Raw genomic sequence first — 46,941 nt, 5'->3', positions numbered from 1 at the left:
TCTCGTCCTCCCTAAACAATCCGGACTTTATACGCAGTGAGAAAAACATTTGTTCCCGAATTCCATCGACCCGTTGAATCGTGTTCAACCTTCCCATCCGTCCACCCCCGCGGGAACGGCACTACGCCCAACAGCCACCCCAAGCCGCGCGTAATAAAACCTCCGCTCCCTCCGTTCCTCCTGTAAGCCAGCCCTACCACCCGCGGGAATGGCACTACGCCCAACAGCCACCCCGATGCCGCGCGATAAAAAAACACTCCGTTCCCTCCGTTCCTCCTGTAAGCCAACCCCTCCACCCGCGTGAACGGCACTACGCCCAACAACCACCCCGAGGCCGCGCGATAAAAAAACCTCCGTTCCTCCTGTAAACCAACCCCTCCACCCGCGTGAACGGCACTACGCCCAACAGCCACCCCGAGGCCGCGCGTAAAAAAAACCTCCGTTCCCTCCGTTCCTCCTGTAAACCAGCCCCTCCACCCGCGGGAACGGCACTACGCCCAACAGCCACTCCTAGTCGCGCGTTAAAAAAAACCTCCGTTCCCTCCGTTCCTCCTGTAAACCACCCCCCCTACACCCTCTCTGGCATTTTGCCGAGGAGACTCCAGATCCAGCCGTGGAAGCGGTGTATGGCGCCGGTGTCGGGTAACAGCATAAATGGGCAGTGGCCCGCGATGAAGTCGAGTCCGTGTTCGGCGGCGGCCGCGTGCGCGTCGGCGGGGATCTCCTTTTCGCCGGTCACACCGTAGGCCCACACGAGCCGTACACCCGCTGCGCCGCAGGCGCGCACCGCGTCCGCGAGCTTCGGTTTCGGCAGCAACAACATGGCCGCCTCGGGCGGCGGAGTCACGGCGTCAATGCTCGGGTAACAGACGAGGTCCTCGATCTCGCGTGCGTCGGGATGGACGGGAACAACGTCGTATCCCCGTGTGCGGAACTCGCGGAACAGCATGCGGCTGAACTCTTTCGGATTGCGTGATACGCCGATGAAGGCGATGCGTTTGGCTGCAAGGAAATTGTCGATGGCGGGCATGTGCGTGATGGTAATGAGTGATGGGGAACGGTGAACGGGGAAAGGGAACCGCGGAACGGCAACCTCGTGTCTCACTGAGTCCGCCGCTGGCGGAAAGTGCGACGAAACAGTGAACGGGAAAATTGTCACCAGACGAGGATATTCCGTGCTATGTGTACAGGGCCGCTGCGCAGCACGCAGATGTAGGCGCCAGCGCTGGCCGCGGACGCGTCCCACCGCGCGGTGTGTGTGCCCGCGGGGTAACTCGCATCCGCGAGCAGGGCCACCTCGCGCCCAAGCGCGTCGCTGATGCTGAGGCGCGCATGTGCGGGACGTTCGAGCCGGAAGGGGATGGTTGTTGCTCCTGTCGCGGGCTGCGGATACGCCGGTGGCAGCAGCAGTCCTCCCTGCTCCGGCAGCGCTGGATCGGATGTGACCATCTCGCCGAAAAAGAAAAGCAGCGTCTCGGAAAAACGCGCGCGCCAGTTGCACCAACTGTGACCCTCCGGCACTTCCTTGTACACGTGCTCATAACCCTTGTCCCACAACACCGGCGCAAATCCGCGCGCAAGTGTCAGCAGTATGGGGATGTCGTACGTGCCCACACTCATGTACACACGCAGCGGCAGCGCGGGACCGTGACGGAAGGTCGAATCGATGACGGGCACGATGTTGCTGGACTGTGGCGCGACACAGCCGAACACGTCGGGATACGACATGGCCGTGTACAGGGCGATGTTGCCTCCGTCGGACGCACCCGCGACCGCGCGTGCGGGCAGGTCGCGCCTCGTGCGGAAGCGCGCATCCACCGCGCCCAGCACCTCGCGGCTGATGAAGCGCGCGTAGGCGTCCATCCGCGCGCCGGCGTATTCCGACTTGCGCAGTACGGGAGGCACAAACACCGCGATCGTGGGCGGTATGCGACGCGCGGCGATGAGATTGTCGAGCACCGTGCAGGCCGCGCCGAGTGATATGTACTCGAGTCCGTCGTGCAGGAGTATGACGGGACACGCGCCGCGCGCTGTATCGTATGCCGCGGGTGTGTATACGCGCACGGTGCGGGCCCTGCCGTCGAACGACATGGTTGTGTCCCACAGCGCGCCGCGTGGCACGGCGGGATCCGTGTGCAGCTCGGGACGGTCCACGTACCGCGGCATACGCAGTTCGGAGTTGGGACCGAAGCCGCCGCTGCAGGTTGCGGAGTTGCGCGGATCGGTGATCCACGCGCCGTCGACGGTGAACTTGTAGTCGATGCGCGCATCGGCCGCGTACGCGCGGATGCAGTACCAGAGATCCGTCGACGCGAGCTGCTGCATCACGTCGGTGTCGGGATTCCAGCCGTTTGCATCACTTGGCACGGTGACACGTGTCGCGCGGCCGCGGTGGAGAAAGACGGCCACGGTGTCGCTCTCGATCAGCGGCACCCGCTGCTGAGCCGCCAGAAAACTGTCGACCATCGCGGGACGCTGCGGCGCGGGACTCGCGTGCACACGCGCCACAAAGGCGGAGAAGGATTGTGCGGCGGCGGGTACGGATGCGGCCGACGTGAGGCAGAGTATGGCGGCGAGCAGGCCGCGCCTACCTCTCATGGCAGCACCAGGACGGGCAGTGTGCGTATTTCGGATGCACCTGTCCGATTATCTGTCACCGTGAGCCGCAGGGCCGCCAGGCCCGCGGCGGGGAAGGCGCCCGCGGGAATGGTTGCCGCATGTGTGCCCGCGCCGGCTTCGCCCTCGGCGAGACGCGCGAGCACACGCCCCAGCGCGTCGTGTACGGTGAGTGTCACGCGGTGGCCCGCGTACGCCGCGGGGACGGTGTACGTGAGCGACGCGCCGTCACCGGCGAGACGCAGCGGATGGGGATACACGCCGCCCAGCTCGAGCGTGCCGGGCAGCGCGGGCACGGATCCGGTCGATGTGGTGAAGGGGAAGAGCGCCGTGTCGGAAAGCAGCAGCACACGCGACTGCCACGGCGACAGACCGAATTCGATGGCGCCGAGTGTCGCCTTCGTGACAACAAAGGTCGTGTCGTTCAACATGTCGTTCAGGTAATACCGCGCGGCGGCGTCGAGCGGTCGCGACAGCGCCAGCGCGCTTTCGGCCACGTTCAGCCGTACGGTGTTCGCCGACGACGAGAAGCTCGCCGCCACGATCACGTTTTCGTTGATGCACGGCCGCACATAGGCCATCGTGGCCGAGGCCGCCGTCACGAGCGCGGTGATGTCGGGATCGCGCAGCGCGGGCAGCGTCGCCCGCAGGCCGATCAGCTTCTTGTAATACGCGCGCAGGGCGGAAGCGCCGGGAGCGGGGAAGGTGATCTTGTCGCGCCGTCCGCGCCAGCCGATCTCCTGGCCCGCGTAGATCATCGGCATGCCCGGCGCCGTCAGCGACACGACCACGCCCGGTTTTGTGCGCTCGGTGTTCGAGGCGAAGATCTGCGCGATGCGGTCCTCGTCGTGATTCTCGAGGAAACGCAGATACGAGGAATGTTCACCCGTGTAATGATTGTAGCGCGTGGTGGGCGAGAAATTGCGCGTGCGGTTCATGAGGTTGTTCACGTCGCCGCTCGAGAGTGTCGCCTTTATCTGGCCGTACCAGTTCCAGTCGTAGCCCGCGTCCATCGCGCCGCCGCCGTCGGCGTAATTCTTTTCCGAGCCCGGACCCGTGCCGTCCGTTTCGCCGAGAATCAGAATATCGGGTTTGATTCTCTTGATCTCCTCGCGGAAGGGACGCCACCACACGGCCTCGCCGTAGCGGTTCTGCGGGCCCCAGTACACGTCCATGCGGAAACCGTCGGCGCGCATCTCGCGCGTCCAGAAGCGGTACACGTCGAGCATGGCCTCGCGTGTCGCGCGGTTCGAGAGATTCAGGTTCGGGAGCGCCCAGTTGCTGTAACGCGCGTACAGCGGATAGCCCGCGTCGCTTACGACCGACTGGCCCAGATCGCGCGCGTTTCCAAGCACGCGGTTCTCCACGTATTCGCGGTAGATGCTGTGATCCTTCCAGGCGCGGATGTCCTGCACCCAGGGATGTTCCGACGACACGTGGTTGGGCGTGATGTCGAGTATCACACGCATCCCGCGCGCGTGGCAGGCATCGACGAGCGCACGGAAATCGGCCAGCGTGCCGAGTGATTCGTCCACGTTTTTCAGGTCGACGATGTCGTAGCCGCCGTTGAATTCGTTCACGGTGCCGCGGTTGTCCATGATGGGCATCAGCCACAGCATGTTCACACCAAGATCAGCCATGTCGGGGAGGCGGTCGAGCACACCGCGCAGCGTGCCAGCGGGCGACAAGGCCGGCACGAATATCTCGTACACCACGGCGTCGCGCACCCAGCGCGGATTGTCGTTTGTTCCGCTGAGACCCTCGCCGTTGTACATGGTGTAGTAGTGCCGCACGATGCCGAGATTGCCCGCCGGATCACGCGCCTCGAGCCGGATGTAGTATTCGCCATCGGTGCGAGGATATAACACACCGACCATCGCGCCCTCGCGGTCGAGGCCGAGCGGTTCGGGATTGAGCGAGTCCTCCGACACCCAGCGGAAGGTGAGCGGATCGCCGTCGGGATCGGTGCTCTGCACCGCGCTCAGGAAAAAGCTTGCGCCGCCGGGCGAGGCCGTCATCACGGGACGTGGTGTGTGATCGATGATCCGTGTCAGGATGATGGACTCGGTCTGGATGGGAAGCCCGTCGCGCAGTCCCACGGCACGCAGCACGTTGTCGCCTTCCACAAGATCGATGGTGGCGCGGAATGTGTCGCCCTGAACCGTGGCGGTTGCGGTGTCGGATCCGTTTTTCACGACGGAGACGGCCGTGATGCGCGCATCGGTCACACGTCCCTCCACGATACGGCTGCTGTCGTACACACGCGGATTGCTGCGTGTGAGCCACTGCAGCGGCGCGGCTTTCACCGTGAATCGTGTCGAGTCGCTGGTGAAGCGTCCGCGTGAATCCGCCGCGCGCAGCAGCACTGTATGTTCGCCGTCGTTTTGCTGCGGGAGGAGCACTGTGAAGCGTCCGCTCGCCGCGTCGTACACACCACCATGTGCGACGATCACACCGTCGACCGTCAGTGTGGTGGCCGCGGTGTCGATGCTGCTGCCGATGGCGGGAAAGATGCCCGCGGTGATGCGCGGCGTGTCGACGGACACGATGCCGCCCGGTTTCGGGAGCAGGGGAAAGATGGTCGGTGCGCCGATGGCGATGATGCTGTTGCCGTAGGATCCGAAGGTGCGCGGATTCAACGGATCCGCCAGCCAGCCGTCGGACGTGCCGTTCTCGTTGAATTTGTACTGGTACGATCCGCCCGGACCCGTGCCGCCGCCCGTTTTCAGCCGCACGGTTTTTTCCCACACCCCGGCGGCGTTCTTCACCATGGTCCAACGCGCGTTTGGTGTGATGCTGCCGCCGGAATTGTTCGCCCAATTGTTGAACTCGCCCGGCAGATGCACCAGCGATGGATTACCTGCGGATGTGTAGCGGAAGGTCACATCCACGCTGTCGTTCTGCGCGGTGGCAACCGCCGCCGCTGCAAACAACAGAATTATCACTCCGATATGTCGTATCACGAGGTATCTCCTTTCAGATTGGAAAAGTACGCAGTGCCGGTGTCTCTTGCACATCCCACGCGAGAACTGTCTGCCGGAACAAGTAGATGAGTAGTTGGTAGATGGGTAGAGAGTAGATCGATCTACTCGTCCGTGTGAGGAGACAGGATACAGGAGGCAGGAGCGAATCGTGTCAGGCTGTGCCTCCTGTCTCCTTCCTCCTGTCTCCTCACACAAATCTGCGGATGACGGAGCAAGGAGCCGAAGTACACGCGTAGAAGCGACATAAAAACCGGCCTTAGGAAAATTATGAGACAAAATCCGCGGGAGGCGAGCACAAGCGGATGCCTGTTCGAGACCCGCGTCCGTCAGGACGCGGGGCGAGTTTGCATCCGCGCGAGCCGACGCGAGATTTTGGCCGGAATTTTCCGACAGCCTTGACTTTTTCTTTGCTTCTTTCTTTTGTGTCAAGACAAAAGAAAGAAGAAGTCTCACAATAGACCCGGCAGGTTTTGTCACAAGATGGGGTTGGCAAAGGTAGTTGGTAGTTGGTAGATGGGTAGATAGTAGATCGATCTACTCGTCCGTGTGAGGAGTCAGGATGCAGGAGGCAGGAGCGAATCGGTTCAATGCGCGTCTCCTGTCTCCTTCCTCTGTCTCCTCACACACATGTGAGGATAAAGGAGCAAGGAGCCGAATTACACGCATTGAAGCGAAACAAAAAACGGCCTTAGGAAAATTACGAGACAAAATCCGCGTGAGGCGAGCACAAGCGGATGCCTGTTCGAGACCCGCGTCCGTCAGGACGCGGGGCGAGTTTGCATCCGCGCGAGCCGATGCGAGATTTTGGCCGGAATTTTCCGACAGCCTTGACTTTTTCTTTGCTTCTTTCTTTTGTGTCAAGACAAAAGAAAGAAGAAGTCTCACAATAGACCCGGCAGGTTTTGTCACAAGATGGGGTCGGCAACGGTAGTTGGTAGTTGGTAGTTGGTAGATGGGTAGATAGTAGATCGATCTACTCCGTCCGTGTGAGGAAACAGGATACAGGAGGCAGGAGCGAATCGGTTCAATGCGTGTCTCCTGTCTCCTTCCTCCTGTCTCCTCACACACATGTGAGGAGGAATAATAACGGAGCCAAAAACCACGTATAGAATCGACGCAGGATTTTCGATATTTTCATCACATGAAAAAATCCCGGATACTCTGTTTCGGCGAAATCATGCTGCGCCTCTCGCCGGCGGGACACGAACGGCTTGTGCAGGCGAAGGCATTGGAATTGCGCTTCGGGGGCGCCGAGGCCAACGTGGCCGTGGCGCTCGCGGGCCTGGACCATCACGCCGTGTTTGTATCCTCGCTCCCGCACAATCCCCTCGGTGATGCGGCGCTGCAGACGTTGCGCGGCTGCGGCGTCGACACGTCCGCCGTTATGCGCGGCGGTTCGCGCATCGGTGTGTACTATCTGGAGCACGGCGCGTCGATGCGGCCGTCACGCGTGGTGTACGACCGCGCGGGATCCTCCTTCGCCACCTCCGACGCGGCCGCCTACGACTGGCCCGCGTTGCTCGACGGCGCAGCGCACTTGCATGTGACAGGCATCACGCCCGCGCTTTCATCCGCGTGTACCGAAGCCACGCGTGCGGCAATGACCGAGGCGCGGAGCAGGGGAGTGCGCGTGAGTTTCGATCTGAACTACAGAAAAAATCTCTGGACACGCGAGGAGGCCGGCGCCCTCCTGACGGACCTTGTCCGTTCCACCGATCTGCTCATCGCAAATGAAACAGATCCCGCCGATGTGCTCGGCATGCCGCCCGCGCGCGGGGATGCGGAATCGGGCGTCATCGACGCACAGGCCTACGCGGATCTCGCGCAGGGCATCGCCGAACGCTTCGGCATTCCCTCCGTTGCGATCACGCTGCGGCAGAGCCGCTCCGCGGGCAGCAACGGATGGTCGGCTCTGCTCTACACCGACGGCCGTCTGTTCACCACACGCACCTACGACATCGAGGTTGTGGATCGTGTGGGCGCGGGCGACGCCTTCGCAGCCGGACTCATACACGGAAGCGTCAGCGCGTGGGATCCGCAACACACGCTCGACTTTGCCGTGGCCGCGTCCGCACTCAAACACAGCATACCCGGAGATTTCCTCGTCGCCTCCGCCGCCGAAATCGATGCCGTCGCCTCCGGCGATCTCTCCGGCCGTGTCCGCCGCTGACGAACGGGGAACGGTTAACGGTTAACGGTCAACGGGTAACGGGTAACGGGGGAAGAGGGAAGAGGGAAGGAGAAAAATACGTATGACCGATTACGCATTGTTCCTCTTTTCTGCGTATCGTTCCCTGTTGAGTACTCAGCGTTCCCCGTGTACCGTTTACCTCTTCCCTCTTCTCTCTTCTCTCTTCTCTCTTCTCTCTTCCCTCTTCCCTCTTCCCTCTTCTCTCTTCCCCCATCTCCTATACCACAATGCCACATACCGCCGCAATACACCGCATCGAAACATCCCGCCTCATTGCAGTCGTCCGGCTGGATGATGCTGGACCGATACCGCGTGTGGTAGAGGCCTTGCTGGGCGGAGGGATATCGATCGTCGAGATTACCTTGACCACGCCGGGTGCGATGGACATGATCGCGGTGCTCCGGGCCGAGTATGGAAACGAAATACTTCTCGGCGCGGGTTCCATCCTCAACGCCGCACAGGCCGCGCAGGCCGCCGACGCGGGAGCGGAGTTCCTCGTCAGTCCCGTCTTCTCCTCCGGCATGATGGATGTCGCCGCGAAGACGGGACTCGTGGCGATACCGGGCGCGTACACGCCGACCGAGATCCTTCGGGCGACAGAGGCGGGAGCGGACTTTGTGAAGGTCTTCCCCTCGGATGGACTCGGACCCGCCTTCATCAAGGCCGTCCTGGCTCCGATGCCCGCACTGAAACTTATACCGACCGGGGGGGTGACCCTCGACAATGCACGGTCATGGATCGAGGCCGGTTCAACAGCATTGGGACTCGGATCAGCTCTCGTTTCGCCACAAGCGGTCAGGCGCGGTGAATATGGGGAATTGCGCTTGCGTGCCTCCAGACTGTGCGACTCTATCGCGTGAAATATTAACAATCTAAATCGAGTATTATCTGCCGAACCCGTTTGTTTTTCTCGGGGCCGGGGTCTACTTTTACGTGTGTCACTCTTTGAGAGACACCTCTATAATACATTCCGCTTCCACCAGTTGGTGGCCCACTCACCAACACACGGACTGTTCTACCGCCTGCCTCCGGTCGTCCGCCCGACGTTGAACATCTTTCTCCGCCTTATTTTGTGACACAATCTTACACTATCAGTGGAGTTCTCCATGGCACATGGTACAGGGAACCCGGTTCAGAGGAGTCTTGCTCTTCTTGGAACCGCCGTCGTCTTCGTCCTGCTCAGCGCAACCGCATCCGCGCAGTTGTCAGGCACCTACACCATTCCATCCGGCCTTTACCCGACGATCCAATCGGCTATCGCTGCAATTAACAGCAGCGGCGTCGGCTTTGGTGGCGTGACCTTCGACGTCACGGCGGGGCATACGGAAACATTGGCAAATCCCCGAGCAGGGTATCTCCGGGACTCCACGGCATCGAGTACCAATCCGATCATATTCCAGAAATCCGGATCGGGTGCAAATCCGAAGATCACCGCGGCCCGCGGATATAAAACCACGGGTGACGCAATCATCGCGCTTATCGGCACCGACTATGTGACCTTCGACGGCATCGATCTGAGTGATGCGGCAACAAACACCGACAACGCGGCACGCGCCGAATATGGATACGCGTTCGGACGCAACAGCAATGTCAACGCCTGTATCGGGATCACGATCAAAAATTGTGTCATCACCTTGAACAAGGCGAACACCGCGAGCTACGGCATCGTCGGACTGAATTCCGACACGACGCTGGCAACCGCCACTACCAAATGGGCGATACCCGGTATCGATGGGCGCCATGCGGATCATCAGATTTACAGCAATACCATACAGAACGTGTACAATGGCATCTACTACTACGGTCACGCCGGCACGTCAACACATTACGATCAGTACGACTACAATCTCCGTATCGGTACTCTGGGAGGAAACACGATACAGAATTTTGGAGGTCAGGCGACAACAGGCTACGGAATCTACCTGATTTACCAGGACTCCGCGCGAATTGAAAACAATACCGTCAATTCGATGTTCGCATCGAACACGACGTTTTACGGCATCTTCACATCGACCGGTGTCAATTCGTTTCTCGACATCACCGGGAATACAGTCACGGTGAAGGATTCAAGCACAACCACGTCTACCTTGTATGACATCAGCACGGCCATGGGGGGCAGTGGCACATCCAATACAGTAAACATCACCGACAATGTCATTACAAACTGTGCCTATCCCGGGACGAGCGGCATCTTCTACGCCCTTTCCAGCACGGGCGCTGCCTTCACGCTGAACGTCACGGGCAACAATGTCGTCAACAACACCGTTGGCTCTGCGTCGACGACGGGAACCGGCTCGTTTTATGGTCTCTATTCCTCCGCATCCAATTCAACCGCGGGCAGCATCCACACCATTGCGGGAAATACGATACGCGGGAATCAGAGAATCCAGTCCGCGCTCGGAACGGGCACCCATTATGTATTCTATGTCGCGGGCGCGGGTGAGACGGCCGAGATCTTCGACAACGTGATCGGAGCGAACACCTTCTCCTCCACCAGCACCTCGTACGTCTATTACCTCACCGCCAGTTCCGTCAACAAGAACTTCTACCGCAACTCGGTGGATTCACTCACCATGTCGGGTGGAACCATCTACACGCTCTACAACAGTAACGGCACGAATGTGAAGCTGTACGGCAACTCTCTCGCCGGGATTTCGGCCGGCGGTTCGTCCGCGACCGTGTATGGTGTGTATGCAACCAGCGGTACGACAGTGAACATTTTCAACAACTTCATTTCCAATCTGCAGACGCCCGCCTCCAGCTCGAATCCCGCGATCTACGGCATTTGGACCGGCAGCACGCCCACGACCGTACGCCTTCTCCATAACACCGTTTTCCTGAATGCATCCAGCAGCAGCGGCTCCTTCGGCGCGGCGGGTTTGTACATCAGCACAACGCCATCGACACAGGTGCGCAACAACATCGTGGTGAACAAGTCCACGCCGGGTGCGACGGGTCGCGTCGTGGCCTTCCAACGTAGCAGCGCCTCGACAGCGCAGCCCTCCGATTCATCCGACGGTAACTTGTATTACGCCGGCACTCCGGGCACGACACGCCTCATTCACTACGATGCGACCAACTCGGATCAGACGATACAGGCCTACAAGGCGCGTATGGCGGCGCTGACACCGCCGCGTGAAGACAGTACCGTCACCGAGGATGTGCCGTTTGTGAATGTCGGAGCGCCACCGTACGATCTGCACATCGATCCGGTCGTCGCAACACGCGTCGAAAGCGGCGGCGTAAATTCGACGACTTTCGAACACGTCGATTACGACGGCAACGACCGCTTCGGTAATCCCGTGTACGCGGGCCTCGGTACGGCACCGGATATCGGCGCCGACGAGGGCGACTTCACACAGTACATCTGCAGCGGAGCGCCGTATGCGGGATCGGCGGTTGTCATTCCAATACTTGCCTGCGGCAGCGACACAACCGGCATCTATGCAGACGGTGTCGCGATGGATCCAGGCATTTCGTATCAGTGGCAGGAATCGGACGACAATGGTGTAACCGATCCATGGGCGAACGCGGTCGGCGGCGCAAATGCAACGACCACGTGGTACACGACTCCCGCCTATACAGCAGCCCGCTGGTACCGCCTCAAGGTGACCTGCGGACCGAGCGCCACCGACTCGTACACAAACGCAGTGCTGATCCGTGCCGGGTTGAACGGACACGCGTACACAATCAACCAGTCGGCCGCGGCGACGGATTTGAACCACACCAGCTTCGCGGAATTGAACGAACGTCTGCGTCTTTTCGGCATGTGCGGTCCCTCGACCGTCACACTGGCCACGGGCAGCGGTCCCTACAACGAGCAGGTGAGGGTTGATTCGATCTGGAAATCGAATCCGTACGATCTCCTCGTGATCAACGGCAACGGCGAATCGGTGACGACGACACCTTCGGCATCGAATTTCGTGATCTTCGACATCAACAGGATCGATTATTTCAAGGTCAAGAAACTCACCGTGCAGGGCTTGAGCAACACCTACGGCATCGGTTTTGCGATCAGGAACCGCGCGAACAAGATCACCATCGACAGTTGTACGGTGAACCTCTCCGCCGTCACCAGCACCACGTCGTCGAACTCCTCGGGCATCGCCTTCACCTCGTCACTCACGGCAGCCGCGAGCGGCGCCGACAACGGCGACTCCTGCACCATCAGCAACAACAGCATTACCGGCGGAACGGCGGGCGGACCGTACTGGGGCATCAGCATGTACGGCGCCTTGAATGCAACCCTCGACTACAACGACGTCTCGAATAACACGGTCAACGACTTCTACACAAACGGCATCTACGGCACGTACACCAACGGCACGAATATTTCGGGCAACATCGTGCAGCGCACATCGCGCAGCACGGTCAGCACGTTCTACGGTGTGTACCTTTCGACAGGCGCCAAGGCCGACGTAATCCAGAAGAACCGCGTGCGCAGGCCCTTCGACGGGAATCCGTCAAGCACGTCCGCGGCCTACGGCATCGGCATCGCTTCCGTCTCCGCCGGACTCGGCACGGAGATCACCGTGAAGAACAACCTTGTGTACGACTTCTACGGCAGCGGCACACAGTACGGTTTGTACGCGTCGGCCGCGCCTGCGACACGATTTTATCACAACACGGTCTCCCTCGAGGATCTCGGCGCCGTGACAACAAACACCACGTACGGGTACTATCAGAGCAGCACGAGCACGCCCGCGGTGGAGTTTTTGAACAATAACGTGACGGTGCGGCGCGCGGGTACGGGTACCAAGTACGGTATCTACCTCGCCGGGGCCGACACGCTGATCAGCAACTACAACAACCTGTTTGTGAATGCGGCGAGTGGTACCAACACGGTGGGCGCACGGAATGCGGTTTCGTACAACACGCTTGTGCTCTGGCAGGGTTTGATCAACGGCTACGACATCAACAGCGTGAGTGTGGATCCCTCCTACGAAAATGCGGCGAACGGCAATTTCAAACCACAGACGGCAGCTCTCGACAACGCGGGAACAAATCTCTCCAGCGCGGGTTGCAGTTGTGTGACCGACGACATCCTTGGAACCTCGCGAAGCAGCACGCCCGATCTCGGCGCGTACGAGTTCACCGCGAGCAGCATGACAGTATCCTCGGTGGCTGCGACGCAGTCGCTGATCTCGTCGGTGCCGGCCGGCGCCCGCAACGCGCGCATTCTCGGCATCGAGATTACGGCGGTTGGCGCGGTGTCACCGATATCGCTGACCGATCTGCGTCTGACCACGACGGGAACAACCAGCGCGTCCGACATCGACAGCGCGCAGGTGTTCTACACCGGCACCAGTTCGGTGTTTGACTCCACGAATCAGTTCGGCGCCGGCATCGCGAATCCCAGCGGTGCTTTCACCCTGAGTGGTTCCCAGGCGCTGGTTCCGGGCACAAACTACTTCTGGCTTGTGTACGACGTGAACAGCGGTGCAAGTGCCTGCAACGTGCTCGACGCGACACTCGACAGCGCGATAGCGGGCGGCACGGGGTATGCGTCGTCACCCTCGTCGCCGAGCGGCGCGCGCTACATCAAGTCGGCGCTGAGCGGCACGTATACGGTGAGCAATGTCGGCACTCCGTCCTGCACCACCTACCTGTCGATTGCCGACGCCTTCGCCGATCTGACAACGCTCGGAGTTGCGGGTCCGGTCACCTTCAACGTCGCGGCGGGTCATACGGAGACGGGCATCAACATGCTGCTCTCCACCACCACGTCCAACGCCACCAACACAATCACCTTCCAGAAATCCGGTTCCGGCGCGAATCCGCTTATCACGGCGGGTACAGGCGTCGGCGGAGAGGACGGCGTGATCGAGATCGAAGGAACCGACTATGTGACCTTCGACGGCATCGACGTGCAGGAAAGCTCGTCGAATCTGAATGCGACCACGCAGGCCGAGTACGCGTATTCGACGTTGAAGCGTTCCACCACCGACGGTGCGCGGTATGTCACCGTCCGGAACGCGACTCTGACATTGAACAAGGCAAACAGCGGCACAGCGGCTGTCTATCAGAATAATCACACCGCGGCCGATCCGACCCTGCTGACCATCACCGACACGGCGGGTTCGTCTTCGTACAACCGGTTCTATAATCTGACCATCAGCAACACAAACATGGGCTTCTACGTGTACGGCGCGTCGGATTCCGTGTACTACGATCACGGCACCGAGATCGGCGTCGCCGGCGGCAACACCGTGTCGAATTTCGGTGGTGGGACGAACACGGGGTACGGCATGTACATCGCGTATCAGGATAATCTGAAAGTCGCGAACAACACCGTCAACGGCCTGTTCGGACATCTTGGCTCGGCGTACGGTCTCTACCTCACGACCGCGCTGAACGCCAATTTCGACGTATACAACAATTACGTCTCGATCAACGACAGTGCCGCCTCGAGCACCCTGTACGGTATCGGCATCACAATGGGCAGTTCGGGAACCTCGAACACCGCGAACGTGTACAACAACCGTGTCGAGAACTGTTCCTACCCGACATCGACCTCCGGGGTGTTCTACGGCATGTATAATTCGAGCAGCCAATACCGCCTGAACATGTACGGCAACACAGTTGCCAACAACACGCTCGGCAGCGGCGCGGTGACGTCGACCGGCGCGATGTACGGCATTTATTCCTCGGCATCAAACACCGCGGTCGGTTCGCAGCACGATATCTATAACAACACGGTGCGTGGGAACAGCCGTGTACAGTCCACGGCGGGCTCGGGGACGAATTACTTCTTCTACATCCCGGGTGCGGGTGAAACTCTGAACCTCTACAACAATGTCGTGGGCAACAACAACGGTTTCGGTACGGGATCCACGTACGGCATGTACGTTTCGGCGTCGAGTCTCACGAAGAACATCTACGGAAATACCATCGATACGCTTTCCGCCGCGGGCGGCAGCGTGTACGGCATGTACCTCACGAGCGGCACGACGGTGAATCTCAGCCGCAACACCATCGGCGGTGTGTCGGCGACAGCGTCCGCGGGTCTGGCGTACGGTGTATACGTATCGTCCGGCACCACGGTGAATTTGGTCAACAACCTCGTGTCGAACATCACCGCGCCAACCGGCAGTGGCAACCCGTCCATCTACGGCGTGTACATCAGCGGACCGACCACGCAGCGGATGTACCACAATTCGATTTACCTCGACGGTTCGAGCACGTCGCCTTCATTTGGCGCAACGGGCCTGTATGCCAGCACCACGCCGACGGTCGATCTGCGCGGCAACATCATCGTGAACAATTCCACGCCCGGCACCACCGGCCGCGTGGTTGCGTATCAGCGTTCGTCGACGACGATCTCATCGATGCTCGACTCCTCGAACACAAACTGCCTGTATGCGGGCACGCCTTCGACGCAGCGTCTGCTGTTCTATGATGGCACAAATACGGATCAGACGCTCACGCAGTACAAGGCCCGCGTCACACCGCGCGATGCGGCGGCGGTGACGGAACTTCCGCCGTTTATCAATACGACAACCGCTCCATACAACCTGCACCTCTCCACATCGACGGCGACACAGTGTGAAGGTTCGGGCGCGCGTATCACCACGGTCGCTCTCGACAACGATTACGACGGCAACACGCGGTACGGCGCCACCGGCTACGCGGGTGCCAGTGTGACGGGCACCGACATCGGAGCGGATGAGGGCGACTTCACGATGCTCGATATTGTTGCTCCCAGCATTGCCTATTCAGCACTGCCCACGGGCATCGTCGCTGCGACACGCGCTTTCCAGAACGTTACAATCACCGATATCAGCGGTGTGAATGGTACAAGCGGCACACGTCCGCGTGTCTATTACAAGAAGGGCCGTCTCTACAACGAGTGGAACGACAACACCAGCGCCACCGAGGGCTGGAAATGGGTCGAAGCCAACGGCGGCACATCGCCGTTCGATTTCACCATCGACTACGCGAAACTCCCCGGCGGCAGCATCGCCAACGGCGATACCGTCTGGTACTTCGTCACCGCACAGGATATTGCCACCACGCCGAATGTCGGCATCTTCCGCGGAACGTTTGCGGCTGCTCCGAGCAGTGTGGCGCTTACAAACACGGCATTCCCGATCGGTGATACGGCGAACGTGTACAAGTACACCATCGCGGGAACGCTCAGCGGTACCGTGACCGTCCCTGGAACCTATCCGTCCCTGACGGGCGCGGGCGGTCTGTTTGAGGCCGTCAACGGCAGCGTGTTGAGCGGTGACCTTTTTGTCTCGATAACCGACAGCACATATGAGGACGGCACCTACGGATTAAACGCTGTTGCCACCAATCCTCCTAACTCTCCATTCACCATCCGTATCGAACCGAGCGGCGCCTCGCTGCGCACGATTCGCGGTATCACCACGAGCGGCATGATCCGGTTCAACGGCGCCGACCGTGTCACCTTCGACGGCCGCTACAACGGCAGTGGACGCTACCTGCGCCTGCTCAACATCGGTACCACGGCGCCGACGGTGCAGTTCGACAATGATGCCTCGAATGATACTCTCCGCTATATGATCGTGGAGGGCAATTACACCACGTCGACAGGTGGCATCATCCGCTTCAATGCGGGCACCACCACAGGCCACGACGACAACGTGATCACCCAGAGCTGGCTGCGCGCACGATCCGATTCGGCCAGTCTGCCCGGCTCGTGCATCTACGGCACAGGCGCGGCGAATATCACACACGACAATCTGAAGATCACCGACAACGAGTTCTCGAATTTCTACAACTACGGTATCTACGCGTCGACCAACGGACTCGGCAACAACCTCTCGATAAGCGGCAACAGCTTCTTCAACGATGGAAGTGTTGTGATCGCCTCCACACATTATCTGATCTATCTCTCCGTCGGAACACCGGTCGGCTACACCATCACCAACAATTTCTTTGGCGGATCGGCGCCGAATTGTGGAGGGGCCGCATATGTCGTCGGCGGCACGGGCACGTTCTACGGCACATATCTGAACACCGGCAGCACACTTACCAACGTGTTTTCGGGTAACACCTACCAGAACTTCTCGTTCACCGGTGCATCCGGCTCCTCGTATTGGATCTATATTGCCAGCGGAAAGGCGCAAGTCGGTGTGAGCAGTGGAAATCTCATCGGTGATGGAACGGTCGCAAGCAGCATTATGTCGACACGCGCCGGTACCACGTACCTCATGTATCTCACCTCGAGTGATTCACTGTGGGTGTACAATAACACTGTGGCGAACCTGACGTACACCGGCACGGCCTCGGCGGCGATGGCGGGAATGTATCGCACCGCCGGCGTGTCCGACATACGCGGGAATATGATTCATGACATCTCGAATGACTTTGCCAGCACAACCACAACCACAACATCTGCCCTGATCGGTCTCTCTCACACATCGACCGGTACGGGCCATGTGATTCGCGACAACCAGATCTACAATCTTTCGAACACAGGGGGCGGTGGCTCCGGAGTCACAGCGACCGCGGTTCAGGGTATTGTGATCGGTGGCAGCGGATCGACAGGAACCCTGAGCAACAACAAGGTGTACGGCCTCGTCAACAGCTCCGGAGCAACAAGCGGCGCGCTGTTGAACGGCATCCGGTCGTACTTCGGCAATTGGACCTTCGCGAACAACTACGTGTCGATCACAAACGCCGCGTCGAGCACTGATCCCACCATCGTCGGCATCTACGACGACAACGGAGCCGGTCCGGTGAAATACCTCCACAACAGCGTGTACATCGGTGGTTCAAGTGCGGGCAGTGTCGGAGCGTCCTCCGCTTTTGCACGGACTGCAGCGACGCCGGTCACGATCGTGAACAACCTGCTCTACAACGGGCGCAGTGGCGGATCCGGCAATATCGCGATCTCGACGGGTACTGGCGCCGCGACCTGGGTGTCGGATTACAACCTCTATGTTGTTCCCGACACAAGCAAGGTCGGCATCGTCGGGGCCACGCCCTACGGCTTCCATCTGTTCAAGTTGAACAATGGCAGCGATCTTTCGAGTTACGCGACCTCCACGTCCGCCGTCGCGGCGACGAGTCTGTTTGTGTCGCCGTCTACCGGCAATCTCAAGGTCGATTCGACAAACGCTGTCTGCTGGGCGGTGAATGGCAAGGGTGTTGCGGGTTCGCTCGCATCGTCCATCGCCGACGACTTCACTGCCATGGGTGTCCGTTCGACCACCGCGGGCACGGCCACCGACATCGGCGCCGACGAATTCACGACCAGTACCACGCCTCCCAGCGCGGTGCAGGTCGGTGGCATCGTGGCGGATGACTCGACGCTGTTCTACGACTATGGACGTCTGGTCGGAAAGATCTATTGGTACCCGGGTTACACGGGTCTTCCGTCCTCGCTGGACTTCAAGTTCTACACGGGTGTTGCGCCGTCGGGCGTGACGCAGGGCAATTACGGATCCGCGTATTGGAGCATCACGGAGACGGGCGGCAGCGGATACATGTACGATCTGACATTGTACTATGCTCCGAACATGCTTGGATCGGTGCCCTACGAATCGAACATCACGATGGGCAAACGCGACGGTACAAATCCCTGGGCCTCCTACCCGACATCGATCGTCGACACCGCCAACAACACCGTGAAACACGGCGGCTTCATCACGTTCTCTGAATTCACCATCGCCGATGTCGCGTCGCCGTTGCCTGTCGAACTTGCCGCCTTCACGGCACGTCTGCTCGGCAACACGGTGCGGCTCGATTGGAGTACGACGAGCGAACTCAACGCTTTCCGCTACGCAGTCGAGCGGCGTACGAACGCCGGCTGGGAGGAAATCGGATCGGTGAACGCACGCGGTTCGGTGGACACGCCGACCTCGTACAGCTTCATCGACGACCGCCTGCCGAAATCGGGCGACATCGTGTACCGTCTCCGTATGATCGATCGTGACGGCACGGTCGAGTATTCGAACGAGGTGCGTGTGGCACTGGGCACACCCGACGGCTTCCGTCTCTTTGCGAATTATCCGAATCCGTTTAATCCCGGCACCACGATCAGCTTCGCTCTTCCGACGGAAGAACACGTGACCGTTCGCGTCCACGACGCGTCGGGCCGTCTGGTTGAAACACTGCAGAACGGCGTGTTGCCCTCGGGCACACATTCGGTCACCTTCTTCGCGCGCGAACTGCCCAGTGGTGTGTATATCTACACTGTGACGGCAGGTGCGAGCACGAAGTCGGGCACGATGATTCTCGCGCGGTAGACGTGAGACGGTAGACGTAAAGACGTAAAGAGGTAAAGACGTAAAGACGTAAAGAGGTAAAGAGGTAAAGAGGTAAAGACGCCGTGTCAGTCTGGACCCGCGAGCGGGGAAGGGCGGCACGGCGTCTTCATTTTTCGTATTTCGAAAACGCCCTCCCTCCATCCCTCCCTCCACGGACGGCCGTCCCGGGCGTCCGTGCGCTGTGGCGGCGTTTGCACATCCACGGACGGCCGTCCCGGCCGTCCGCGCGCTATGGCGGCGTTTGCACATCCATGGACGGCCGTCCCGGCCGTCCGCGCGTTGCTCGCGCATTCGCACATCCCTCCACGGACGGCAGTCCCGGCCGTCCGCGCGCTTATCGCGTTCTGCAAGTATGGTTGTGCACCGCGGTGCGATATTCCCGGTCCATGGTCAGATAATTCCGCGTGATGGTCACATCATTCCGCGTGATGGTCACATCATTCCGCGTGATGGTCACATCGCTCCGCGTGATGGTCACATCGCTCCGCGTGATGGTCACATCGCTCCGCGTGATGGTCACATCATTCCGCGTGATGGTCACATCATTCCGCGTGATGGTCACATCATTCCGCGTGATGGTCACATCATTCCGCGTGATGGTCACATCGCTCCGCGTGATGGTCACATCATTCCGCGTGATGGTCACATCGCTCCGTGCGGCGGTCACATCATTCCGCGTGATGGTCACATCATTCCGCGTGATGGTCACATCGCTCCGCGCGGCTTTCAAACTCCACGGACGGCCGTCCCGGCCGTCCGCGCATTGCTCGCGCATTCGCACATCCACGGACGGCCGTCCCGGCCGTCCGCGCGCTGCACACGCCGCGTCCCCTCCCTCCACGGACGGCCGTCCCGGCCGTCCGCGCGCTATGGCGGCGTTTGCACATCCATGGACGGCCGTCCCGGCCGTCCGCGCGCTCTCCGCCCACCGCGCTCGATTCTCTCCAATCTGGAATTCTCCGAGGAAATCGTTGCTGCGGGCGACGTCCGGTCAGGGGGACGTCCGGCCCGAGGGGTATCCGGCCCGGGGGGTATCCGACCCGGGGGTCATGGTGGCAGGGGAGTCACTTGACCTTGAAACCGATCTTCCGTACTATAAGACATTCAATTCCTCGCTCGATTCGAGCGTCCCCCTAATATTCTGTCGAGATTCCTGCCCCTTCTGGAATGATTCCTCGTTTGCAGGTCGCGTCTGCATACTCCCGACCGGTGGTCCGACACATACCGGCGGGCCCTCTTGTGCCTACTCTCTTATCCTTCATTCATAGGTGATCCCATGACTCTGCGCTATGGATTCCAGCGTGCGGCGCTCCGGCCGGCGTTCGTATTGATCCTCGCTCTGTTCTGCCTCGCACCGGATTCGTTCGCGCAGCTCAGCGGAACGAAGACCATCGATCCGGGAGGCAGCGGCGTTAATAACTACACGACGTTCAGCGCCGCGATCAACGACCTGAACACCAACGGCGTCGGAGCGGGAGGTGTCACCTTCAACGTCGCGCCGGGTATCACCTTCACGGAAACCCTTCCCGCACTCACCGCAACGGGCACGAGCGCAAATCCCATCGTGTTCCAGAAGGGCGCGTCGGGCAGCAATCCTATCATTGTTCCCGCAACGGGCGGTTCGAAAATCCCCGGGCCTTTCGGCAATATGCAGGACGCCATCTTCCGAATTGTCGGAACGGATTACCTCACCATCGACGGTATCGATCTGGCCGATGATACGGTGTCCTTTACCACCTTCGCCACGCGATACGAATTCGGATATCTGCTGCTGAAGGCCAGCGTCACAAACGCCTGCCAGTATGTGACAATTCGGAATTGTAATGTCCGCCTCTCGCGCACGAGTGACCGCTCCATCGGCATCTATGTATCAAACATGCTTCCGGCGTGGTCGTCCTTAACGAGCGACACGGCAGTGGGCGGAATCACGGTCACCGCGGTGACGGGTCGCAGCGAGGCGATCAAGATCTACAACAACACGATCTCACATTGCCAGGTGCCGATTTACGTGCGAGGGTATGCACACGGCACCACACCGTACCATCTCTTTGACCACTTTATTGAGATCGGAAAGGACGGTGGGAACACCCTGAGCAATTACGGATTCGCGTCCTTCAATGCCTGTTACGGCATCTATACGATTTATCAGGACTCCATGCACGTTGCGAACAACAGTATTACCAATGGTGCGGGTTCAACCACCACAACCACCGGTATACTGACCAGCACCGCCGCAAGCGCAAGTGTCGACATCTACAACAACACCATCACGCTTACCGGCAGCGCTACAACGTCGCAACTCACCGGTATTTCGAACGGTGCGGGCAGCACGGCCGCATTGAACCTTGTCCGTATCTACGGGAATACGGTGACGGGATGTACATATCCGACCGCAACCAGTGGTGCCTTTAAAGGTATCGAGCAGACCGCCACGGCGAAAAAGGTGTTCATCTACCAGAACAACATCTACAGCAACACGCTGCCGGGTACCGGCGTCATGCATGGCATACACAACAGCGCCGCTATGGCCAACACCGACACCCTCAGGATCTACTCGAACAACGTGTACTCGCAGAGCAAGACCGGGGCCTCGGGTACCGGCGCGATGTACGGCATCCAGGCGTCAACCGCGCTCGTCGAGTTTTATGATAACTCCATTCATGACCTCACCTGTGCATCGGGACAGACGGGCACCATGTATGGCTACTACAACGGTGGTGCTCCCCTGACGGAAACGTACACCAATAACACCGTGTACAACCTGACACACAATGGTTCGGGCACGTTGTACGGAATGAGCATCACAACGTCCACTGGCACGAAGAACACATCCGTGAATCAGATTTACGGGCTTACGTCCGGCGGCACAGTGTATGGTTACGCCAGCGGCTATGGCACTGTGCACAACGTCTTTCGAAATAGGATCCATGATCTGACGACAACAGGGTCGAGCGCGACGGTCAACGGCATCTATCTCAGCACCAGCGCCTCCAATGTGAGCAACAACTTCATCTCCGATCTGCAGGCCACAACATCGACAAGCGCGACAGCCGTCAGTGGCATCTGGATCTACGGAGGAACCGCCGCGAATCTGTACTACAACACGGTGTATCTCGACGCGGTCAGTTCGTCCGCAACAACATTCGGCAGCAGTGCGGTGTACATCAACACCACACCGACGGTGGAGATGCGCAACAACATTTTTGCCAACAACTCCACAGCGGGCCCGACAGGTGGATTCACCGTGGCGTATCGCCGGACCAGCACGACGCTTACCTCGTACGCGTCCGGTTCGAACAACAACTGTTTCTACGGAGGTGCAACACCCGCCGCGAATTATCTGATCTTCTACGACGGAACCAATTCCGATCAGACCATGGCGGCATACAAGACACGCGTGAGCACGCGTGATGCCTCGTCGTTCCGAGAACTGCCGCCTTTCCTGAACACAGGCGCAACTCCGTATGATCTGCATCTCGACACCAGCACACCGACGCAGTGTGAAAGCGGCGGCACGTCGGTGACCGGGTACCTTGTGGATTACGACAATGACGCGCGTTTTGGATCCGGTTCCTACACCGGTCTCGGCTCCGCTCCGGATGTTGGTGCGGATGAAGGGGACTTCACCGTTCTAGATCTTATTGGTCCGAGCATTTCGTACACGACGCTTGGCAACGGTCCGCTTGCCGGAACACGCAGTTTCCAGAATGTGACAATCTCCGATGCCAGCGGTGTCAACACGACCAGTGGAACGAATCCACGCGTGTATTACAAGAAGGGTTCGCTGTACAACGAATGGAACGATAACACCAGTGCCACGAATGGATGGAAGTGGGTTGAAACAGCGTCGACATCGAATCCCTACTCGTTTACTATCGACTATTCGAAACTGCCGACGGCGCTTGCTCTCGGTGATACGGTGTATTACTTCGTGGTAGCACAGGATAATGCCGGTACACCCAACGTCGGCATCAACAGCGGGAGCTTTGCGTCCACCCCGTCCAGTGTCGCGCTTACCGCTCCGGCCTTCCCGATCGGCGGTACGCTGAACAAATACTTCATCGCCGGATCCGTGCAGGATACGATTTCTGTCGGTGTTGGCGGTCGCCTCGCGAAACTGAAGACGGCGTTCGATTTTATCAATTCCTCGGTGATTACCGGTGATGTTATTGTGCGTGTGGTGGGCAACACGGTGGAAGATACCATGGCCACACTCAACGCGCTGGCGGTCGATCCCTCCACGGCGCAGTACGGCGTGCGTGTGGTGCCCGTGGGCAATGTTACCGTCGCGAGCAACAACACCACTCCGGCCGTGTTCAACGGCGCGGCGCTGATCCGGCTCTTTGATGCGGACCGTATCTGTATCGACGGTATCAACAGCGGCGGCAACAGTCTGACGCTGCAGGTGAACGACACAACAAAGACCACCGCGGTCGTGTGGTTCTCGAGCAACGGCAACTCTCTCGGCGCGTCAAGCGACACGGTGAAGAACTGTTCGATCATCGGCGCGCTGCGGCAGAACGTAGGCAGCACCAATACCTTCGGCGTGCTTCTCGCCGGCACCTCCGTGACAACGGGCAGCACGGGCGCCGACAACGACAACAACGTGATCAGCGGCAACACCTTCAAACGCCTGCGCTACGGTGTGTACACCTACGGCGCCGCGGCCCCGAACGTGAACAACAATACCACGATCACCGGCAATATCATCGGTCCGGCGGCCTGGGGCGAGGACCAGATCGGCAAGGGCGGCATCGTGATTGCAAATGATTCGGCGGCAACCATAACGGACAATGAGATCCGTTATGTCGGCGGCCTGATCGGCGATGTTCCGTCCGGTACGGATCGTGCCGGTATCTCACTCGCAACCGACGCGGCCTGGACACCCACAACGGTGTACGTGCGCGACGCAAAGGTTCTGCGCAACAATATCCACGACATCATCGATCAGAAAAATTCCCTCTCGGCCGTGGGCATCGTTGTCGCCGGTGTGGATGGGACGAATCTGACAAGCAACATCATCGCGAACAACATGATCTCGAACGTGTTCGCGAACGGCACATCGCCTGACCGCGCGCTCGGCATCGGCATCGGGTCCGGCAACGGCGATTATATCGTGTACAACAGCATCTCGATGGTCGGTGATCTCGATCCGACCGGCACGGGTACGACCACGATGAGCGCACACGGCATCTTCGTGAACACCACATCGGCCACGAACCTGACGATCAAGAACAACAACGTGGCCGTGGATCTGACCTGCAACACAACGACGATCTACCACTCGCCCATCTATATTCCGTCCGCGCATCCCTGGGGCACGGGCGGACTCGATTACAACAACTGGTACTACCCGCTGACAAACACGCAGGGCCGCACGGGTTCCATCGCCGGCACGTATTACACCACCATGGCAACATGGCGCACGGCGGCGACACGCGACTCGAATTCCGTCGAGGTCAATCCGATGTTTACATCGGCCACTGATCTTCACGTGTCCAGCGGCACGTCGCGCACATCGCTCGAGTCCGGAGGGACGGCCATCGCTGCAGTGACAACCGACTACGACGGCCAGACGCGTCCGGGCGGCGGCGGCACCTCCAACGGCGGCGGCACCGCGCCCGACATCGGCGCCGACGAATTCGACGGCGTGCCCGAAGTGAACATGTACTACATCTCGAGCACCACGACGCAGCTTTCCACGCTGCCCGTGTTCCCGAACACGACGCCGAATCAGATCATCGGCGTGCAGGTGGTGACCGCGGGAAACAAGATCCCGATGAAGGCGAAACGATTCTACTTCACCAACACCAGCACATCGGCGGCGGATGTCTCGAACGCCAAGCTGTATTACACGGGCACGTCGCCGGTGTTTGCAACCACCACGCAGTTCGGCAGCACTGTCGCGGTTCCGGGCTCCGCTTTCTCGATGACAGACACTACGAAGAATCTCGCTGTGGGGACGAACTATTTCTGGCTCACCTACGACATCGTGAACGGCGCCACCATCGGCAACCAGGTGGACGCGCGGTGTGATTCGTTGAACGTGGCCGACACCCTTCGTATTCCGTCGGTGACCGATCCCGCCGGAACACGCACCATCACGGGTCCGATCGCGGGTACGTACACCGTCGGTACCGGCGGCACCTATCCCAAGTTGTCGGACGCCTTCGCGGCGGCGAACCTCGCCGGACTCGCGGGCGACGTGCGTTTTGAAATCATCAGCGACATCAGCGAGACTGTCTCGGCCTCACTGAACCAGTGGAACGAATTCCCGCCGGCATCGAATTTCTCGATCACGGTGGTGCCTTCGGGCGGCAGTTGGACCGTCAGCGGCCCGATAGCAGGTGGCGCGCTGGTGAAACTCAACGGCGCCGACCGTGTGCGCATCGACGGACTCAACAGCGGCGGCAACGCACTCACGCTGCGCAACACCGATTCCTCGGGCACCGACGCCGTTGTATGGCTTTCGTCCGTGGGCGCGGGGCAGGGCGCGACACGCGACACCCTGATGAACCTCACCATCATCGGCGGCGGATCACCAGTCACCAACAGCAGCGTCACCTTCGGCATCTATAACGGCGGCAGTTCCATCAGTGCCACCACCGTGGGCAACGACAACGATTACAACGTGATCACGAACAACACCATCACGCGCGTCCGCTACGGTATCGCAACCGTCGGCGGCAGCGCGGCGAATCCCAACTTCGGGACCAAGATCACCAACAACATCGTGGGTCCCGCCTCGTACGGTGTCGACATGATCGGCAAGTGCGGCATCCTGGCCTCGAACGAGGAAGATCTTGTTGTAACGGGCAACGAGGTGCGTTTCATCGGCAACCGCATCGGCGACACACCCTCCGGCACCGATCTCGTGGGCATCAGTCTTTCGAGTGACGCCGCGTGGACCGCAACAAGCACGTATCTGAAAAACGCCACCGTGTCGCGGAACATGGTTCACGACATCGCCGAAGAGAAGACCTTCTCCGGTGTCGGCATCCTGCTTGCAGGCGTGAACGGCAGCATCGCAAGCTCGAACACCGTTGCGAACAACATGATCTACAACGTGCTGGCAAACGGCACGGGCTCGGATCAAGCACTGGGTATCGGCATTGCGGCCGGCTTCGGCGATCGTATCGTGTACAACAGCATACGCCTCAGTGGTGATGCCGATCCGACCGGCGCCTCGGCAAACAGTGTCAGCAGCTACGGAATTTCGGTGTACAGCACCGCGATACTGAATCCCACCATCCGCAACAACGTGGTGTACACCGACGTGACGTCGAACACCGGCACGTTGTACCACGGAGCCATCTACCTTCCCGCCTCGTATTCCTTCGGCAGCGGCGTGATGGACAACAACGACTGGTACTACGTGGCATCGAACACGCAGGCGCGCCTCGGGGCGGTGAGCACCACGTATTACACGGCCATGAGCGCCTGGCGCGGTGCGACACTGCAGGACGCCGCGTCCCTCAATGTTGATCCGAGCTTCACATCGGCGACCGACCTTCACATCGGCAGCGGTGCAACACCGAATGCTCTCGAGTCCTCGGCGGTTGCGATCGCGGGTCTGACAACGGACTACGACGGCCAGACGCGTCCGGGCGGCGGCGGCACGAGCAACGGCGGCGGCACGGCTCCCGACATGGGCGCTGATGAATTCGACGGCGCGCCGGCCGATCTCGTCGCTCCGGCGATCACGTACACTCCGCTGACCAACTCCGCGTCGACCACATCACGCACGGTGAGCAGCTTCGCCACCATCACCGACGCAAGCGGTGTCAACACCACGAGCGGCACACGTCCGCGCCTGTATTACAAGAAGGGCGGCACGACGAACTGGAACTCGTACACCGACAACACCAGCGCCAGCGCGGGTTGGAAGTATGTCGAGGCCAGCAACACCACGTCACCCTTCAGCTTCACGATTGACTATTCGCTGCTGCCGCTCGGCGTTGTGTCGGGCGACACGATTCAGTATTTCGTTGTTGCGCAGGACAATGCCGCGACACCGAACGTGGGCATGCTCTCGGGCGTGTTCGCCGCGGCTCCTTCAAGCGTCGATGTCGGCAGCGCCGGCTTCCCGCTCAGCGGCACGATCAATTCCTACAAGATCGTGACGGCGACCATCAGCGGTAACGTGACGGTGGGCCCCCTGGGCACGTACACATCCCTGACCAAGACCGGCGGACTCTTCGCCGACATCAACAGCAAGGTTGTGACGGGCGACATCACCGTGACCATCATCGACAGTCTGAACGAGGACGGCACCTTCGCCCTGAATCAGTGGGCCGAGGATCCGCCCAACAGCAACTTCACCATCACGATCGTTCCCGACGGCACTGTGGAGCGGACGATATATGGCGCGGCTGCCATCTCCCTCATCCGTCTCGACGGTGCGGATCGTGTGACCATAGACGGACGTTACTCGGGCAGCGGACGGTATCTCCGCATTGTCAACAATGTCACGGGTAATCCGTCTTTCGCGTTCGTCAACGACGCATCGAACAACGTCGTCCGGAACTGCATCTTCGAAGGTGCGAACACCATCGCCGCGAGCGGTGTGATGATCGTGACCGTGTCGACCGTGAACGGCAACGATAACAACGTGATCACGGATAATCTCTTTTCCGGGATGCGGTACACCTCCGGACGGCCTGCCACGATGTTGTACTCGGGCAATTCGACCGCGGGCGCGCCTTCGAACAGCGACTGCCGTGTGACGAAGAACGAATTCCGCAACTTCACCAACTACGGCGTGTATCTGACCACCTCCCGCACCGGTTCGAACTGGGTGGTGGACAGCAACATGTTCTATCAGACCGAAACACGCTCAACGCAGCTCAACGCGATTTACTGCGACCAGGGCGACGGACACAGTTTCCGCTACAACAGCATCGGCGGCAGCGACGCGGTGCGCGGCGGCGCGGCGATGACCACCACCTACGCCACCACGCCGGCCTTCCAGGGCATCTACTTCGCCGGACCCCTCGGAGCGACAAACACCATCTCCAACAACATCATCGGCAACGTGACAACAAGCGCCGCTGGTCAGTACAACATCTATGCGACCTCGGGCAACCTGAACATCACCGACAACCGCATCGGTTCGAACACCGCCGGATCCGACACGTTGTTTGCCTCCACAAGCACAACGTACGGCGTGTACTACTCCGGCAACGGCACGGTGACTGTTGACAACGACACGGTGGGATACATCCAGAGCAACAACGTCGTGTACCCGATCTACATACCGGGCGGCACGGCGACGATCACGGATAACATCGTGAACCACGTCGCCGCGGGAAGCACGTTATACGGCCTCTACTACGCCGGCAATAACAGTGCGACAATCAGCGGAAACACCCTGAGCGGTCTGACCGGCGCCGCCACCACGCTTGCGGGTATTTATTTTTCGAGCAGCGGCGGCAACAACACACTCTCGAACAACTCGGTGTCGGGCCTCTACAACACGTCCACACAGTACGGCATGTATCACAGCGGCACGCTGGCGAACGCGACCATCTCGAACAACACGGTGAGCGGCAATACCGGCGCCTCGTCCATGTATGGAATACTCGTCGGTGTCACCGGGACGGTGTCGGTCACGAACAACACCGTGACCGGTTTCACAAACAACGGCGTCTCGTCGGGCATCTACGGCCTCTACGTCCAGAGCACGCTGCAGCCCGCAACGGTCAGCAACAACACCGTGTCGCAACTCACGAACAATTCGTTCCAGGGTTCGATACAAGGCATGACGATATCGTCCGCCGGTACAAACACCGTGACTTCGAACACCGTCGGCAATCTGACCAGCACACGCAAGGGCAACGTGTACATGTTGTACCTCGCGGGCGGCATCAACTCGGCCTCGAACAATATCGTGCATACCGGATCGACCGCCGCCGATTCCGTGCTGAACACCTTCTCGCTGCTCGGCTTCCTCGTCACCTCGTCGGCGGCGGGTCAGAATGTGTATCAGAACACCGTCTTTAATCTGACGAACACGTCCGCCAACGACAGCGCCACCGTCGTGGGCGGCATCTACGTCTCGACCACGCCCGGTGCGCAGATTCGTCGCAACAAGGTGTGGGACATCAGCAGCACCGGCGCGGGTCTGCAGTATCGCACGGCACGCCTCTACGGCATCTACGCGCAGTCGTCGGGCGCAGTTGTGTACAGCAACAACATGGTGGCGGTGGGCGATTCGATCGGCGCGCGTGTGAACTTCTCGGCCGCCGAGGATGTTGATTCGGTCACCACGAGCGAGTGGTACTACAACTCGTTCTACGTGACGGGCAACAATCCCGGAACCGACACCACCAACACCTACGCATTTAATCGTCGCGCACAGAGCACGATCACGTTCCGCAACAACCTCTGTTACAACGGTCGCACGGGAGGCACGGGCAAACACTACGCGATCGGCAACACACGCGCGACCTATCTGACGAACTGGAATCCGACCAATGTGGATTACAACCTGCTGGTCACAACCGATTCCGGTACTGTGGGTGATTGGGGTCCGTGGGGCTATCCGTACTCCGGCAAGGCGCTTTCAGCCTGGAAAGACAGTGCCGGCGGCGCATTCACGTACTACGCCACCACAAGCCAGCTTCCCTCGTCGATCTTCACGGATCCGAACAATGCGAATCTGAGCGTGGACGGCACCAACGCCGCCTCGTGGTACATGAACGGTAACGGCATCGCCGGATCCGCATCCAACAACATCGCGGACGATTACGCCGCCACGAGTGTGCGTTCGACGACGCTTGGTGTCGGGACCGACATCGGCGCCGACGAATTCACGGCTTCGGCCGCGCCGCCGTCGCTGATCGAAACCGGCAGTCTCGCTGCGGGTCAGATGTCGTATTACTGGTTCGGCGGACGCAAGGTCGCCGAAATCCTGTGGGGCACCGGCGGCACGCTGCCGAGCGCAGTCACAGGCCAGTATTATCCGGGCGTCAATCCTCCGAGTCCGCTGCAGGGACAGTATGCCAACGCGTACTGGAACTTCACTGCCACGGGTGGTTCGGGCTTCACGTACGACATGACGCTGTTCTACACACCGGCAATCTGGGGCACGTTGGGCACGGAAGCCAACGCGCGTCTTGCCAAGCGCGACGGCGGCGTGTGGACGCATTATCCGACATCGACCGTAAACACGACGGTAAAGTCCGTGACCGAAGCGGGTCTTGCCTCGTTCTCCGATTTCACGATAAGCGACAACACCAATCCGCTTCCTGTCGAACTCGTCTCGTTCCGCGCGCGACTGCTCGCGAACGCGGTGCGCCTCGACTGGAGGACGGCGAGCGAACTCAACTCGTACCGTTACTACATCGAGCGCCGCGGCATTGCGGGCTGGGATGAGATCGGCTTCGTGGACGCCCGCGGTTCTGTCGACACGCCGAGCGATTACACATTCACCGACGACCGCCTCCCGGCCGCGAAGGAATACGTGTACCGCCTGCGCATGACCGATCGCGACGGCAGTTTCTCGTACTCCAACGAAGTGCGTGTCTCGACCTCCATCGCGGGATTCGAACTGTTCGGCAACTATCCGAATCCGTTTAATCCGCAGACGGCGATCACCTTCGCGCTGCCTACCGACGAACACGTTGTCATCTCGGTGTTCGACGCGAACGGCAGGGAAGTGGCGATGGTGCACTCGGGCGCACTGCCCGCGGGCACACACTCCTTCACGTTTACCGCGCGCAATCTCCCGAGTGGTGTGTACCGATACACCGTGACGGCGGGTGCGCAGATGCGTGTGGGCTCCATGGTGCTCGCGCGGTAACCGTTTCATCGTACTGACACGGCAAGGGCGGTCGCACGACCGCCCTTGTTCGTTTCTCATCGCACATCTGTCCGTAGAGGGAGATGGGCTGCGCGCGATTACCCGTTCGAAGCCAGCAGCGCCGCCGCGCGTGTGATGAACTCCGGCAATGCGGCCCTGACAGCGGGCGACAGGCCCTCGTGAATGGAATACGGATCCTCGACCTCCATCGCGAGGATACGTATCGTGCGCGGGAAGGACAGTTCGAGCACATCCGCCATGGCAAGCACCTCGGGGAGCCCGGCATAATGCGGCGATGGAGCCGTGACGGTGCGGAACGATTCCGGGCCGAACTCCACAATGCTGCCGGGTGTATGGACGCCCGTGCACATCGCGTCGAGAATCAGCGCCGTGTCGTAGCCCTCGAGAATCTCAAGCAGCGCGAGGCCCGCCTCGGCCGATTCGATAACCTCGATGTCCGTGCCGCCAAGCGCGCGCAATCCGCGGGCCGCCTCGATGCCCACGCCGTCGTCGCCGAGTATGTCGTTGCCGAGACCGAGAACGAGTGTTGTCATGTCACCGGCGCAGTTCTCGATGCAGCGATCCGTCGCGTTTCAGAATTCGCGCGATCAACGGCATCTGTCCCGGCAGACTGTGTGTGGCGCAGGCGTGGCATGGATCATAGGCGCGAAATGCCATCTCGATTTTGTTCAACAGACCGTCCGACACTTCGCCGTTGTGAATGAGTCCGCGGGCCGCCTTCTCCACACTCATGGCCATGCGTGCCGCGTTGTTCTGCGTCGCGACGATGAGGTTGGCGCGAGTGATGACGCCCCGTTCATCGCTTTCGTAGTGATGTATCAGCGTGCCGCGCGGCGCCTCCACGACGCCGATGCCCACCGAGGGCTGCCGCGTCAATGCGGCGCGGATGTCGGTGCCGGTGATGTCGGGATCGTCGAGAAGCTCGTTGATACGCTCCGCGGCATACACCATTTCAACCACGCGCGCCCAGTGATTGGCGAGTGTGTGATGCACGGGATGGCTCAGTGTCGCGAAGTATTCGTCGAAGGCCTTCTGCGCCTCCGGCGTGGCCATGCCCTCGGCCGCGTTGAGCCGCGCCAGCGGCGCCACCGAGTAGATGCCGCTGTCGACACCTTCGCGGAATCCGTTCCATCCCACGGGTTTGAGGTAGCAGAACTTCACGTAACTCCACGGCTCCACGTGTTCGGCGATGTAATCGGCGTACAGCGCGCCGGGAAATCGCGCGTATACTTCACCGTTGGGATCCACAACCCTGATACTTCCGTCGTAGAAATTGACCCGGTTCTCGGAATCGACGAGCCCCATGTAGTAGGTCTTGTGTGTGTATGGATACGAGGTGATCAATTTCAGGTAGTCGTCGTTCTTCAGCACCACGTCTTTGAACACCTTCAGCGTGAAACGCGCGAAGTCGAGTCCGTCGCGCGCCACCTCGCGGAAACGCGGCAGCTCGGAGGGATCCAGGCGTTTCGCGACACCTCCCGGCAGTCCGAACACGGGATGTATCGCCTTGCCGCCGAGATGTTGTAACAGGCCGCGCAGCCGTTTCCGCATGTCGATGACACGCGTGCCCACTTCGAGTCCCACCGCGCCGATCACGCCGAGTATGTTGCGCTGCGCCGCGGGCGCGTCGGGCCCCACGATGAAGTCGGGCCCGCCGAGGACGAACACATGCAGCGCGTGATCCTCGAGCATAAATATGTTGTAGAGCAGCTCGCGCAGCTTCTTCGCCGTTGTGGTGGGTGTGACGTCGTAGAGGGCGTCGAGCGCCTTTGTACCGGCCATGTGATGCGCTGTGGGGCAGACGCCGCATATGCGGCTCGTGATCTGCGGCATATCCTCCGCCGGCCGACCCACGCTGAACACCTCGAAGCCCCGCAATTCCGGAACCTGAAAGTAGGCGCGTTCCACATCCCCGTTGTCATCGAGGAAAATGTCGATCTTGCCATGCCCTTCGAGCCGTGTGATCGGATCGATGGTGATACGCCGACCGCCCTCCTCGCGTGGTGTGATCTGCACGTCCTGTGTCTGAACTGTGCCGCGCGTCTCGTCGTTCATGGCGTCCTCAAGATTGTGGGGAGTCTGTCTGGGAATTGTGAACGCGCCGCAGCAGCGACGTCGCCAGTCCGTACCGGTAGAAGGTGCCGAGTGGATCCGGAATGGTGTCGAGCACGGAGCGAATCGCCTCCGGCTCCTCCGCGCCGATGTTCGAGGCGAGCGACGACATCATCTTCGCGCCCTGATCCAGCACCCGGGACGTGGGGCCGAAACACCCCGTGCAGGGCATGTTGCCGGAGGGACACAGCGCCTCGCAGCCGCCGCGTGTTGCAGGACCCATGCAGGGTACCGCCGCCGCGAGGAAACACGTGTCGTCGCGGACGAGTGTCGTGTGTGGTCGTCCGAACGCGTCGAAGTGCAGATCCACCGGCTTGCTGTCGCGCCGGGGGCACTCGTCGCAGAGCGCGGTGTCGGGCGCGAGCACCGTACCCTTGGGCGGTCGCGCTCCGCCGAGCAACGCGAACAGCGCCTCCTTGAGGAGACGTGGTGTCGGCGGACAGCCGGGGATCGTGTAATCGACATCCACGACCTGACCCAGACTCCGCACCGTGGCGCGGAAGCGGGGCAGGGTGACGGCAAATCCGTTTTCGCTGTGTTTCGCTTGAGGGCGCACACCCTCCGTATTGTCGACGGTGCTTGCGTCGTGGTAGACGTACTGCAGGATCCGTTCCTTCTCGTACAGATTCGCGAGCGCAGGAATGCCACCGCTGTGCGCGCACGATCCGTAGGCGATCAGAACCTGGCTCTTGCGGCGCAGCAGCCGCGCCATCTCTTCCTGTTCGGATGTGCGCACGGCGCCGTTGACCAGCGTCGCAAAGATGCTCGCGTCGGGCATCGCCTCGATGTCGCTTTTTTTGAAGTCCATTGCGACGGGCCAGAATACGATGTCCACCGCATCCACCACGGCCAGAATGTCCTCGGCGAGATCCACCACCGATTCCTCACAACCGCCGCAGGATGCGCACCAGTACAACCCCACCTTCGGTTTGTCAGACATGGCTTGGTTCCTCCTCCAACTGCAGTGCACGCGCCTCGTTTCCTTCCTCCAACTCGTTGTCCCACGACTGAAAGGTTCCGGGCAGGTTCAGCGGTCCGAGCACCGTGAGTGTGTCCACCATGCCGTTGATGACACTCTTCACCTTGTCGCCTTCCGAGGCGGAGATCCACTCGAGCCGGAAACGCTCACGGGCAATACCCATGCCGTCGAGAACGCGATGTACAAGTTCGGCGCGTCGCAGCATCTTCGTGTTGCCTTCGGCGTAGTGGCAATCGCCGGGATGACAGCCGCCGACCAGCACGCCGTCGGCGCCGCGCGCGAACGCCGCCAGGATAAATTGCGGATCGATGCGTCCGGAACACATGACGCGTATCACGCGTGTGTTCGGTGCGTATTTCATGCGCGCCACACCGGCAAGATCCGCCGCCGTGTATGTGCACCACGTGCAGAAAAAGGCCACGATGCACGGCCGCCACGCGGGAGCCGTGTCCGTTTGTTCGACAGTGTCGTTCATGTTGTCCTCGCTGTGCGCACGGTGTCAGTGGTAGGAGAGCAGGCCGTCGATCTCGCTGAGAATCTCGGCGTCTTCGAACAGGTGTTGACGAATGGATGCGGACGGACAGGACGCGACACATGTGCCACAACCCTTGCAGAGCGCCTCGTTGATACGCGCCTTCTTCGTCTCGTCGTCGCGTGTGATCGCGGTGTACGGGCACAGCGGCAGGCAGCTCAGGCAGCCCGAACAGGCATCATCGTCGATATATGCCGTGTTGGGTTCAAGCTCGAACGAACCCGCGTCGAGTAGCGCAAGCGCCTCCGCGGCGGCTCCTCCGGCCTGCGCGACGGTGTCGGGAATGTCCTTCGGTCCCTGGCAGGCGCCGGCGAGGTAGATGCCGTCGGTGAAGGTGCTGACGGGCGCGAGCTTCGGGTGGCGCTCGAGGAAGAAGCCGCCGGTGGAACAGGAGATGGTGAACATGCGCCGCACATCTTCCGCATCCTCCCGGGGTTCGAGGCCGGTGGAGAGTATCACCATGTCCACCGGTATCTTTCGTATCCGCCCGATCAGTGTGTCCTCGGCCTGCACTATCACGCGACCGCTGCCGTCCTCAGGCGGGGGCAGCGTTTCTGGTGTGATGTCGGCGACACGTCCGCGCACGAGATGTACACCCTCCGACGACACACGGTTGTAGAATTCCTCCATGCCCTTGCCCGCCGCGCGCATGTCGATGTAGAAACTGTACACCTCCGCGCCGGTCTTCTCCTTCACCAGATGCGCGAGTTTCAGCGAGTACATGCAGCAGACGCGCGAACACCAGCGGTTGTAATCCTCGTCGCGCGAACCGACGCAGTGCACGATCGCGACACGCTCGGGCGCGCGGCCGTTGCGCATCACCACCTCGCCGCCCGTCGGGCCCGACGAGTTTACGATGCGTTCGAACTCGAGTGCCGTGTACACGTTCGGCAGGACGCCGTACCCGTAGTACGGGATACGCTTCGGATCGAAGGCGCGGAAGCCCGTCGCCAGGATCACGGCCCCCACGTCAATGTCGATGTGTTCGGCCTGCTGCGAAAAATCGATCGCTTCGCGGTCCGCGCAAATCTGTACACACAGATCCTTGCATGTGCCCGTCTTGATGTGTACACAGTGCTCCGGGTCGATGACGGGCACGGGCGGCACCGCCTGCGGAAAGGGGATGTACACGGGCTTGCGTTTGCTGAGTCCCATGTTGAACTCGTCAGGCCAGCGACCGTTCTTGTAGATACAGGCCTCGATGCACTCGAGGCAGCCGACACAGAGGTCCTCGATCACATAGCGCGGCTTCCGCTTTACGGTCACGCGGTAATTGCCCACGTAGCCCTCGACGCGCTCCACCTCGGAGTATGTCCAGAGCGTGATGTTCGGGTGCGACTTCACCGCGGTCATCTTCGGGGTCAGAATACACGCCGCGCAGTCGAGCGTCGGAAACGTCTTGTCGAATTGCGCCATGTGTCCGCCGATGCTGGGATCGCGCTCAACGAGGTACACCTTCCTGCCTGCGTGCGCGATGGTGAGCGCCGCGTGTATGCCCGCGATGCCGCCGCCGACTACAAGCACGGCGGGTGTCACGTTGACGGAACGCCGTTCGAGCGGCTCGTGGAAGGCGACGCGCCGCACGGCCGCGCGCACCATGTCCATCGCCTTTCCCGTTGCAAGTTCGCCGTCGTTGTGCACCCACGACCCGTGTTCGCGGATGTTCACCATGTGCATATAAAATGGATTCAACCCGCCGCGCTCGGTGGCGTTGCGGAATGTCTGTTCATGCAGCAGCGGGGAACACGAGGCGACAACAATGCGGTTCAGCGCGTGCTCGCGGATGTCCTGCTCGAGCAGCGCCTGTCCCGGATCCGAACACATGTACTTGTAGTCGCGCGCAAGTACGACGCCGGGCAGCCGCGCGGCGTACGCGGCAACCCGCTCCACGTCGATGAGTCCGGCGATGTTGCTGCCGCAGTGACAGATGTAGAAGCCGACGCGGATCTCTCCGTTGCCGTCCATGTTATTGTCCTCCGAGCGATTCGACGAGCAATTCCATTATGTCGCGTACCTCCATGCGCTGGTCCATGCCGGCCACCTTTACGGCGTCCTCGAACCGCGACACCTCGTATGGACACGCGATGGCAAGCACGTCGGCGCCTGTTGCGATGGCCTCGCGAATGCGCCGGTCCGACAGGCGTTCCATGTTGCGCGCCTTGTAGTAGGTGTCAAGCCACATGCCGCCGCCCCCGCCGCCGCAGCACACCGCGTTCTCGCGGTTGTGCGCCATCTCCACGAGCGAGAGTCCCGGTATGGCCTTCAGCAGTGCGCGCGGTTCGTCGAACAGGGCGTTGTGGCGGCCGAGGCAGCACGAGTCGTGATACGTCGCCGTCTTGTGTATGGGCGAGGTAAGCTGCGGCGCGAGCACGTCGAGCCGCGCGGCGACGAAGCCGAGGACCGATTCCACCGGGTAATCAAAACCGAACATCGGGTAGCGGTACTTGAACGCGTCCAGCGCATGGGGATCGGATACGATGATCCGGTTGAATCGGTATTTCTGAAGGATGGACATGGTGTAGTCGATGAGCGCCTCCGACAGGCCCGGCTCCCAGGAGAGACGTCCGCAGTCGCCCGCCGCGCGTTCCTCGTTTCCGAGTATGGCCACGTCGGCGCCGATGGCGTGAAAGACGCGGGCCGTCGCGCGCGCGATATCCTGGCCGCGGGGATGGAATGACAGATCGGATTCGACGAACCAGAGCGCATCGGCCGGTCGCGGATCTTCGGAGAATATCCGTACGGGCACGGGACTCGTGCGCGTCCACTGCGCGCGCTTTCTTCCCGATTCGCCCATCGGATTGCCATAGCGGTACGTGTTTTCAACCGCCTTCTGTAATTCGGCGGGCATCTGCGCGAGCCGCAATATGCTCTGCTCCTTGACCAGCGGCAGAAGGATCTCCGTGAGACGGATGTTGCGCGGACACTTCGTCTGGCACGCGTAACAGTTGACGCACTTGACGAGACTGTCGGAATTGAAGACGTCTTCGATCAACCCCGCTTTCAGCATCGTGATGATGCGGCGCGCCGGATACTCCATGTACTCACCATGCGGGCACGTGCCCGCGCAGGTGCCGCATTGGATGCAGGAAAGAATTCTGCGTCCCTCCTCGGAATCGTACAAACGATCCAGCGTCACTCCCCAGATCTGTTCGACGGCATGTTCGGTGGCAAGCATGGGTCAGGTTCCCTCGGCTTCGTGAATGGATGTGGAAACGGACTGCCAGACGAGTTCGGCGAGTTCACGGATCGTGAGACGGCCCTCGATATTTGCGGTCTTCACCGCGTCCAGAAACATGACAAGATCCTTCGGGCAGGCGGCAACGAGTGTATCCACCTGCGGCAATGCCGCGGCTTCGCGTACGCGGCTCTCCGCCGGACGTTCGAGCGCGCCCGGCCTGTCCTCCATCCAGAGGCGGCCGCCTCCCGCCCCGCAGCAGTACCCATCGCGGCCCGCGCGTGGCATTTCGGTAAGTCTTACACCGAGCGCCTCGAGGGTGCGACGCGGCGCGTCGTATATTCCGTTATAACGCCCGAGGTAGCAGGCGTCGTGGTACGTGGCGCGAAGTCCGAGCGGCGTTGTGTTCAACACACCCGTGGCCAGAATCTCGGCGAGAACCTCGCTGTGATGACGGACGCGGAACGACCCGCCGAGCGCGGGGTACTCGTTCCGCAGCGTGTTGTATGTGTGCGGGTCGGTGGTGATGATCTCGTCGAACGTACACTTGGCAAGTACGGCGAGATTCTTCTCGGCGAGCATCTGGAACAGTCCCTCTTCGCCGACACGCCGCGCATCGTTTCCTGCGCAGCGCTCGGCCTCGTACAGTATGCCGAATTCGACGCCCGCCGCGTGCAGGATTTGCGCCATTGCGCGTGTGCTCCCATGTGCACGGACGTCGTACGAGGCGGTGTCGCCGACAAACCAGAGTGTCTGCACCGCCTGTTTGCGCGCGTCGGGAATCTTGAAGGGAAGTCCCACGCTCCATTTTGCACGCGCGCGTTCCGATTGTCCGAACGAGTTGCCGTACCGTGTCATCGCCACAAGAGTGTCCTGCAGATGTGTATCCACGCGGCCGCGCGACACTTCGTGGCGGCGCGCGCGGATGAGCAGCGGGATGTGTTCGTTGCGCACGGGGCAGTGTTCCATACAACTGTAACATGTGGCGCAGGCCCAGACCTGCTCGGGCGCGAGGATCTCGTCCGATAGTACAGCAGGCGAGCCGCCGTTCCGGGAGCGCGCGAGAACGGATCCTGTCGTCAGCATGTGTTCCTTGAACGCATGTACAACGTCCTGCGGCGAGAGCCCTTCACCGCTGTTGTGCGAGGGACAGGCGCGGTCGCAGCGTCCGCACTCGGCGCACGACAGCGACGATAACAACTCGCGCCAGGTGAAATCCCGCAGATCCAGTCGCTCATTCGCCGACAGGTCTCCATCGCCGGGCAGACTGCCTTTTGGCGAAAGATCCGAGAAGTACACATTGAACGGCGACACCAGCAGATGGAAATGTTTCGAGTAGGGCAGGTACGAAAAAAATCCGAGCACGATGGCGGTGTGCAGCCACCAGAACACGGTTGCCACGATTTCGGCGGAGCGTCCGTCCGCAAACACAACGGCCGCCAGTGCCGATGAGACGGGGCGCCACGCGGACGCATGACCCTCGTATGCGACCGCCGCCGATCCGCCGGCCAGAGCCGTGATCATCACCAGCGCGATGAGTGTCAGAATGATGGCCGCGTCGACAGTGCGCTTCACTCCTTCCGGTCGCAGCACATACCGACGCACCGCGGATATCACCAACGCGGCAAGCACCAGTGCGCCGAACACATCGATCAGCAGCGCAATGGGACCGATCTGCTCAGGCCACGGCAAACCGGAATCCGGCAGCAGGCCGCGCAGAAGTGACCAGGCGAAGGAGACGGCGTACACCACAAAACCCCAGAAAATCACGAGGTGAACCGGCCACACAATGGTATGCACGGGCGAGCTGTGATCGCGGAATCGTGGTTGAAGAAACACATCCCGGACCACCAGCGCGAGCCGTCTGCCGACATGTGAGAAACGGTTGTCGGATTTCGAGAGCCGCAGAATACGCACCCAGAACGCTGCGCGAAGCGCGAACAGCAGGAGCGAGACGGCGACGAGCAGCACGAGCCAGATTGTGCCGGAGAGTCCGGCGACGGAATGCAATGTGGGTTCCATGCCGGACTCGATCATGTGTGTTGTACAACGTTCTCGAGCGCCTCCAGCAGCGCGGGCACGACATCGAGCGCGTCGGCGGCCACGCCGTAATGCGCCACGTTGAATATCGGCGCCGTCCTGTCGGTGTTTATGGCGATGATCAGACCGGCGTCCTTCATTCCTTCAACATGCTCCGGTGCTCCGCTGATGCCGAATGCCATGTACACACGCGGTTTGACCATGAGGCCCGAGCGGCCTATCTGCCGCGTAAGCGGCAGCCAGCCCTGGTCGATGACGGGACGTGATGCGCATACGGCGCCGTTGAGCTTCGATGCCAGTTCCTCCACGATGCCGATGTTTTCCTTGTTCTGAATACCGCGGCCGACCGAGAGCAGCACGGGCATCTGCGCGAGATCCACATCTCCCGGGGCGGGCGGAATGAACCGTGTCGCGCGCATGCGCTGGTCCGGTAGCACGGGTGAGGGCAGTTTGACGGGTGATGGTGTGCCGGTGACGCAGCCCTCCTGCTCCTGGAACGCTCCGGCGAGGACGCACAGGACCGCCGGTGTCGAATCGACAAGCACATCCACAAGGATCTTTCCACCGTACTGTCTGCTGCATGCCGTGATTCCATCGTGCGTGATGTCGAAATCGATGCAGTTGGTCACCAGCCGCGCACCGGTGTCGGCGGCAAACAATGCGGCCACATCGCTCGCCAGCGTGGTGGCGGGCATAAGCAGCAGGCCTGGCTGTGTCAAGGCCGCGGCGTCGTGCACCGACTGCAGCATGCCCTCGGGTGTCGGACTTGTCGCGGCATCGTGTTCGACGATGAGAACCCGGTGCGCCGCACCGAAGGAGGCGACTTCTTCCTCCGTGGCGGGTCCCGGCAGAAGAACAGAGATGTCGGATCCGTGTGCTTCTGCGAGAGCACGCGCCTTCCCGAGCAGTTCGTAGACGATCCCGGGGATGCCGCTGCGCAGACGTTCCGCGTACACGAGAATGTTCGTGTTCATTGATCACCTCAGGACATTGTGTTCTTGGAGTATGTCGACGAGTTGTTGTGCCACCGCCCCGGGATCTCCGTCCAGCATCACCGCCGAACCGGTTGACTCCACTTTACGCATTGAGAGCACGCGCCCCCATGTAGGATGCGCGGTCTCGGGCGCTGCATATTCCGAGATATGCGCCTGCGCCTTGGTCTGGCGGATGCGCGATATGGGCACATAGCGCGGGGGCTGTTCCGCCGCCTGTATGCCAATCAACGCCGGCAGGTGTACCTCGATCTCCGAGAACGCCCCTCCGGGATATTCCTTTCGGACGAGTGCGCGTCCCGCGTCGCCGTTGACCGACACGCCGTTGACGCTGCCGACGTAGGGAATGCCGAGTCCGCGGGCGAGGAAGGCGCCTGTCGGACCTTCCACGTCGTCTATGCTCTGCACGCCGGTCAGAATCACATCGTACGGATGTGTACATACCGTGTCTTGCAGCGCCGTCGCGAGCCGCGTGGAGGAGGCGCCGTCGGAAAAATCCGCCGTGATTTTCCCGGCGCTGTCGGCGCCCTTCGCCAGCGCGGAGTACAACATGTCGTCGGCTTCGCCGATGTCGATGGTGACGACGTGTACGGTACCGCCGTGCCTTTCCTTCAGCAGCAGTGCCTGTTCGAGCGCGTGTTCATCGTACTCGCTCGGGATATATCGCAGCCATGTGCTGTCGAGTGTGGTACCTCCGGCGTCGATTTCGAGCTCTTCGACGAGGTCCGGCACCTGCTTGAGAAAAACGAGAATGTCCATCTGTTTACGCTCCTTCGTCTGGTGAGCTGCTGTCGCCGGGTGTTGTTGCAACGCCGGGCGGAGACACGGATAAAAATGACGGCAGCGCGACTGTCGCCTCGAGTAAGACGCTGTCGCCAAGCTTCAGCGTCGTGCGATCGGAGATGGGGATGTCGAAACAGATTGCGGTCAGGAGCACCCGCGCAGTACGCGCGTCGCCACGCTCGCGTAATTCTACAATCTCTCCGACGAGACTCACTCGTCCGGGTCGCGGGAGTTTTTTCATGCGGCGGGGAATGGGGGAAAAAGGGAAATAATATCCGTTATATGTTGCAATTCCCATGCCTGACGGAATGTGAAAAAACTCCCGAATAAACGCGATGTCGAGAACAAAAGTGGCGGAAATCCGTTATCCCCTGCGGTTCTCCGTCAATAAAATCGTATGTCCCGGAATCGACTGGCGGGGTCTGTGCCTACTCTGTATCGAGTCCGTGGCGGTGAAGGCGGTCGCGGAACGTCGAGAGGCGGAGACCGAGCCGACGAGCGGCTTGCGAGCGGTTTCCGTGGGACGTTCGCAAGGCGCGCTTCAGAAGTGTGAACTCAATACACGAGAGTATATCGTCAAGTCCGCGGTGCTCGTCCATGGCGCAGCGCACGCACTCTTCGAATCCGTGCGGTACGTGTTTGTCCTGCCGGATTTCGTCGGGGAGGTCCGCGATCTGCACGGTGTCGCCAGCAAAGAGGCTCAGACGTTGCGCCACGTTGCGGAGTTCGCGCACGTTGCCCGGCCACGAGTAAGCACAGAGACGCGCGAGTGCGTCGGGATGGACGTGGATCTCCCTGTCGGAGGCGTACCGCTGCAGAAAGTGTTCGATCAGAAGTGGCACATCATCACGGCGGTCGCGGAGCGGAGGGATGTATATCGGCACAACATTGATGCGATAAAAAAGATCGGATCGGAAGAAACCCCGGTGCACCAGATTCTGCAGATCCACCTTCGTTGCACAAATGAGACGGATGTCGATCGAAACGGATCTGACGGATCCGACACGCATCACTTCGCCCGTCTCCAACACACGCAGGAGTTTCGGCTGCAGATGTAACGGAAAATCGTCGATGTCGTCGAGGAACATTGTGCCATGATTCGCCAATTCGAACAGCCCCTTCTTGTCGGCGATGGCGTTGGTGTAGGCGCCCTTTTCATGCCCGAAAATCTCACTCTCGAGCAACTCCGGCGGAAGTGTCGCGAGACCGACTTTGACGAACGGCCGGTTATTTCTGTTGCTGTGCCGGTGTATGTACTCCGCCACCACCTCCTTGCCCACACCCGTTTCACCGACCAGCAGCACGGCGCTGCTGGATGGTGCGATCGTACTCAATCGTTCGAAAACGCCGAGCATCGTCGCACTGCGCGCGAGAAACGTATGGGTCGTCAACGGCACGGACGCACCAGCTTGTGAAAGTACAATACATATGGGACACGAATCGTAGTAAAAATCAACAATCGTGAAATCAATGTCAATTATGGCATCGGATTTCTTTCATCAATCTCACAACGGGCGCATTTTCCGCCCCATTCGCTGGGAAATGAACCCGTCGTGTGCCATGTTGGAACGCACTATCCTCATTCGATTATACAGACATGCAAGAAGACGAAATACTCGGCAAAGCATACGACAGCCGGCTGATGAAGCGGCTGCTGATATACGTGCGTCCCTATCGGTGGCACATCGCGGGCGCGATCCTGCTCACCATCCTCATCTCCGCGCTCGGACCCGTCCGCCCCTGGCTCACAAAAATCGCCGTCGACGACTATATCGCGAACAAGGACGCGGCGGGACTGCTGCGCATCGCGCTGCTCCTGCTCGCGACGCTGATCTTCCAGGGTCTCGTGCAGTATGTCATGACCTACTTCACGCAGTGGATCGGGCAACGGACCATCCTCGACATACGCATGCAGGTGTACCGCAAGCTTCAGCGGATGTCCCTGTCCTTTTTCGACAAGAATCCGGTCGGCCGTCTCGTCACGCGTGTCACCGGCGACGTCGAGGTGTTGAACGAGATGTTCTCGTCGGGACTCGTGACCGTGTTCGCCGACGTGTTCATCATCATCTGGATCATGGTGTTTATGTTCACCATCGACTGGGGCCTCTCGCTCGTGACACTCAGCGTGCTGCCTCTGCTGATGTATGCCACGCTGCTCTTCCGGCGCAAGGTGCGCGACTCGTATCGCGACATCCGTTTCCAGGTGGCGCGGCTCAACAGCTTCACGCAGGAGCACGTGTCGGGCATGGCCACGGTGCAGCTCTTCGGGCGCGAGAACGACGCGTACAAGAAACACGAGGCGATCAACGCCGCGCACACGCATTCACACGTGAAGTCGGTTTTTTATTACGCCGTGTTTTTCCCGGCGGTGGATTTCCTCAGTTCGCTCGCGGTGGCGCTCATCGTCTGGTACGCGGGCGGGGGAGTGATCGGCGGCGTGATGACACTCGGCACGCTGATCTCCTTCATCCAGTACACCGAAATGTTCTTCCGGCCCGTGCGTGATCTGTCGGAGAAATACAACATCATGCAGACCGCGATGGCCTCGTCCGAACGCATCTTCACGCTGCTCGACGACGATTCCGTCATCCCCGAACCGCCCGAGGAGGCCGCCGGATTTGATCCGCGCGCCGGCATAGAATTCCGCAATGTGCGTTTTGCGTACAACGGCGAGGACTGGGTCCTGCGCGACGTCTCCTTCACGATTCCGGCGGGCAAAACCGTGGCCATCGTGGGCGCGACGGGCGCGGGAAAATCCACCATCATCAATCTCCTCGGACGCCTCTACGACATTCAGCACGGAAGCATTCTCATCGGCGGTGTGGACATACGGTCGGTGTCGTCGCGGCAATTGCGCCGTGCGATAGGCGTGGTGCTGCAGGACGTGTTCCTTTTCTCGGGCGACATACGCGGCAACATCACACTGGGCGACGAGCGCATCAGCGACGAACGCGTCCGCGAGGTGGCCCGGCTCGTCGGCATCGACCGCTTCATCGAGCGGCTGCCCGACGGCTATGCCACCGAGGTGAAGGAGCGTGGAGCGACACTGTCGGTCGGCCAGAAGCAACTGCTGGCCTTTGCGCGCGCGCTGGCCTACGATCCGTCGATCCTCATTCTCGACGAGGCCACCTCGAGCGTCGACACCGAATCGGAGCAGTTGATTCAGGAGGCCATATCGCGGCTGCTTTCGGGCCGCACATCCATCGTTATCGCGCACCGGCTCTCCACTATTCAGAACGCCGATAAGATCATCGTGATGCACAAGGGGCAGCTCCGCGAGAAGGGAACACATCAGGAACTCCTCGCCGCCGACGGAATCTACAAGCGGCTGTATATGCTGCAGTACAAGGATCAGGAGCTGGTTACGAGGAGCTAGGAGTTAGGGGTTAGGATCTAGATGTGGGAGTTGGGGGCTGGGGGAGTGTGGTCTATTCTATTCGGTGTGAGGAGACAGGATAGAGGAGACAGGAGGAATATCGGGCTGGGGCGCGCGGTGTATCGGCGCGGCCCCAAATCGCAGAGAGCCCGCGAAGCGGGCGGCATACGCACCCTCACCCCGTCCCACTCCCCGTTCCGGGAAAGGGTGACTGATCTGTTCCGGGCTGTGTTTTGTGCGTGTTCCGTGGTGGTGTAGGGCGACCGCCGGTCGCCCCTGTCGGATGTGATTCGCGACTCACGCACACGCCGCATGGATCGCGGAGAGAATCGGACCGCTGTGTCGCTTTATCGTCTAATCGTCCAATCGTCTAATCGTCTGATCGTCTGATCGTCTGATCGTCTAATCGTCTAATCGTCCAATCGTCTGATCGTCTGATCGTCTGATCGTCTGATCGTCTGATCGTCTGATCGTCTAATCGTCTGATCGTCTGATCGTCTCATCGCCTTAAGAGTCCGCAGAGCCCGCGAAGCGGGCGGCATTCATCAACCCACGCCGTGAGGCGTGGGGATCGGCAACGGGAGGATCACGTCGCATTCAATGCTCATCCTGCAGCCCACTCCCCCTTCGCCCTCTTAAAAAGAGGGGGTAATCCGATTTTATGGGTGTTCAGTCGCCTCTCGTCTCCCGTCTCTCGTCTCCCGTCTCTCGTCTCCCGTCTCCCGTCTCTCGTCTCCCGCATCCTGTCTCCTGTCTCCTCACACGGATAGAGTTGATCAATCTACCCTCTACCCATCTACTCTCTAACCCGCTACCACCTCCACTCCCAGCCCTGGCGATACATTCGACTACCGCATTCGATTCCGCTCGTCCCAGATCGGATACAACAGCCGGTAATCACCGAAGCCGCTCTCATCGATGAAGACGAAGCGCCGGTTGATGTCGTAGTATTCCCAGACCTCGTAGGGTTTCGTTTCCACATCGAGAGGATGCCGGTCGACGGCGCTGGGCGGACCGTAGATGATGTACACCATGCCGCGGTCGGTTTTCCAGCCGGGGATGTAATGGCCGAAGCGCTCGTTGGCGTACGAGACACGTGTGTAGTATTCGATCATGGCGCGATTGGTCGGCGAGCCGGGCGTCGGATTGTTCCGCTCCCAGAACGCGTCGAAGCGCTTGCGCCGCTCCGCGTCGTCGGGCGCGTCCTTGATGTTGTCCAGCTCGTCACCCTTCGCAAAATAGCGCAGTTGTTCCACCGCCTCGTCGAGGTCCGTGATCGTGAGCGGGGTGCCGCCGCTGAGCCATTCGACGACAAAGGAGCGAGACGAACGGGCCAGCACAACGGTGCTGTCGTCGGAGCGTGTCACAATCAGTTCGAGTTCGTAGGCCCCCACACCAAGCACGGGTCCGGCCACACGTGTGAGGAATGTGTTGACGCCCTGCCGCACGGCCTGCCGCATCCTCGCGGAAGTGACCGTCGTTTTACGGCGGGTGATTTTGTACTCGATGCCGACGGACGCGATGGTGAAGGGATTGTACACTTCGTAGAACAGCGTGAAGCCGTCACTGAGCGCGGCGATGTTGGGATTCAGATGCGGCGCGATGCGGCGCTTCAAACCCGATTCGTCCACCGAACCCACCAGCATCATGTCGCTCATGGCGAAGATGTTCGGATCAAATTTACGGACGTCGATCTTTTTTGTGCTGCGGAATTCCGTCGACGACTCCTTGTCCTCGAACAGGATCTCGATGATGTACGATCCCGGCTCGAGGGGAATCGACTTCTGTGTCACGTCCGATGTCTGTGGATCGGTGGTGCCCTCCAGCGAGGTGCGTTCCACTTTGCGCGTCCAGCTCTCCTCCTTGATGCGCGCGCCGTCCTCGTCGTTGATGATTGCGCTGAGAGTGTACGCGCCGGTATAGCCGTCGGACTTTCGAATGAAGGTGATGATGTCGAAGGGGATCTGCACGTAGATGTCCACGCGGCTCGCGAGGCCGAACGCGTCGGACTGCGCGAAGTTCAACGCGTCGAAGTAGAAGGCCTGCGGCCGGCCGATGCGGGCGGGCTGCTGGCTTTCGACCTGCGAGAGGGCGCGC

The 46,941-nt window shown here is 60.5% G+C and carries 21 protein-coding genes (1 of these 21 cut by a window edge); 5 read left to right on the top strand and 16 right to left on the bottom strand.

Annotated features, from left to right (window positions below):
• Positions 1-568: 568 nt before the first annotated feature.
• The 3 genes from HY962_07585 to HY962_07575 all read right to left on the bottom strand — a co-directional run bounded on the left by HY962_07585 (position 569) and on the right by HY962_07575 (position 5,579).
• Entirely contained in the window at positions 569-1,030 is a 462-nt protein-coding gene (locus HY962_07585) for a CoA-binding protein (protein ID MBI5646779.1), read from the bottom strand.
• Between the two features lie 125 nt (positions 1,031-1,155).
• The gene (locus HY962_07580) at positions 1,156-2,598 is read right to left on the bottom strand and encodes a hypothetical protein (GenBank protein ID MBI5646778.1); all 1,443 of its coding nucleotides are present in this window, start codon (positions 2,596-2,598) and stop codon (positions 1,156-1,158) included.
• Positions 2,595-5,579, bottom strand: a complete 2,985-nt coding sequence (locus tag HY962_07575; GenBank protein ID MBI5646777.1) for a hypothetical protein — start codon at positions 5,577-5,579, stop codon at positions 2,595-2,597. The genes HY962_07580 and HY962_07575 overlap by 4 nt, the downstream gene beginning before the upstream one ends.
• Before the next feature lie 1,162 nt (positions 5,580-6,741).
• Here HY962_07575 and HY962_07570 point away from each other — a divergent pair.
• The 3 genes from HY962_07570 to HY962_07560 all read left to right on the top strand — a co-directional run bounded on the left by HY962_07570 (position 6,742) and on the right by HY962_07560 (position 19,010).
• Positions 6,742-7,770, top strand: coding sequence for a sugar kinase (locus HY962_07570; GenBank protein ID MBI5646776.1), 1,029 nt, complete (start codon positions 6,742-6,744; stop codon positions 7,768-7,770).
• Positions 7,771-8,018: 248 nt separating this feature from the next.
• Positions 8,019-8,651 carry a bifunctional 4-hydroxy-2-oxoglutarate aldolase/2-dehydro-3-deoxy-phosphogluconate aldolase gene (locus tag HY962_07565; protein ID MBI5646775.1) on the top strand — a complete coding sequence of 211 codons (633 nt, stop codon included), beginning with the start codon at positions 8,019-8,021 and terminating at the stop codon, positions 8,649-8,651.
• A gap of 246 nt (positions 8,652-8,897) precedes the next feature.
• The gene (locus tag HY962_07560; GenBank protein MBI5646774.1) at positions 8,898-19,010 is read left to right on the top strand and encodes a T9SS type A sorting domain-containing protein; all 10,113 of its coding nucleotides are present in this window, start codon (positions 8,898-8,900) and stop codon (positions 19,008-19,010) included.
• Between the two features lie 355 nt (positions 19,011-19,365).
• Here the strand turns inward: HY962_07560 and HY962_07555 are convergent, their stop codons facing one another.
• The gene (locus HY962_07555) at positions 19,366-19,806 is read right to left on the bottom strand and encodes a hypothetical protein (GenBank protein MBI5646773.1); all 441 of its coding nucleotides are present in this window, start codon (positions 19,804-19,806) and stop codon (positions 19,366-19,368) included.
• Between the two features lie 501 nt (positions 19,807-20,307).
• Here HY962_07555 and HY962_07550 point away from each other — a divergent pair.
• A complete protein-coding gene (locus HY962_07550) occupies positions 20,308-30,834 on the top strand; it encodes a right-handed parallel beta-helix repeat-containing protein (GenBank protein MBI5646772.1) in 10,527 nt (3,508 codons plus the stop codon).
• A gap of 98 nt (positions 30,835-30,932) precedes the next feature.
• On the opposite strand, the gene HY962_07545 is transcribed toward HY962_07550, so the two are convergent.
• The 11 genes from HY962_07545 to HY962_07495 all read right to left on the bottom strand — a co-directional run bounded on the left by HY962_07545 (position 30,933) and on the right by HY962_07495 (position 42,865).
• A complete protein-coding gene (locus tag HY962_07545) occupies positions 30,933-31,388 on the bottom strand; it encodes a hydrogenase maturation protease (protein MBI5646771.1) in 456 nt (151 codons plus the stop codon).
• Between the two features lies 1 nt (position 31,389).
• Complete coding sequence (locus HY962_07540; GenBank protein ID MBI5646770.1) at positions 31,390-32,910, bottom strand: Ni/Fe hydrogenase subunit alpha; 1,521 nt, start codon at positions 32,908-32,910, stop codon at positions 31,390-31,392.
• A 7-nt stretch (positions 32,911-32,917) separates the two neighbouring features.
• Positions 32,918-33,907, bottom strand: a complete 990-nt coding sequence (locus HY962_07535) for an oxidoreductase (GenBank protein MBI5646769.1) — start codon at positions 33,905-33,907, stop codon at positions 32,918-32,920.
• Positions 33,900-34,421 carry a hydrogenase iron-sulfur subunit gene (locus HY962_07530; GenBank protein MBI5646768.1) on the bottom strand — a complete coding sequence of 174 codons (522 nt, stop codon included), beginning with the start codon at positions 34,419-34,421 and terminating at the stop codon, positions 33,900-33,902. Before HY962_07530 ends, HY962_07535 begins: the two co-directional genes overlap by 8 nt.
• Before the next feature lie 24 nt (positions 34,422-34,445).
• Complete coding sequence (locus tag HY962_07525) at positions 34,446-36,443, bottom strand: CoB--CoM heterodisulfide reductase iron-sulfur subunit A family protein (protein ID MBI5646767.1); 1,998 nt, start codon at positions 36,441-36,443, stop codon at positions 34,446-34,448.
• 1 nt (position 36,444) lies between these two features.
• On the bottom strand, positions 36,445-37,653 hold the full coding sequence (locus HY962_07520) for a (Fe-S)-binding protein (GenBank protein MBI5646766.1): 1,209 nt from the start codon (positions 37,651-37,653) through the stop codon (positions 36,445-36,447).
• 3 nt (positions 37,654-37,656) lie between these two features.
• Positions 37,657-39,675, bottom strand: a complete 2,019-nt coding sequence (locus tag HY962_07515; protein ID MBI5646765.1) for a 4Fe-4S dicluster domain-containing protein — start codon at positions 39,673-39,675, stop codon at positions 37,657-37,659.
• Between the two features lie 11 nt (positions 39,676-39,686).
• The gene (locus HY962_07510) at positions 39,687-40,667 is read right to left on the bottom strand and encodes an electron transfer flavoprotein subunit alpha/FixB family protein (protein ID MBI5646764.1); all 981 of its coding nucleotides are present in this window, start codon (positions 40,665-40,667) and stop codon (positions 39,687-39,689) included.
• Between the two features lie 3 nt (positions 40,668-40,670).
• Positions 40,671-41,444, bottom strand: coding sequence for an electron transfer flavoprotein subunit beta (locus HY962_07505; GenBank protein ID MBI5646763.1), 774 nt, complete (start codon positions 41,442-41,444; stop codon positions 40,671-40,673).
• Between the two features lie 4 nt (positions 41,445-41,448).
• On the bottom strand, positions 41,449-41,709 hold the full coding sequence (locus tag HY962_07500) for a hypothetical protein (protein MBI5646762.1): 261 nt from the start codon (positions 41,707-41,709) through the stop codon (positions 41,449-41,451).
• Between the two features lie 187 nt (positions 41,710-41,896).
• Complete coding sequence (locus HY962_07495; protein MBI5646761.1) at positions 41,897-42,865, bottom strand: sigma-54-dependent Fis family transcriptional regulator; 969 nt, start codon at positions 42,863-42,865, stop codon at positions 41,897-41,899.
• Positions 42,866-43,065: 200 nt separating this feature from the next.
• Here HY962_07495 and HY962_07490 point away from each other — a divergent pair, with 200 nt between their 5' ends.
• On the top strand, positions 43,066-44,844 hold the full coding sequence (locus HY962_07490; protein ID MBI5646760.1) for an ABC transporter ATP-binding protein: 1,779 nt from the start codon (positions 43,066-43,068) through the stop codon (positions 44,842-44,844).
• Between the two features lie 848 nt (positions 44,845-45,692).
• On the opposite strand, the gene HY962_07485 is transcribed toward HY962_07490, so the two are convergent.
• Positions 45,693-46,941, bottom strand: the 3' portion of a protein-coding gene (locus HY962_07485; protein MBI5646759.1) for a GWxTD domain-containing protein. The gene runs 56 nt beyond the window's last position; the window shows 1,249 of its 1,305 coding nt (coding positions 57-1,305); its start codon lies off the right edge, out of view; the stop codon is at positions 45,693-45,695.

It is taken from the genome of Ignavibacteriota bacterium (genome assembly GCA_016218045.1).
Taxonomy (GTDB): Bacteria; Bacteroidota; Ignavibacteria; order SZUA-365; family SZUA-365; genus JACRFB01.
This window is presented reverse-complemented; position numbering and strand designations above follow the sequence as displayed.

Coding starts and splice junctions, on each gene's coding strand:
- HY962_07585 (MBI5646779.1), bottom strand. CDS start 1,030: ATGCCCGCCATCGACAATTTCCTTGCAGCCAAACGCATCGCCTTCATC.
- HY962_07580 (MBI5646778.1), bottom strand. CDS start 2,598: ATGAGAGGTAGGCGCGGCCTGCTCGCCGCCATACTCTGCCTCACGTCG.
- HY962_07570 (MBI5646776.1), top strand. CDS start 6,742: ATGAAAAAATCCCGGATACTCTGTTTCGGCGAAATCATGCTGCGCCTC.
- HY962_07565 (MBI5646775.1), top strand. CDS start 8,019: ATGCCACATACCGCCGCAATACACCGCATCGAAACATCCCGCCTCATT.
- HY962_07560 (MBI5646774.1), top strand. CDS start 8,898: ATGGCACATGGTACAGGGAACCCGGTTCAGAGGAGTCTTGCTCTTCTT.
- HY962_07555 (MBI5646773.1), bottom strand. CDS start 19,806: ATGCGCGAGCAATGCGCGGACGGCCGGGACGGCCGTCCGTGGAGTTTG.
- HY962_07550 (MBI5646772.1), top strand. CDS start 20,308: ATGACTCTGCGCTATGGATTCCAGCGTGCGGCGCTCCGGCCGGCGTTC.
- HY962_07545 (MBI5646771.1), bottom strand. CDS start 31,388: ATGACAACACTCGTTCTCGGTCTCGGCAACGACATACTCGGCGACGAC.
- HY962_07540 (MBI5646770.1), bottom strand. CDS start 32,910: ATGAACGACGAGACGCGCGGCACAGTTCAGACACAGGACGTGCAGATC.
- HY962_07535 (MBI5646769.1), bottom strand. CDS start 33,907: ATGTCTGACAAACCGAAGGTGGGGTTGTACTGGTGCGCATCCTGCGGC.
- HY962_07530 (MBI5646768.1), bottom strand. CDS start 34,421: ATGAACGACACTGTCGAACAAACGGACACGGCTCCCGCGTGGCGGCCG.
- HY962_07525 (MBI5646767.1), bottom strand. CDS start 36,443: ATGGACGGCAACGGAGAGATCCGCGTCGGCTTCTACATCTGTCACTGC.
- HY962_07520 (MBI5646766.1), bottom strand. CDS start 37,653: ATGCTTGCCACCGAACATGCCGTCGAACAGATCTGGGGAGTGACGCTG.
- HY962_07515 (MBI5646765.1), bottom strand. CDS start 39,675: ATGGAACCCACATTGCATTCCGTCGCCGGACTCTCCGGCACAATCTGG.
- HY962_07510 (MBI5646764.1), bottom strand. CDS start 40,667: ATGAACACGAACATTCTCGTGTACGCGGAACGTCTGCGCAGCGGCATC.
- HY962_07505 (MBI5646763.1), bottom strand. CDS start 41,444: ATGGACATTCTCGTTTTTCTCAAGCAGGTGCCGGACCTCGTCGAAGAG.
- HY962_07500 (MBI5646762.1), bottom strand. CDS start 41,709: ATGAAAAAACTCCCGCGACCCGGACGAGTGAGTCTCGTCGGAGAGATT.
- HY962_07490 (MBI5646760.1), top strand. CDS start 43,066: ATGCAAGAAGACGAAATACTCGGCAAAGCATACGACAGCCGGCTGATG.